General features: G+C 69.0%; 54 protein-coding genes and 1 pseudogene (1 of these 55 cut by a window edge). 31 read left to right on the top strand and 24 right to left on the bottom strand.

Translation table 11 applies throughout. From position 1 onward, the window contains the following. Positions 1–60: 60 nt before the first annotated feature. The 3 genes from HNQ61_RS14295 to HNQ61_RS14285 all read right to left on the bottom strand — a co-directional run bounded on the left by HNQ61_RS14295 (position 61) and on the right by HNQ61_RS14285 (position 3,366). Positions 61–822 carry a hypothetical protein gene (locus HNQ61_RS14295; RefSeq protein WP_170034061.1) on the bottom strand — a complete coding sequence of 254 codons (762 nt, stop codon included), beginning with the start codon at positions 820–822 and terminating at the stop codon, positions 61–63. A 120-nt stretch (positions 823–942) separates the two neighbouring features. Further along, a complete protein-coding gene (gene gluQRS / locus HNQ61_RS14290) occupies positions 943–1,938 on the bottom strand; it encodes a tRNA glutamyl-Q(34) synthetase GluQRS (RefSeq protein ID WP_170034059.1) in 996 nt (331 codons plus the stop codon). An 861-nt stretch (positions 1,939–2,799) separates the two neighbouring features. Beyond that, positions 2,800–3,366 (bottom strand): hypothetical protein, encoded by a 567-nt coding sequence (locus tag HNQ61_RS14285; RefSeq protein ID WP_170034057.1) that lies wholly within the window; start codon positions 3,364–3,366, stop codon positions 2,800–2,802. A 704-nt stretch (positions 3,367–4,070) separates the two neighbouring features. On the opposite strand from HNQ61_RS14285, the gene HNQ61_RS14280 reads away from it, so the two are divergent. From HNQ61_RS14280 to dacB, 5 genes are all read left to right on the top strand, one after another. After that, positions 4,071–4,475, top strand: a complete 405-nt coding sequence (locus HNQ61_RS14280) for a response regulator (protein WP_170035924.1) — start codon at positions 4,071–4,073, stop codon at positions 4,473–4,475. Positions 4,476–4,477: 2 nt separating this feature from the next. Further along, positions 4,478–6,379, top strand: a complete 1,902-nt coding sequence (locus HNQ61_RS14275; RefSeq protein ID WP_170034055.1) for a PAS domain S-box protein — start codon at positions 4,478–4,480, stop codon at positions 6,377–6,379. Between the two features lie 150 nt (positions 6,380–6,529). Then, the gene (locus HNQ61_RS14270; protein ID WP_170034053.1) at positions 6,530–6,931 is read left to right on the top strand and encodes a DUF3568 family protein; all 402 of its coding nucleotides are present in this window, start codon (positions 6,530–6,532) and stop codon (positions 6,929–6,931) included. 380 nt (positions 6,932–7,311) lie between these two features. Continuing rightward, on the top strand, positions 7,312–7,908 hold the full coding sequence (locus HNQ61_RS14265; protein WP_205761387.1) for a GNAT family N-acetyltransferase: 597 nt from the start codon (positions 7,312–7,314) through the stop codon (positions 7,906–7,908). Between the two features lie 42 nt (positions 7,909–7,950). Next, the gene (gene dacB, locus HNQ61_RS14260) at positions 7,951–9,447 is read left to right on the top strand and encodes a D-alanyl-D-alanine carboxypeptidase/D-alanyl-D-alanine endopeptidase (RefSeq protein ID WP_170034051.1); all 1,497 of its coding nucleotides are present in this window, start codon (positions 7,951–7,953) and stop codon (positions 9,445–9,447) included. Positions 9,448–9,755: 308 nt separating this feature from the next. Here the strand turns inward: dacB and HNQ61_RS14255 are convergent, their stop codons facing one another. The 3 genes from HNQ61_RS14255 to HNQ61_RS14245 all read right to left on the bottom strand — a co-directional run bounded on the left by HNQ61_RS14255 (position 9,756) and on the right by HNQ61_RS14245 (position 12,159). Beyond that, complete coding sequence (locus HNQ61_RS14255) at positions 9,756–10,265, bottom strand: hypothetical protein (RefSeq protein WP_170034049.1); 510 nt, start codon at positions 10,263–10,265, stop codon at positions 9,756–9,758. Between the two features lie 47 nt (positions 10,266–10,312). Next, positions 10,313–11,467 carry a M15 family metallopeptidase domain-containing protein gene (locus HNQ61_RS14250; protein ID WP_170034047.1) on the bottom strand — a complete coding sequence of 385 codons (1,155 nt, stop codon included), beginning with the start codon at positions 11,465–11,467 and terminating at the stop codon, positions 10,313–10,315. 170 nt (positions 11,468–11,637) lie between these two features. Then, positions 11,638–12,159 carry a hypothetical protein gene (locus HNQ61_RS14245; protein WP_183685672.1) on the bottom strand — a complete coding sequence of 174 codons (522 nt, stop codon included), beginning with the start codon at positions 12,157–12,159 and terminating at the stop codon, positions 11,638–11,640. Between the two features lie 108 nt (positions 12,160–12,267). Between HNQ61_RS14245 and HNQ61_RS14240 the strand changes: the two genes are divergently transcribed. The 4 genes from HNQ61_RS14240 to HNQ61_RS14225 all read left to right on the top strand — a co-directional run bounded on the left by HNQ61_RS14240 (position 12,268) and on the right by HNQ61_RS14225 (position 17,113). Then, positions 12,268–12,615, top strand: coding sequence for an arsenosugar biosynthesis-associated peroxidase-like protein (locus tag HNQ61_RS14240; protein WP_170034045.1), 348 nt, complete (start codon positions 12,268–12,270; stop codon positions 12,613–12,615). 138 nt (positions 12,616–12,753) lie between these two features. Next, entirely contained in the window at positions 12,754–13,800 is a 1,047-nt protein-coding gene (gene arsS / locus HNQ61_RS14235; RefSeq protein ID WP_170034043.1) for an arsenosugar biosynthesis radical SAM (seleno)protein ArsS, read from the top strand. 429 nt (positions 13,801–14,229) lie between these two features. Next, a complete protein-coding gene (locus tag HNQ61_RS14230) occupies positions 14,230–14,508 on the top strand; it encodes a pinensin family lanthipeptide (protein ID WP_170034041.1) in 279 nt (92 codons plus the stop codon). A 676-nt stretch (positions 14,509–15,184) separates the two neighbouring features. Beyond that, positions 15,185–17,113 carry a RecQ family ATP-dependent DNA helicase gene (locus tag HNQ61_RS14225; protein WP_205761385.1) on the top strand — a complete coding sequence of 643 codons (1,929 nt, stop codon included), beginning with the start codon at positions 15,185–15,187 and terminating at the stop codon, positions 17,111–17,113. Positions 17,114–17,119: 6 nt separating this feature from the next. Here HNQ61_RS14225 and HNQ61_RS14220 read toward each other — a convergent pair whose 3' ends face one another. Continuing rightward, positions 17,120–18,277: a glycosyltransferase family 2 protein gene (locus HNQ61_RS14220; protein WP_170034037.1), complete on the bottom strand. Its 1,158-nt coding sequence runs from the start codon at positions 18,275–18,277 to the stop codon at positions 17,120–17,122. Between the two features lie 308 nt (positions 18,278–18,585). Between HNQ61_RS14220 and HNQ61_RS28720 the strand changes: the two are divergent. Continuing rightward, a pseudogene (locus HNQ61_RS28720) lies at positions 18,586–18,789 on the top strand (cold-shock protein); the annotation flags it as partial. Between the two features lie 321 nt (positions 18,790–19,110). Here the strand turns inward: HNQ61_RS28720 and HNQ61_RS14210 are convergent. Both HNQ61_RS14210 and HNQ61_RS14205 read right to left on the bottom strand, forming a co-directional pair. Further along, positions 19,111–20,181 carry an LLM class flavin-dependent oxidoreductase gene (locus HNQ61_RS14210; protein WP_170034035.1) on the bottom strand — a complete coding sequence of 357 codons (1,071 nt, stop codon included), beginning with the start codon at positions 20,179–20,181 and terminating at the stop codon, positions 19,111–19,113. Next, positions 20,181–21,170, bottom strand: coding sequence for an ATP-grasp domain-containing protein (locus HNQ61_RS14205; RefSeq protein WP_170034033.1), 990 nt, complete (start codon positions 21,168–21,170; stop codon positions 20,181–20,183). The genes HNQ61_RS14210 and HNQ61_RS14205 overlap by 1 nt, the downstream gene beginning before the upstream one ends. Positions 21,171–21,517: 347 nt before the next feature. Between HNQ61_RS14205 and HNQ61_RS14200 the strand changes: the two genes are divergently transcribed. The 4 genes from HNQ61_RS14200 to HNQ61_RS14185 are packed head-to-tail and all read left to right on the top strand — an operon-like array spanning position 21,518 to position 23,997. After that, positions 21,518–21,898, top strand: a complete 381-nt coding sequence (locus HNQ61_RS14200) for a hypothetical protein (RefSeq protein ID WP_170034031.1) — start codon at positions 21,518–21,520, stop codon at positions 21,896–21,898. Next, positions 21,895–22,257, top strand: a complete 363-nt coding sequence (locus HNQ61_RS14195; protein ID WP_170034029.1) for a hypothetical protein — start codon at positions 21,895–21,897, stop codon at positions 22,255–22,257. Before HNQ61_RS14200 ends, HNQ61_RS14195 begins: the two co-directional genes overlap by 4 nt. 32 nt (positions 22,258–22,289) lie before the next feature. After that, positions 22,290–22,652: a cupin domain-containing protein gene (locus HNQ61_RS14190; RefSeq protein WP_170034027.1), complete on the top strand. Its 363-nt coding sequence runs from the start codon at positions 22,290–22,292 to the stop codon at positions 22,650–22,652. A gap of 22 nt (positions 22,653–22,674) precedes the next feature. Next, complete coding sequence (locus HNQ61_RS14185) at positions 22,675–23,997, top strand: hypothetical protein (protein WP_170034025.1); 1,323 nt, start codon at positions 22,675–22,677, stop codon at positions 23,995–23,997. A gap of 24 nt (positions 23,998–24,021) precedes the next feature. Here the strand turns inward: HNQ61_RS14185 and HNQ61_RS14180 are convergent, their stop codons facing one another. The 3 genes from HNQ61_RS14180 to HNQ61_RS14170 are packed head-to-tail and all read right to left on the bottom strand — an operon-like array spanning position 24,022 to position 26,173. After that, positions 24,022–24,264, bottom strand: a complete 243-nt coding sequence (locus HNQ61_RS14180; protein WP_170034023.1) for a hypothetical protein — start codon at positions 24,262–24,264, stop codon at positions 24,022–24,024. Next, entirely contained in the window at positions 24,261–25,439 is a 1,179-nt protein-coding gene (locus HNQ61_RS14175; protein WP_170034021.1) for a DUF3616 domain-containing protein, read from the bottom strand. Before HNQ61_RS14175 ends, HNQ61_RS14180 begins: the two co-directional genes overlap by 4 nt. Before the next feature lie 8 nt (positions 25,440–25,447). Continuing rightward, complete coding sequence (locus tag HNQ61_RS14170; RefSeq protein WP_170034019.1) at positions 25,448–26,173, bottom strand: DUF3108 domain-containing protein; 726 nt, start codon at positions 26,171–26,173, stop codon at positions 25,448–25,450. A 125-nt stretch (positions 26,174–26,298) separates the two neighbouring features. Here HNQ61_RS14170 and HNQ61_RS14165 point away from each other — a divergent pair, with 125 nt between their 5' ends. Both HNQ61_RS14165 and HNQ61_RS14160 read left to right on the top strand, forming a co-directional pair. Next, positions 26,299–26,976: an HD domain-containing protein gene (locus HNQ61_RS14165; protein WP_170034017.1), complete on the top strand. Its 678-nt coding sequence runs from the start codon at positions 26,299–26,301 to the stop codon at positions 26,974–26,976. Continuing rightward, positions 26,976–27,824, top strand: a complete 849-nt coding sequence (locus HNQ61_RS14160; RefSeq protein WP_205761384.1) for an SDR family oxidoreductase — start codon at positions 26,976–26,978, stop codon at positions 27,822–27,824. The genes HNQ61_RS14165 and HNQ61_RS14160 overlap by 1 nt, the downstream gene beginning before the upstream one ends. A gap of 89 nt (positions 27,825–27,913) precedes the next feature. Here the strand turns inward: HNQ61_RS14160 and HNQ61_RS14155 are convergent, their stop codons facing one another. Next, complete coding sequence (locus HNQ61_RS14155; RefSeq protein ID WP_183685675.1) at positions 27,914–28,369, bottom strand: hypothetical protein; 456 nt, start codon at positions 28,367–28,369, stop codon at positions 27,914–27,916. 162 nt (positions 28,370–28,531) lie between these two features. On the opposite strand from HNQ61_RS14155, the gene HNQ61_RS14150 reads away from it, so the two are divergent. Next, positions 28,532–29,956, top strand: coding sequence for a peptidylprolyl isomerase (locus tag HNQ61_RS14150; RefSeq protein WP_170034013.1), 1,425 nt, complete (start codon positions 28,532–28,534; stop codon positions 29,954–29,956). Between the two features lie 195 nt (positions 29,957–30,151). Here HNQ61_RS14150 and dnaN read toward each other — a convergent pair whose 3' ends face one another. Next, complete coding sequence (gene dnaN, locus HNQ61_RS14145; RefSeq protein WP_170034011.1) at positions 30,152–31,276, bottom strand: DNA polymerase III subunit beta; 1,125 nt, start codon at positions 31,274–31,276, stop codon at positions 30,152–30,154. A 906-nt stretch (positions 31,277–32,182) separates the two neighbouring features. Further along, entirely contained in the window at positions 32,183–33,580 is a 1,398-nt protein-coding gene (gene dnaA / locus HNQ61_RS14140) for a chromosomal replication initiator protein DnaA (protein ID WP_170034009.1), read from the bottom strand. 606 nt (positions 33,581–34,186) lie between these two features. Between dnaA and rpmH the strand changes: the two genes are divergently transcribed. The 5 genes from rpmH to mnmE all read left to right on the top strand — a co-directional run bounded on the left by rpmH (position 34,187) and on the right by mnmE (position 38,334). After that, on the top strand, positions 34,187–34,339 hold the full coding sequence (rpmH, locus tag HNQ61_RS14135; protein WP_170034007.1) for a 50S ribosomal protein L34: 153 nt from the start codon (positions 34,187–34,189) through the stop codon (positions 34,337–34,339). 41 nt (positions 34,340–34,380) lie between these two features. Continuing rightward, positions 34,381–34,770 carry a ribonuclease P protein component gene (rnpA, locus tag HNQ61_RS14130; RefSeq protein ID WP_170034005.1) on the top strand — a complete coding sequence of 130 codons (390 nt, stop codon included), beginning with the start codon at positions 34,381–34,383 and terminating at the stop codon, positions 34,768–34,770. After that, positions 34,752–34,964: a membrane protein insertion efficiency factor YidD gene (gene yidD / locus HNQ61_RS14125; protein WP_170034003.1), complete on the top strand. Its 213-nt coding sequence runs from the start codon at positions 34,752–34,754 to the stop codon at positions 34,962–34,964. The genes rnpA and yidD overlap by 19 nt, the downstream gene beginning before the upstream one ends. Positions 34,965–35,001: 37 nt before the next feature. Continuing rightward, positions 35,002–36,750, top strand: coding sequence for a membrane protein insertase YidC (gene yidC / locus HNQ61_RS14120; RefSeq protein WP_170034001.1), 1,749 nt, complete (start codon positions 35,002–35,004; stop codon positions 36,748–36,750). Positions 36,751–36,969: 219 nt separating this feature from the next. Further along, on the top strand, positions 36,970–38,334 hold the full coding sequence (gene mnmE, locus HNQ61_RS14115) for a tRNA uridine-5-carboxymethylaminomethyl(34) synthesis GTPase MnmE (protein WP_170033999.1): 1,365 nt from the start codon (positions 36,970–36,972) through the stop codon (positions 38,332–38,334). A gap of 289 nt (positions 38,335–38,623) precedes the next feature. Here the strand turns inward: mnmE and HNQ61_RS14110 are convergent, their stop codons facing one another. Genes HNQ61_RS14110 through HNQ61_RS14095 form a run of 4 tightly spaced genes read right to left on the bottom strand, consistent with a single transcriptional unit; the run spans position 38,624 to position 40,702 of the window. Next, positions 38,624–38,899 (bottom strand): acylphosphatase, encoded by a 276-nt coding sequence (locus HNQ61_RS14110; protein ID WP_170033997.1) that lies wholly within the window; start codon positions 38,897–38,899, stop codon positions 38,624–38,626. A 4-nt stretch (positions 38,900–38,903) separates the two neighbouring features. Further along, entirely contained in the window at positions 38,904–39,647 is a 744-nt protein-coding gene (locus HNQ61_RS14105; protein ID WP_170033995.1) for a hypothetical protein, read from the bottom strand. Continuing rightward, on the bottom strand, positions 39,644–40,096 hold the full coding sequence (locus tag HNQ61_RS14100) for a phage holin family protein (RefSeq protein ID WP_170033993.1): 453 nt from the start codon (positions 40,094–40,096) through the stop codon (positions 39,644–39,646). Before HNQ61_RS14100 ends, HNQ61_RS14105 begins: the two co-directional genes overlap by 4 nt. A gap of 15 nt (positions 40,097–40,111) precedes the next feature. After that, positions 40,112–40,702: a hypothetical protein gene (locus HNQ61_RS14095; protein ID WP_170033991.1), complete on the bottom strand. Its 591-nt coding sequence runs from the start codon at positions 40,700–40,702 to the stop codon at positions 40,112–40,114. 748 nt (positions 40,703–41,450) lie between these two features. Here HNQ61_RS14095 and mnmG point away from each other — a divergent pair. The 6 genes from mnmG (at position 41,451) to HNQ61_RS14065 (ending at position 47,617) form a co-directional block, all read left to right on the top strand. After that, entirely contained in the window at positions 41,451–43,346 is a 1,896-nt protein-coding gene (gene mnmG / locus HNQ61_RS14090) for a tRNA uridine-5-carboxymethylaminomethyl(34) synthesis enzyme MnmG (RefSeq protein ID WP_170033989.1), read from the top strand. Between the two features lie 366 nt (positions 43,347–43,712). After that, positions 43,713–44,534, top strand: coding sequence for an AAA family ATPase (locus tag HNQ61_RS14085; RefSeq protein WP_170033987.1), 822 nt, complete (start codon positions 43,713–43,715; stop codon positions 44,532–44,534). A 3-nt stretch (positions 44,535–44,537) separates the two neighbouring features. Beyond that, complete coding sequence (locus HNQ61_RS14080) at positions 44,538–45,446, top strand: ParB/RepB/Spo0J family partition protein (protein WP_170033984.1); 909 nt, start codon at positions 44,538–44,540, stop codon at positions 45,444–45,446. Positions 45,447–45,506: 60 nt separating this feature from the next. Next, on the top strand, positions 45,507–46,283 hold the full coding sequence (locus HNQ61_RS14075) for a M23 family metallopeptidase (RefSeq protein WP_170033981.1): 777 nt from the start codon (positions 45,507–45,509) through the stop codon (positions 46,281–46,283). 7 nt (positions 46,284–46,290) lie between these two features. Beyond that, positions 46,291–46,722, top strand: coding sequence for a bactofilin family protein (locus tag HNQ61_RS14070; RefSeq protein ID WP_170033979.1), 432 nt, complete (start codon positions 46,291–46,293; stop codon positions 46,720–46,722). 136 nt (positions 46,723–46,858) lie between these two features. Then, complete coding sequence (locus tag HNQ61_RS14065) at positions 46,859–47,617, top strand: Nif3-like dinuclear metal center hexameric protein (RefSeq protein WP_170033977.1); 759 nt, start codon at positions 46,859–46,861, stop codon at positions 47,615–47,617. Positions 47,618–47,752: 135 nt separating this feature from the next. On the opposite strand, the gene HNQ61_RS14060 is transcribed toward HNQ61_RS14065, so the two are convergent. Next, a complete protein-coding gene (locus HNQ61_RS14060; RefSeq protein ID WP_170033975.1) occupies positions 47,753–48,496 on the bottom strand; it encodes an HD-GYP domain-containing protein in 744 nt (247 codons plus the stop codon). A gap of 87 nt (positions 48,497–48,583) precedes the next feature. On the opposite strand from HNQ61_RS14060, the gene HNQ61_RS14055 reads away from it, so the two are divergent. From HNQ61_RS14055 to HNQ61_RS14045, 3 genes are all read left to right on the top strand, one after another. Next, the gene (locus tag HNQ61_RS14055) at positions 48,584–49,207 is read left to right on the top strand and encodes a TIGR04282 family arsenosugar biosynthesis glycosyltransferase (protein WP_170033973.1); all 624 of its coding nucleotides are present in this window, start codon (positions 48,584–48,586) and stop codon (positions 49,205–49,207) included. A 98-nt stretch (positions 49,208–49,305) separates the two neighbouring features. Next, complete coding sequence (locus HNQ61_RS14050; protein ID WP_205761382.1) at positions 49,306–50,088, top strand: class I SAM-dependent methyltransferase; 783 nt, start codon at positions 49,306–49,308, stop codon at positions 50,086–50,088. Further along, entirely contained in the window at positions 50,085–51,086 is a 1,002-nt protein-coding gene (locus tag HNQ61_RS14045) for an MBL fold metallo-hydrolase (protein WP_170033971.1), read from the top strand. Before HNQ61_RS14050 ends, HNQ61_RS14045 begins: the two co-directional genes overlap by 4 nt. Positions 51,087–51,190: 104 nt before the next feature. Here HNQ61_RS14045 and HNQ61_RS14040 read toward each other — a convergent pair whose 3' ends face one another. The 4 genes from HNQ61_RS14040 to cphA form a co-directional block, all read right to left on the bottom strand. Beyond that, positions 51,191–51,568 (bottom strand): hypothetical protein, encoded by a 378-nt coding sequence (locus tag HNQ61_RS14040; protein WP_170033969.1) that lies wholly within the window; start codon positions 51,566–51,568, stop codon positions 51,191–51,193. Positions 51,569–51,773: 205 nt separating this feature from the next. Further along, complete coding sequence (locus HNQ61_RS14035; RefSeq protein WP_170033967.1) at positions 51,774–52,703, bottom strand: cyanophycinase; 930 nt, start codon at positions 52,701–52,703, stop codon at positions 51,774–51,776. Continuing rightward, a complete protein-coding gene (locus tag HNQ61_RS14030) occupies positions 52,703–53,758 on the bottom strand; it encodes a cyanophycin synthetase family protein (RefSeq protein WP_170033965.1) in 1,056 nt (351 codons plus the stop codon). Before HNQ61_RS14030 ends, HNQ61_RS14035 begins: the two co-directional genes overlap by 1 nt. A 240-nt stretch (positions 53,759–53,998) precedes the next feature. Then, a protein-coding gene (gene cphA / locus HNQ61_RS14025) for a cyanophycin synthetase (protein ID WP_170033963.1) crosses the window boundary here: on the bottom strand, positions 53,999–55,396 show its 3' portion. 1,266 nt of this gene lie beyond the right edge of the window; 1,398 of the gene's 2,664 nt are visible here — the last part of the coding sequence; its start codon lies off the right edge, out of view; its stop codon occupies positions 53,999–54,001.

Here is a 55,396-nt window from a genome sequence, read left to right as displayed (position 1 = left end):
CGAAAGCGGCGCCGCCCCGGAATCCGGAGCGGCGCCGCTTTTCATCCACCGAAAACCCGGTCAGAAGCGCCAGGAAACGCCGGCGCGCAGCAGCAGCAGGTTGTTGGTGCTGTAATCCACGTTGAACGTGGTGTTGTCGCCGGTGATGTCGCTGGCCAGCTCGCTCTGGCGCAGGCGAAGGCGGTCGCGGTCCACGAAGGTGATGTAGTCTTCCACGCCGAACGACAGCCCCACGCCGTGCGAATTGAGCATGGTGACCGCGTCCACGCCCAGGTTGAGGGCGAACTCGCGCGAGGTGAAGTTGACGTTCTCGCCGAAGCCCTCGATGTCCGGGTAGCTCATCCACACCACCGCCGGCGCCACGGTCACGAAGGCGGCCGGGTGATAGCGGCGCTGGTCGGGGATGGGGTCCGGCAGGCGGTACTGGATGCCGGCCTTCAGAAAGGTGACGTCCGGGCCGTCCAGCACGTATCCGCCGTCCTCGCCGTCGTTGAACGTTACCTCGTCCTGGTCCCCCGGCGAGTAGCCGATGGAGGCGACGGCGTTCACCGGGCCAAAGACGCGCGCCTCGCCGTTGAGGCCCACGGCCACGCCGCCGCCCCGCGACGTGCGCACGTTGTACGTGGTGACGGCGTCGGTGCCCACGGCGGCCACGTCGTTGAAGCCGGTGGGCACGCGGTAGCCCACCCACGGCGTCAGGCTGAAGCGGGCGGGGGGCACCAGGTCCGGATGGGGCTGCGACTCCAGCCCCACCGTCTGCTGGGCGGCGGCCACGGCCGGCAGCGCCAGCGCGCCGGCGAGAACGAGCACACCGAAACGCATCGGTTTTCTCCTGATCGGGTCGCGAAGAAGGGGGGAAAGCGGGGCTTCTTCGGAGGGGAAATCGGGTGATTGGCCGGCAAAGATAGTACGGCGCGGACGCTTGCGGAATACTGGCGCGCGTCAGGCGCCGTCAGGGCGGAACACTGCATCCGTGGAGCGGAGCAGACGCAGATCGGCCTCCGTGACCACCGTGGGCTCCACCGGCAGCCGCGCGACGTTGAACCGCTCGATCAGCCGCGACGGATGCAGCCGTTCCCCCGGCTCCGCCAGCCCGCAGGTGGAGGCCAGCCAGCCGGCGACGGCATCGGCCGGCACGCCCGCATCGCGCAGTTCGCCCAGGGATACGGCGCCGTGCCGCTTGGCCAGCCGCTCGCCGTCCGGCCCCAGCATCAGGGGGACGTGCAGAAAGCGCGGCTCGGGCAGCTCCAGCGCGCGGTACAGCAGAATCTGCCGGGCGGTGGATGAAAGAAGGTCCGCGCCGCGCACCACGTCGGTGATCCTCATGGCCGCGTCGTCCACCACGACGGCGAGCTGGTACGCGGCCACGCCGTCCTTGCGGCGCACCACGAAATCGCCTTCGTCCGCGGGATCGAACGCGCACGGCCCCAGCAGCTCGTCCGTGAACGGGATGGGGCCGGAGGGCGCCGCCACGCGCAGCGCGAACTGCGAGCGCCCGAAGTCCGTGAGCGAGCCCGGGCCGGCCTGCACGCGGCGGTCGCGGCAGGTGCCGGGGTAGCGCGGCCCTTCCTCCCCCACGTGCGGGGCGCTAGCCGCCCCGGCGATGTCGCGGCGCGAGCAGGTGCAAGCGAACAGCATTCCCATCTCCGCCAGGCGGCGCAGGGCGGCCTCGTACAGCGGCTGCCGCTGCGACTGCACGTAGGGCGCATGGGGGCCGCCCACGTCGGGGCCTTCGTCCCAGTCCAGCCCCAGCCAGTGCAGTTCATCCAGCTGGCGCTCCATGTACCCCGGCCGCACCCGCCCGAAGTCCAGGTCCTCCACGCGCATGACGAACCGGCCTCCCGCCGCGCGCGCGTGCAGCCACGCCAGCAGCGCGGATCGCGCGTTGCCGACGTGCAGGGCACCGGTGGGGCTGGGGGCGAAGCGGCCGCGGGTCATGGGAGAGGGGAAGTGCGTGAGTGCGTGAGTGCGTGAGTGCGTGAGTGCGTGAGTGCGTGAGTGCGTGAGTGCGTGAGTGCGTGAGTGCGTGAGTGCGTGAGTGCGTGAGTAGGGAACGTACGTGAGTACGAGAGTACGGAAAGACGGGTGATGGACAGGATACGGCGATGGAGGGGCGGAAGCCAATGGCGGCGCGTCGGGCGGAGTTCGCGGGCGGCCCCCACCCGGGCCGGCACCACCGGCCCACCCTCCCCCAAAAAAGACTGGGGGAGGGTTGTTCGCGGCGGCGGGTTCGGTGCGGATAGCGAAGTTGAGCGCGGCGGTGAGTATCTGGAGCGAATGAATCCGCCGCTCAAACTGCGGGAACCCCCGACACCGGCCGCTGGCGCGTCTGGTTCGGGGCTTCAACTGCATCGGGAACAACACCACGGCAGACCGCGCTGCGAGCCGAACCGATCCCAGCGCCGAATGGCTCCCCCTCTCCCGCGGAGCGGATGGAGGGGGTTGAGGGGAGGGGGCCCTCTCCGAACGCGCGTCAAACGGCTGATCCATGCGGAGTTGCAGTTCTCCCCTCTCCGTGCGGCAGTTTGCACGGGGAGGGGCCGGGGGAGGGGCCCGCGAGGCGTTGGACGCGAACAGCCTTTCCGGAGCACACCGACACTGGGGTGTGCTCCCTCTCCCACATCCGTTCGTGGGAGAGGGTCGTCGTGCGCAGCACGCGGGGTGAGGGCCACACCGTCCGCCGCGCCACAACCCCGCAGACCACCCCCATCCCCATCCTCATCCCATTCTATCCCATCGAAAAAGCCTCCCCCGCACGCGGAAGAGGCTTCTCGTCGTCCAACCCTGTCACGCCGCGGATCAGAGCCCCAGCATGCGGTCCACGCGGGCCTCCAGCGACGGCTTGGTGGCGCCGGACAGCGCGCTCTCCAGCAGGTCCGCCAGCTCCTCGCCAAAGTCCGCCGGATGGCGGCGGCTGATGCGCACCAGCGGCGCAAACGCAAGCAGAATCGTGCGCGGCGCCTCGTCGTCATCCGCCTCGCCCGCGTCGTCCTTCCACCCGTCCGCCCGCCAGCCCTCGGCGCCCGGCTTCCACGGCTCGGTCTCGCCTTCCTCCGACTCCACCTCTTCCGGCACCATGCCGTCGGGAAGCTCGTCCACCGGAATGCTGAGCCCCACCATCGCCTGGATCTCCTGCGCGGGATCCTCCGGCTCCTCGGCCATCAGCCCCAGACGCACCGGACCCGTAATGACCTGGTGCAGGATGTTCACCGTTTCCGGCGGCAGAAAGGCGCGGAACGAAGGTGTCTCGTTCAGGCCGGAAAAGAAGGCCATGGGAATGAGCCCCGAATCGGGCGCCACCAGCCCCTCGGCCTCCACTTCCTTCATCTGCAGATCGACGGGTTCTTCCCGGAGGTACACATGCATGATCAGCCCCTAACGCGTTGTGCCGCAACACCCGCCCGCGCGGCGGTGCCCGGCCTTTGCAGTCCTTTCCACGGCTTCGCCTTGGTACACTCCATCCACCGCAGGTTCCCACCCCCGATTCCCGCGCGGGATTTCGTTATCCGCCAGCCGCGTGCATCCGTATCCAACGTCCACCACCCCGCCCCGCTGACAGCGGAACACCCGGTCCGCCACCCCGCGTCCATCCTTCCCGCTCCCGGATAGCGCCGGCCGAACTGTGCTCCGCCCGCGGCCTCCCTCCGCCGCACCTGAACGGCTCGGCGCACCGCCGGGTTTCGGCGATGACCGATTCGTCGTGCCCGCGCGAACCGCGCCGGAAAGACGGACGCGCCGCGCACACGGGGGTCACCTGTTACGCCAGCGCGCGGCAACCTCCGCGTTTTTCGCGACCCACACGCTTCCCGCCGCGGAGATACGAATGCAGATGCGGGCCCGGATGCAGGCGTCCGGTCGGCGGTCCGGGATTTGCCCGCCCGCCAGACGATCGTACCGTGGGATCTTTCCATCCTCCACACCCCGCGACCGGGCCATGATCCCGGAACCGGGGGTCTCGCCGTCGCGCTGGCGGCGGGAACGGGGAGGATGGACGGAGGTGGACGAAGCCGGGGCGCATCGTCCATCCCGAGCCCGGGGACTCTGAGGAGCGGCGCCGCGTGAGCGAACCCATGCTGAACATCCTCCTGGTGGAGGACGACGAGGTGGACGTGATGAACGTCCGCCGCGCGTTTCAGAAGAACAACATCCGCAACCCGCTGTGGGTGGCCGGAAACGGTCTGGAAGCGCTGGAAACGCTTCGCGGCTCCGACATGCCGCGCGAGCGCCGCCTGGTGCTGCTGGACCTGAACATGCCGCGGATGAACGGCATCGAGTTCCTGCGCGCCCTGCGCGAGGACGAGGAGCTGCGCCCCACGCCGGTAGTGGTGCTCACCACGTCGGCGGACGAGCGCGACCGCGTGGACGCGTACAACCTGAACGTCGCGGGATACATTCTCAAGCCCGTCACCTTCGTCAGCTTCGTGGAGACGATGGCGACCCTCAACAAGTACTGGACGCTGGTCGAGTACCCCTGACCGTGGCCGCTCCCGACTCGTACCGCATCCTGGTCGTCGACGACGACGCGCTGGACCGCATGGCCGTTCGCCGGGCCCTGCGCGCCGCCGGCGTGGACGCGCACGTGGACGAGGCGCGCGACGCGCCCGCCGGGCTGCGCGCCCTGCGCGAGGGACGGTACGACTGCGTGCTGCTGGATTACCAGCTTCCCGGCGGCGACGGCCTTTCGGTGCTGCGCTCCGCGCGCGAGGCGGGCATCGACACGCCGGTGGTGATGCTGACCGGCCACGGCGACCAGGAAACGGCGGTGGAGCTCATGAAGTCCGGCGCCGCCGACTTCGTGTCCAAGGCCGCCATCACCCCCGAGCGGCTGGCGCAGGGCATTCGCCACGCGGTGCGCGTGCACCGCGCGGAGGAGCAGGCCCGCCGCGCCGAGTCCGCCCTGCGCGAAAGCGAGGAGCGGTTCCGCAGCGCGTTCGAGGACGGCGCGGTGGGCACGGCGCTGGTGGCGGTGGACGGCCGCTTTCTGCGCGTGAACACGGCGCTGGCCCGCATGCTGGGCTGGTCGGTGGATGAACTGCTGCAGCGCCGCTTTGCCGACGTGTCGCACCCGGACGGCCTGGCGGAAGACGAAGCGCGGATGGCGCGGGCGCTGGGCGGAGAGGTGCGCTCGTACCAGAGCGAAAAGCGCTACGTGGCGCGAGACGGCCGCGCCGTGCCCACGCTGGAAAGCGTGTCGCTGGTGCGCGGCGGCGACGGCGAGCCGCTGTACTTCGTCACCCAGGTGCAGGACCTGACCGACCAGGAGGAAGCCCGCGCCGCGCTGCAGGAAAGCGAGGCGCGGCTGCGGCGCATCTCCGAATCGGGGATGGTGGGCATGCTGTTCTGGCAGGTGGACGGCGGCATCACCTCGGCCAACGAGACGTTTCTGCGGATGGCGGGATACAGCGCCGAGGACCTGGCCGCCGGTCGGGTGAACTGGGTGACCATGACCCCGCCGGAGTGGCTGGAGGCTGACCGCGCCGCGCTGGCGCAGCTGGCCGGCCACGGCGTGGCCGAGGCGTACGAAAAGGAGTTCGTGCGCCCGGACGGCAGCCGCATTCCCGTGCTGGTTTCCGCCGCCACGTTCGAGCAGACGGCCGAGCAGGGCGTGACGCTGGTGCTGGACATGACGCAGCGCAAGCGGATGGAGCAGGAGCGCGAGGCGGCCCTGGCGTCGCGCAGCCGCTTCTACGCCGCCATGAGCCACGAGCTGCGCACCCCCATCAACGCCATTCTGGGCTACAACGACCTGCTCCTGTCCGGCGTGTACGGCGACATGTCGGAGGTGCAGAGTTCGGGGGTGGAGCGGTCGCAGCGGGCCGCGCGGCACCTGCTGGATCTGGTGAACGACGTGCTCGACATCTCCAAGCTGGAAGCCGGCAAGATGGAGATCACCCCCGAGCCGGCCTCCATTCCCGAGCTGGTGCGCGACCTGTTCGCCACGGTGCGGCCGCTGGCGGCGGACAGCGGCAGCGCGCTGCACCTGCAGACCGAGGACGCGGACCCGCCCATTCTGACCGACCCGCGGCGGGTGCGGCAGATTCTGCTGAACCTGCTGAGCAACGCCATCAAGTTCGGGCGCGCGCGCCCGGTGTCGGTCTGCGTGCGCGGCGCGGCGGACGGCGGGATCACGGTGGAGGTCGCGGACCAGGGCGAGGGGATTCCCGCGGACCACCTGGAGCGCGTGTTCGAGGAGTTCGTGCAGCTTCCGGACGCCAACCTGGGCGGAACGGGGCTGGGGCTTCCCATTTCCCGCCGGTTGGCGGCCATGCTGGGCGGGCGGCTGGAGGCGGAGTCCGTCGTGGGCACGGGAAGCGTGTTCCGCCTGGTGCTGCCGCCCACGATTCCCGCCGCCACGCTGGACGTTGTCACCCTGGTCTGACCCGCCGTTTCTGCATCTTTTTTCATCCAGCCGCTTGGCGCCATTCGGGGATCGTACGGTCCGAACGCGCGCGAACCTTGCAGCCACGCCCCCCGCGCCGGCCCCGATGGACTGGCGGCGGGGGACGTTGTTCACCTAGGATGAGGAGCAATGACGATGCGGATGAAGAGCCTGGGACTGCGGGCCGCGCTGATGGTGGCGCTCGCCTTCTCCACGACGGGATGCCTGGCCGCCGCGGCGGCCGCGGGCGCCGGCGCGGCGATCGGCTACTCGGAGCGCGGCGCCAAGTCCGACGTGGGCGCGCCGGTGGCCACGGTGGTCGCCAACTCGCGCGCGGTGCTGCGGGTGATGGGCTTTACGCTGGGCTCCGGGAGCGAAGGCAACAACACCACCGTGGTGGGCACCAGGGGCGACATGCGCGTCACGGTGGACATCGAGAGCGAGGACAACGGCGCCTCGTCCGAAGTCTACGTCTTTGCGCGCGAAGGCAACCTGGACTGGGACCGCGACCTGTCGCGCGACATTCTCGGGCGGATCATGGCGCGCCGGTAGTTCCGCGCGGCAAGCGATCAGAAGCAGACGGCCGGCGGACGCAGCAGTCCGCCGGCCGTCTCGTGTTCAGGCGGGTTTCGTGGGCGGTTCGCCTTCTGCGGGTGAGGACGATCTTCAGCCTGTCCGCGCGGAAGATCAGGCGTGCTCACCGGCGGGAAGGATCAGGGGCGCCGAACCAATCTCCACCATTCGCCGTCTGCGTGGAAGGGACACCGCGCCGCGCGGAGATGCGGACACGCGGGAAGAAGCAATCGGGAGATCGACGGAACCGTGATGCTCGTAACCGTCGTTCTCTGCGCCTCTGCTGCTCTGCGTGAGGCATTTGCACAGCCCGCTCTCGCGCAGCATTTTCGCATCCACCACGCATTCGGGAGATGACGATGATGGAGCTTGAGCCGGTGGTGCTGCAAGGCGCGCACGTGCGCCTGGTGCCCATGACGATGGAGCACGTTCCCGCGCTGTGGGAGGCGGGAAACGATCCGGATCTGTGGCAGTTCACGCTGACGCAGAACCACTCGGAAGACGACATGCGGCGCTACGTGGAGGCCGCGCTCCGACTGCAGCAGCAGGGGACGGCGCTGCCGTTCGTCACCACGGAGGCGGCAACGGGACGGGTGATCGGCAGCACGCGCTTTGGCAACGTGGACACGTGGAGCCGGCGCGTGGAGATCGGGTGGACGTGGATCGCCGCGCCGTGGCAGCGCTCGCCCATCAACACCGAAGCCAAGTTCCTGATGCTGCGCCACGCGTTCGAGACGCTGGGCTGCATTCGCGTGGAGCTCAAGACCAGCGCGTTGAACCAGAAGTCGCGCCGTGCCATTGCCCGCATCGGCGGCCGGGAGGAAGGCATCTTGCGGAAGCACGCCGTCAGCGAGGACGGGCGCATCCGCGACACGGTCTACTTCGGCATCGTGGACGACGAGTGGCCCGACGTCTGCGCGCGCCTGCTGGCCATGATGGCCGAACCCCGCTCCTGACCGGCGGTTCGCCGCCCGCACGATCTCCATCCACAGAGCCCCATGAACCTGCGTCGCTTCCCCGCCCTGCTGGCCGCGGCCGCCCTGGGCGCGTGCGCTCCCGCCCTGGCGTCCGGCCCCGCGCCGGCCACCCGGGCCGAGGACCCGCGCGCCGCCGTCGCCGCGGCAGTGGATTCCATCTTCAACGACACGCTGTTCGCGCCCGCGCAGTGGGGCGTGCTGGTGCGGTCGGTGGAAACGGGCGAAACGGTCTACTCGCGCAACGCCGACAAGCTGTTCGTCCCCGCCAGCAACATGAAGATCGTCACCGCGGCGGCGGCGCTGGAGACGCTGGGCCCGGACTACCGCTACCGGACACGGGTGGCCGCCTCCGGCCCGGTGCGCGGCGGCGTGCTGCAGGGCGACCTGGTCGTCCAAGGCAGCGGCGATCCCACGATCTCGGAGCGCTTTGCCGGCGACGTGCGGACCGTGTTTCGCGCCTGGGCCGATTCGCTGCGCGCGCACGGCGTCACGCGCATCACCGGCGCGGTCATCGGGGATGACGACCGGTTCGATGACCTGCAGTTCGGCCGCGGCTGGGCATGGGACGACGTGCAGGATTCGTATTCCGCCGAGATCGGCGCGCTGGAACTGAACGAGGGCTTCGTGACCGTGCGCGTGCAGCCCCGCGCCGGGGCGGCGCCCGTCGTCACCCTGCGCCCGGCGACCTCCTCCATCCCGGTGTCCATCACCGCCACGACGGGTGCCGCGGACGCGCCCTCCACGCTGCGCATCAGCCGCGGCGCGCGGGGAGACATCCTGGTCAGTGGCGCGATCCCGGCGGACACGGCGTTCATCCAGCAGGAAGTTTCCGTCATCAACAACACCGCGCAGTTCGCGGCCGTGCTGCGCGACGCGCTGCAGGAGTCGGGGATCACTGTCGGGGGTGCGGCGGTGGACGCGGACGATCTGCCGCGCGGCGCGCGCGGCGCCACGACGGACCTGTTCACGCACACGTCCGTGCCCCTGCGCGAGATTCTGCCCGGCTTTCTGAAGCCGAGCCAGAACCAGATCGGCGAACTGCTGCTCAAGACGATGGGTGCGGAACTGCGCGGCGCAGGCACGGCGGACGCGGGGATCGCCGTCGTCGACAGCGTGACACGCGCGTGGGGCCTGCCGCGCCGGTTGCTGTCGCAGGCGGACGGAAGCGGACTGTCGCGGTACAACCTGGTCGCGCCGTCGTTTCTGATCGCCGTGCTGGACCACGAGCGCCGCGGACCCAACGCGGCCGTCTTCCGCGACGCGCTCCCGGTGGCCGGCGTGGACGGGACGCTGGCGGCGCGGATGCGTGGCACGCCGCTGCAGGGGAACGTGCACGCCAAGACGGGCACGCTGGGTGGTGTGCGCTCGCTTTCCGGCTACTTCACCACCGCCGCGGGCGAGCCGATGATGTTCAGCATGATCGTGAACAACCACACGTTGAGCGCGCGCGACGCGGACCGCCTGGCCGAAGCGGCACTTCTGCGTTTCCACAGGCTTCCGCGCGCGCCCAGCCGCTGAGAACTGCCGTTTCACACGGAGGGCACGGAGGGGACACGGAGGGCACGGAGGAACAGCAACGGATCGGGATCACGCAGAGCAGCAGAGAAGCAGAGAACAGATATAAAGCATTGTTGATGTTGTTCTTTGCTTTCCCTCTGCTGCTCTGCTCCTCTGCGTGAGGTTCTTCTTTTCCTCCGTGCCCTCCGTGCATCCTCCGTGACCTCCGTGTGAAACGGCAGTTCTGCACAGCATGGGATCGAGAACGGAAAACGGCCGGAGCCCGCATGAGGCTCCGGCCGTTCTGATATGATTACTGCAGGATCGATTCAGCGCGGGCGCCGCTCGTCCGGGTTGGGCCCGCGCGGATCGTGGCCCGGCGCACCCGGAGGCGGAGGCGGCGTGCGCGGCTGCACCGGCATCCGGCCGATTCCCTGCGACGCCATCAGCGCCTGCTCGGCGCGCTGCACCCGCTGGCTCAGCCGGCCCACCAGAATGCGCGTGGCGCGCAGGTCGTGGTTGCTCTCGATCAGCATCAGCCCCATGTCGGCCGCGCCCCACAGCAGCCCGGCGAACACGATCAGCCGCGTGGCCTCCACCAGCAGCCGCGGAACGGCCGCGCTCCCTTGGGTGGTGATCCCCATCACGATTTCCGCGATCAGCAGCAGAAGCAGCAGCAGGCTCAGGATCTTGAAGAGCCGCGCGATGTACCGCAGCCCCGCGTGCGGCTCCAGATCCTCGTCGCGCACGTCCATCTCCGGCGCCACGTACGTGCTGCTCGTGCGCGGTTCATCCCGCCGCTCCGCCCGGAGCTCCGTGTCCCGTCCGTCGTCCGCCACCGTGTGCTCCTCGGCTTCGTGGGTTTTCTACAGGCGTGCGCGTCCGCCTACCACCGCGCGCGAAAGCCCCGGGTGTCGATGTGCACCATGCCCTGGTGCCCGCCCGTGGGAGGATAGTAGTGCATGCCGCCGACCAGATTCGGATACTTGGCCTCTACCCGGTCCACCGCCGCGCCGATCACGCGTGCGTCGGCCAGGTTGATGCTTCCGTCGCCGTTCAGGTCGTCCATGATGTTGTTGTTGTCGTTGTCGATGGCGATGTCCATGGCGTCGCCGTACATGTGCCGCGACAGCTTGCCCCGCCCCACCGTATTGCCGCCGCCCGCGTTGTAGCTGGGCGTGCGGAATCCGCTGACGGCAAAGATGTTCGTTACCGGGTGCCCCATGGCCTGCAGCTCCTGGATCACCAGCTCCACCTTGTCCAGCACGCGCGGCTGCACCGCCACGTACTTGGGCCACACGTTTTCCTGGCCCTTGGTGATGAAGTCCTTGAGCTGGATGTGCTCCGAAAGCCACAGGTCGCGGTTCTCCGGCGTCACCTGAATGAGCCCCGCCGGCGGCCGGTACACTTCCTTGGGCGCGCCACCCTGCTCGTACGGCCAATTGCCGATGTTGTAGCTGCCGATGCGTCCGTTCTTCTTGTCCGAGAGCGGCACCAGCGTAATGACGTGCACGTCCGAGGCGGGTCGCACGGCGTCGCGCACCTGCAGCACCAAGTTCCAGATGCCGGACTGCGTGGGCGTGCCGCTGGCGGGAATGCGCTGGCCTTCCTCGTTCTGCAGCACGATCCGCGCGTCCGCGGGAAGGCTGTCGGCCCCCGCGGGAAGGTCCACCTGCTCGCCCGGCTTTACGATGTCGACCTTTAGGGCGCCGCTCTGCCCGCCAGCCTGCTCCTCGTAGTCGGACTCGAACGACTGGACAAAGGCATCCACCAGGAACGCCGGCTCCGGCGCCGTTTCGGCGTTCAGCGGGCTGCGCATGAGCTCGGTGCTCAGGCGCGCCACGGCGGGCTGGTTGGGGTTCAGGTACTCGCGTGGCGCAAAGCCGAGGGTGTACACCCACCCGGCCAGGAACACGGCCACCAGCAGGCCGGCCACACCATTGAAGATCCGTTCTTTCCGGGGGTCCAGCCCCGAGCGCTCCCAGCGGGAGTAGGGCTCGGTCCAGAGCGGAAAGAGAAATTCGTCCCGTGCGTATTCCATAGGCCGCGCCGGTTCTTCATCATCCGTGCCGCGCGCCGGTGTGCCTGGGCGCCCGGCCTTGAGCGGATGACCGTTTGCAAGCTCCCGGCCAGATGCGCTGTGCATCCAGGGAGAAGCAGAACGGACGTTTCACGTGGAACGTTCGCGGAGCAGGGGCGGAACAACATTCATCACGCAGAGCAGCAGAGACGCAGAGAACAGATAAAAGTGTTGTTGATGTTGTTCTCTGCTCTTCCTCCGCTGCTCTGCTGCTCTGCGTGATCCCAATCCGTTGCTGTTCCTCCATGAAGAGACCGAATGCGCCGGATGCTGATCCGCGGCCAGAGATAAGGGATGCCACGCCTGCGCAGGGTGACCCGTACGTGGAAGTCATCGAATGAGGCGATGAGCTCGCGCGGGCCCGTCCACTCCAGCCCGGTGAGCAGAAACGTGTTGTACGCGACCCCTACCGTGCGCCGGGAGAGCAGGCGCAGATCGGGGCTCACCAGCGCGAACACGGTCGCCTCCTCGAACGGGCAATCGTAATCCGACACCAGCAGGTATCCGTCATCCACCGCGAACTGGTGCAGCAGCACGTAGCCGGGGATGAAGAGCTCCGTCGGCTGGCCGTCCACGAGCACACGGGTGCGCAGCGGCCAGTCCTTGTACTCGCCGGCGTGCTGCTCGAGCGAGAATCGGTCGATGGGGATCATCGGGCGGTTCAGGTGGATCGCGGGTGGCGGCTTGTGAGTGCGCTGGTTACGATGTACAACCTGCGCCCAAGGTGAGGCGCGCGTAACCCGTCACCCGGAATCCGCCTCATGTCGAACACCGCCCACGACCACTACTACAACTCGCACGATCTGCCTCGCTTTGGCGAAATCGGCAAGGACGCGCCGCACCTGGCCGACAAGTTCTTTGCCTGGTACAACGCCGTCTTTGCCGAGGGCGCCCTCACCGAGCGCGAAAAATCGCTGATTGCGCTGGCCGTGGCGCACGCCGTCCAGTGCCCGTACTGCATTGACGCGTACTCGTCAGACTGCCTGCAGAAGGGCGCCGACACCGAGCAGATGACGGAGGCCGTGCACGTAGCGGCGGCCATCCGCGGCGGCGCCTCGCTGGTGCACGGCATCCAGATGCGGAATCATACGGACAAGCTGGGGATGTAGCGTCGGCGTGCCCGTGGCTGGCGGAAAGAATGATGATCGCCGTTCCGTTCGCGCCAGCTCCGGGCACCGCTCCCGCCCCGCCGGGTACTTGAACCCGGCACCGCCGTTCCGCCGTGTGTACCCGAGCCTGAAATCCTGATGTCCCGCGTACTTCCGACGCTGCAGAAGCGCGCCTCCACCCTGTCGTCCACGCGCGAACAGCGCGGAATGCTGGGGCGCGTGCCCGTGGCGTTCACCTTTGAGTCGGCGCTGCAGGATGCGGGGCTGTACCCGCTGCGGCCCACGGGAATCGACATCTTTCAGATCAACGTGGGCCGCAAGTGCAACCAGACCTGCCGCCACTGCCACGTGGACGCCGGCCCGGACCGCACCGAGATGATGTCCGACGCGGTGATGGACCGGTGTCTGGAAGTGATTGAGTCGACGGACATCCCCACCGTCGACATCACGGGCGGCGCGCCGGAGCTGCACAAGCGGTGGCGCGAGCTCGTCATCCGCTCGCGCGCGGCGGGAAAGAAGGTGATGGACCGCTGCAACCTCACCATCACGCTTCTTCCCAACTACGCGTACCTGCCGGAGTTCTTTGCCGAACACGCGGTGCACGTCGTCGCTTCTCTTCCGCACTACCGGCCCAAGGGCACGGATGCGCAGCGCGGCGATGGCGTCTTTGGTGAGTCCATCCAGGCACTGCAGCGGCTGAACGCGCTGGGCTACGGCGACCCGTCCACCGGGCTGGAGCTGGACCTGGTCACCAATCCCGTGGGCACCTTTCTGCCGGGCAACCAGGCCGGGCTGGAGGCGGAGTGGAAGCGGCAGATGGAGCGGCTGTACGGCATCCGCTTCAACCGGCTGTATACCATCACCAACATGCCCATCAGCCGCTACCTGGATTTTCTGGAGGAAAGCGGCAAGCTGAACGAGTACATGGAGCGGCTGGTGACGGCTTTCAACCCGGTGGCGGCGGCGGGCGTCATGTGCCGCAACACGCTATCCGTGGGTTGGGAAGGCACGTTGTACGACTGCGACTTCAACCAGATGCTGGACCTGCCGGTGGACCCGCGCGGCCCGCGCACCATCTTCGACTTCGATCTGGACGCGCTGTCCCGCCGCGAGATCATCCTTGGCCCGCACTGCTTCGGCTGCACCGCCGGCGCCGGCTCAAGCTGCGGCGGCGCAACGGCCTAGACGGCAATCGCGGCAGATGGATGACAAAGGCCACGGAGAGCAATGCGCTCCTCCGTGGCCTTTGTGCTTTCCCGGTGCCACGTTCACCGGGCGGCTGGATCCGACGGTTTCGCCCTCCAGAAAACGACACGGGATCCCGTTACAAAGGAAAGTGGATCCCGAACCGGACACCCTTGGACAGAGTGCGATTCACGTTGGCAGCTGGTGCTCTTTGCGCCATCCCGCGACGGCCAAGATGGACGATGAAGTGAACGCATAACCCTATATTCCGTCTGCATATGGCACGCGCGGTGCACAGGAGAGGCGCCGTGCCAGCCAACCGGATCACGCCGCAATCCCGCGGACTGACGGCGAGGCTGGCTGAGAAGAGAGGGAGCGGTCCCGGGCAGTCCGGGCTTTCCCGACCAACCTGCAGACGAGGGAACCACCATGCAGAAAATCAAGCTGAACCTGGACAACCTCACGGTTGACAGCTTTGAGACGGCTGACGTGCGCAACGGGCGTGGCACCGTGATGGGCAACGAGCAGCCCACCGTGAACGGGCAGAAGTGCGGATCGGCGTTCGACGCCTGCAACACCGGGCTGTGCACCGGCGACTGCGGCGAAACGTACAGCCCGGACGCCTGTCCCACGTACTACCCGGAGTACTGCGTCTCGGCCGACGACGCGTGTCCCAGCGGCCGCGGCTGCACCGAGATCAACTGCTGATCCATGGGCAGGCAGATTGTACCGAGCCGGGCCGTCCTCAGGGGCGGCCCGGCTCGCTTTGATCGTTGAGGGTACCGCAAAAACGGCGCTTCCGGCAACGGGACGCATCCATCCGGATGCGCCGGCAGCGCGGCAGGTGGCGGCCCGTGCCCCCGGGATACGAGCCTCTTCCCGGCTCTGGCGGGTTCTGGTTGAGCAATGGGGCCGGAACCACGGCCAGCCCATCCGCTCCGCTTCGATGATGACCCGCGTCCCGAAGTTCTGCGCAGTCGCCAAAGGAGAGAATCGGATGCGCGGCGTCATCCATGCTTGTGCTGTCCCGCTGGCGGCAAACACGGCCTTGGCCCAGCCGGCCAGGCATCCGATTGCCCGCGCCGCGCGAAAATGCCGTACGCCACTTCCGCTGTCCAGATCGCGCCGGCCGCATTACGGCTGCTCGCAGAAATCGCGCGTCTGGGGCGGCTTGTGGATGATCCGCATCTCCCGACAGGAACGTGCGTTCCACCACGATTGCGCCACATCGCGGACTGATGCGAGTGCGCCACTTGACCCGTCGTTTCGCGTCCACTTTCTTCCGTGTGCGTCACGTACCGCGCCCCGGTCCATCCGGCTGGCCGCACTCCACAAACTTCACGTGGCCACCATGCCGCTCTCCACCGCGATCCCGGAACCGCCCGTGCCCGAAGTCGTCCCGTCTTCGCCCGAACAGCTGCTGCAGGAGCGCTTCGGCCTTCCTGGCTTTCGCCCCGGCCAGCGCGAGGTGATTGACTGCCTCATGGAAAGCGGCGGCGCCCTGGCCGTATTTCCCACAGGCGGCGGCAAATCGCTCTGCTACCAGCTCCCCGCGCTGATGCTGGAAGGCGTGACCGTCGTGGTTTCCCCGCTGATCGCGCTGATGAAGGACCAGATCGACTACCTGCGCGGGCGCGGCATCGAGGCCGCGCGGCTGGACAGTTCGCTCACCCGCGAAGAGGCCGCGGCGGTAGAGCGCGGGCTGCGAACGGGAACGTTGCGCATTCTGTACGTGGCGCCGGAGCGCTTCAACAACGAGCGCTTTCTGGATCAGCTGGGCCGCGCGCGCATTTCGCTGTTCGCCGTGGATGAGGCGCACTGCATCTCGCAGTGGGGCCACAACTTCCGCCCCGATTACCTGAAGCTGGCGGAAACCTCGCGCGCCATCGGCGTGGAGCGGGTGCTGGCGCTCACCGCCACGGCGACGCCGGCCGTGGTGGAAGACATCTGCGCCACCTTCAACATCGACCGCGCGTGCGCCGTGGTCACGGGCTTCCACCGCCCCAACCTGTTCCTGTCCACCGTGCCCACCGCCGCCAACCGGCGCGACGGCGTGCTGCGGGAGCGCATCAAGGAGCGGCGTCCCGGCGCGGGAATCGTGTACGTGACGCTGCAGAAGACGGCGGAGCGCGTGGCCAAGCTGCTGGCGGATTCCGGCGTTCCCGCGCAGGCGTACCACGCGGGAATGGAGACGGACGACCGCACGCGCGTGCAGGAGTGGTGGAAGGGCTCGGACGACGCCATGGTGGTGGCCACCATCGCCTTCGGAATGGGGATCGACAAGGCGGACGTGCGCTACGTCTACCACTACAACCTGCCCAAGGGGCTGGAAAGCTACAGCCAGGAAATCGGCCGCGCGGGGCGCGACGGCATGCCCAGCACCGTGGAGATGCTGGGGAGCCTGGAAGACGTGTCGACGCTGGAAAACTTCGTGTACGGCGACACGCCGGACCGCGAGGCGCTGCACGGCCTGGTCAGCGAGCTGGCGGCCAGCGACGCGACATTCGACGTGGCGCCGCGCACGCTCAGCAATCGCCACGACCTGCGCGAGCTGGTGCTGCGGACGGCGCTCACGTATCTGGAACTGATGGGCGTGGTAAAGCAGGGAACGCCGTTCTACGCCGGCTACCGCATCAAGCCGCACGTTCCGCTGCCCGAACTGATCGGGCGGTTCAACGGAGAGCGCGCGGCGTTCGTGGAGGGGATCTTCAAGCGGGCCAAGTTCGGCCGCAGCTGGTACACGCTGGACCTGGACGGGGCCGACCCGGACCAGCGCAGCCGCATCATCCGCGCGCTGGAATACTTTGGCGAGCAGCAGCTTGCGGAGGTGTCCGTCACCGACCTGCGCCTGCGCTTTCACAAGCTGGTGGCCCGGCCGGACGCCAATGCGCTGGCCGACACGCTGTACGAGCAGTTCGTCCGCCGCGAGCAGGCCGAAGTGGAGCGCATTGGCGACATGGCGCGGCTGGTGACCTACGACGGCTGCCAGACCAACGTGCTGCTCAGCTACTTCGGCGAGTCGCCCGCGCAACCGTGCGGGCACTGCACCTGGTGCACTACGCACCAGCCCACGGCCTTTCCCCCGCACGCGCACGCGCCCGACATCGGCGCGCGGGTGGATGCGGCAGCGCTCCAGAAGCTGGTGCGCGACCATCCGCAAGCGCTGGCCACGCCGCGGCGCCGGGCGCGCCTGCTGTGCGGCCTTCCCAGTCCCGGGCTGACGGCCGCGAAGCTGACGCGCAACCCGCTCTTTGCCTCGCTGGAGGACGTGCGCTTTCCCGACGTGCTCGCCTGGTGCGAGCGCTCCGACTGACGGGCGTCAGATGCGGTTGGCGCGCAGTTCATCCAGCGGATAGTGCGTGCCGCGCCACTCGATGCCGCGGTTCACCAGCGCATAGATCGTGGCGTTCCAGATCACCACGATGAAGAGCACCGAGGCGATGGGGAACAGAATGCCGTGCCACCACGCCGACTTCTGCGCCCGCGCACAGCCGGCGTACAGCCCCAGGATCATCAGCAGGGCGAAGCCGTAGAACGCCTGCGTCCAGCCGCGCGTGGCGAACACGGCGATGAACGGCCAGATGAAAAAGACGACGTGCACCGCCGTGGCCAGCATCACCAGGCTGATGCGGTAGTCCACCCCGGCGAACCCGTTCTTGCGCAGCCCGCGGACGGCTTCAGGAATGCTGCTGTACCATTCCACCTGCACCAGTTCCGGGCCGAGGACAAAGTCCTGCAGCATGCCGTTCTTCTTCACCAGCTTGCCCAGCTTCACGTCGTCGTCGGGGCGCATGGCGATGGCCTGGTGCGTTCCCATGCGGCGGTAGCTGTCGGCGCGCACCAGGTTGAAGGCGCCGATCCCCACGTGCTGCTTGCTTCGGGGGTCGCGCACCCGCCACGGCCGCGTGTACAGGCTGAAGAAGATGGTGAAGACGACGCCGAACGCGGTCAGCAGCCGGCCCGGCATGTTCACGTGCGGCGCCACGGTCAGGTGGTCCAACCCCTCGCGCGACAGGTACCCGGCCGCGCGCGCCACCGCGTCCGGGGCCATCACGATGTCGGCGTCGGTAAACAGCAGCAGCTCGCCGCGGGCGGACTGCGCGCCCATCCACAGCGCGTGGTTCTTTCCCAGCCAGCCCTTGGGAAGGTCGGTGACGTGTACCACCCGCAGCCGCGGCTCCACGTCAGCCATGCGGTCCAGGATGGCGCCGGTGGAATCGTCCGACCGGTCATCCACCACGATCACCTCCATCTCCCCGCCCCGCTGGCGAAGCAGCGAACCCAGCGCGTGCTCGATGGCGCGCTCCTCGTTGCGGGCCGCGACGATGATGGAGACGGAGGGCATCTCCTCGTCAGGAAGCGGCGGAATCTGGTGCAGGCGGCGCAGGCGCGAGCCGCCGATCCCCAGTTCCACGAACACGCCCACGAAGAAGATGGCCGTGAAGGCGCCCAGCCAGAACAGTATGGAGTGCAGCATGGTTCCTGGATGACGAAAAATCAGTCGCGGCGGACCGCCGGACGACTTCCGTACCCCGCCGCCCGCGCACGGAGCCGCGGGTGCGGAATGGACGAGGACCGCACCAACATTGGGCGCACCTTGTGCGCCGATCCGCGGGAGCAGGGCACCTGCGCCGAAATGCTGTTACAGTTCTCAATCCGTTCTGAAACGGGTACCTGAACAAGTTCGGGCGGCTCCCGTGCGACGGGTGACACGAATCAGGGAACGATCCGTGCTAAACCCCACCGCGCTCAAACGGTTTACGCACTCAAGCCACACTGGTCCCCATGGAACACGCATCCGGTACGGTCAAGTGGTTCTCGCAGGAAAAGGGTTTCGGTTTCGTGACCCGCGAGGACGGAACGGACATCTTTGTCCACCACAGCGGCATCACCGGCCGCGGGTTCAAGACGCTCGAGCAGGGTGAGCGGGTTGAGTTCGACATCCTCGAGGAGCCCAAGGGCCTCAAGGCGCAGAACCTGATTCGCCTCGACGCCCCCGAAGGTGGCGACTCCCAGCCCGGCTTTGGCGGGGGCAACGAGGGCTACGGCAACCGCAGCGGCGCGGGCGAGACCGGCTACGGCGGCAACCGGGGCGGCGGCTACGGCGGTGGTGATCGTGGCGGGTACGGCGGCGGCGACCGCAACGGAAACCGGGGCGGCAACAGCGGCTACGGCAACAGCGAGTGGTAGGCCCCGCGTGAACGAGCGGCCCGGTGCGATGGTGCACCGGGCCGCTTTTTCACGTCTGCGTCCTTCCCTCGGCTGGAAAAAAGACAAAGCACGGACAAGGGAGCGTGCGCCGCCACACCGTCACGCCACGGCGGACAGGGCCGGCGTGTCCGCGCGCGGGCGGGCCTGGTTCACCAGCGGAATCACCTGCTCCGCAAAGCGCTCCATCTCCTCCTGCTGCGGCGAAAACTGCAGCAGCATCAGGTCCAGCCCGGCGTCCTGAAACGCCACCATCCGCTCCGCCACCTGCTCCGGCGTCCCCACCAGCCCGCTCTTGAGGCCGCGGTTGCTCACCGAGTAGTCCTCCAGGCTCACCCGCTGCTCCAGCTGGGTGTTGCTGATCCAGTCCTGGTAGTTGGCGTATCCGCGCGCGCTCTGCTGGACGTCGGTGATGCGCGCCACCTCGCGCCGCGCCTCCTCCTCCGTGTCGCGCACCACGACGTAGCCGGCGGCGCCGTACGACATCGGCGGCAGGCCCAGCGCCTCGCGGCGGGCGCGGAGGTCGGCCACCTTGGCCGCGATCGTTTCCGGCGGATCGCCGTGGGTGAGCCACGCATCGCACTTCTGCGCGATCAGCGACTTGGCCGCGGCCGATTCGCCGCCAGCGTACAGCGTGGGGCGCGGGTTGCGGACCGGCTTGGGCTCCAGGATGGCGTCATCCACCGAGTAGTACTTCCCCTGGTAGCTGAAGCGCGGCTGCGACCACATCCCCGTCACCACGTCCAGCCACTCGGAGGTGCGCGCGTACCGGTCGTCGTGCTGGTCGAACTGCACGCCGTACTGCTTCGCTTCGGTGGCCCACCACGAGGAAACGACGTTCAGCGACAGCCGCCCGCCGCTGATGCGGTCGATGTTGGCCGCCTGCTTGGCCAGCAGTGACGGGAGATGAAACGTCGGGCGCACGGCCACCATGATCTCCAGCCGCTCGGTGACGGCGGCCAGCGCCGCGGCCGTGCTCCACGCGTCCAGCGAGGGCGCGTCCATCCCCTTGATGTCGTTCAGGTTCAGTTCGGCGACCAGAGACAGGTCAAAGCCGATCTGCTCGCTGCGCTGGGCCAGGCGGCGGACGTAGGCCCAGCTGGCCTCCATCCGCTCGTCATCCACGTTGCGCAGCCACCCGCCGAATACGGGCAGCCAGTAGCCGTAGCGCATCAGGCTGCCTCCTTTCGCGCGCGGACCGCTTCCGCCGCGGCGGCTTCGCGCTCCAGCCAGTCGGCCAGCCGGGCGAACGGATCAAAGCCCACCACGTTGGGCGCGTCGGCCACGAAGTTGGAGAGCGCGTTGATGTCGTAGTAGTACAGCTGCCCGTCGCGCGCATCCACCATGTACTCGATGCCGCCCACCTCGATGCCGCTTTCCGCCATGATGCGCTCCACCGCCTCGATCACCGGGCGCGGGGGCTCGTAGCCCTCCACGCGCAGCCCGCGCTTGGGCGCGTCCACCGCGCAGATCTGCGCATCCAGTTCGGCGCCGTCCACCCGCTGGCAGACGTCCGCGGGGCACAGGTCGAACGACGTTCCGGGCGTGTAGATGCGGATGCCGTACAGGTACTGGCCGCCCAGCACCTCCACGCGGGTGATGCGGCTTTCTTCCTGGATGATGAACTCCTGCACCAGCGCGGTGCTGTCGATTCCAAGGTCCAGGCCGCCCACGGCCTCGGCCAGCGCCTCGGGCGTGTCAAAGCGCCGCACCCCCGCCCCGCTCCCGCCGATGTTGGGCTTTACGGCGACGGGAAAGCGCAGCCCCTCGGCCGCCGCGGGCGCCTGCTCCGCGCGGTGGATGACGCGGGCGCGCGGGTACGGCAGACCCAGGCTTTCCAGCAGCGCCAGCTGGCCGGCCTTGCTGATCTCGTTGGCAAAGGCCTGCGTTCCGTTCACCACGCGCACGCCTCGGCGCTCCAGGTGCGAAAGCCACGACTGCGTGTAGAAGATGGCGTCGCCGCGGCCGCGCAGGTACGCCGACGGGCTCATGCGGTTGAAGACGAGCGAGTACGCCGGCTCTTCCGCCGGGTCAAACACGTGCTCGGCCGCGTTCAGCTTCACGTACGGCGTGCCGCGGCGGTCCAGTTCCGCAAACAGCGGCTTGAACCACTCGGGGTGTTCGTAGAAGATGGCGATGGGTCGTTCCAGTCGTGCAGACATCGCTGGCTGATCCTGGTCGTCGGGTTGAGAACGAAAAACGCCGCTGCTCCGGAGGGGAGCGGCGGCGTCTTGTGTGTGTCGCGTCACCGGAGGTTTTCCGGTGGATGGGGTCAGCTCTGACCCCGGTTTTCGCGCACGAACGCTGTCGCCTGCCCTCCCGCATCGCGGAAGCACATGCAACAACACATCATCTGGGCGCGGGAAGTCATCTGCATGGGTTTGATGGTAAACCACCGGAGGGGTTTGCACAACCCCGCACCACCCGTGGCGTAAACTGTACAGTGTTGACAGCCATTCTCCCGCCGATTATTGTTTGTGAGCCACCGGATTCCGCGGGATCGAGAGCAATGGGTCTGCCCAAGCACGTGCGCTTGCAGGAATTCTATCGACGGCTGAGCGCCAGTCCCCCTGCCCAGAGCGACGACGAGATGTTCGTACGGTACTGTACGCTTTTGGACCAGGTGGAGGACGAGCTTACCGGCATCCCGTACGATCCGTCGGCATGGATGTCGGACGGGCGGCTGTACCCGCCGCAGAAGGACCGGATGCTGCGTGCACCTGCGGGGCACGTGACGGTATTCCGAAGCCGCGGGCACCTGACCCGTCTTGGTGAAAACGGCGCGATCGAGATCGTGCGGGTGAATGGCGCGGTAGAGTTCCGCAAGGCAGGCTCAGATGGCCGTCACATTCACGATCAGTCCGATCTGCCTGTTGATGACGGCGCATGAACAAGCCACATTCGATCAGCGATCCGTCAGCGCACCCGGAGTGGATGATGAATGATATTGAACGAATCGGCGAGGCACTGAGGAAAGCTCTTCCGGGTCTCTCGGTGCGTATCAGCGCTCCCGCCGTGGCGACGGGAAGCTGGTGGCTTGACGCTCTGCTTCATTCGCACCATGTGGTGGTGGAGTGGCGGCCGCGCACTGGGTTTGGTGTTTCTACCCCCTCCAATGATGATTACGGGGAGGGCGCGGATGAGATCTACGCCGGCCGAGACGAGGCGTTCGAACGAGTGCGCCGTCTTCTCCTTTCCGGCGGGAGAACGAATGACCCGGCAGTTCTCTCCCTGCCGAACGCGTCCTGACCAGATCTGCCGCTCAAACAACCACTGTGGCCATGCCGGAACCGATCAGCCTGCGCGAGAAGCTGTCGCGCTTTGACGACCACTGGAATCCGCGGGTAATCGCGGAGTTGAACGGGCAGCACGTAAAGCTCGCCAAGTTCCAGGGCGAGTTCGTGTGGCACGACCACGCGGACGAGGACGAGCTGTTCATGGTGCTGCGCGGCTCCTTTCGGATGGAGTTCCGCGACCGCGCCGTGGACGTGCGCGAGGGAGAGATCCTCGTTGTTCCGCGCGGTGTGGAGCACCGCCCCGTGGCGGACGAGGAAGTGCACGTTCTGCTCTTTGAACCCGCGGCCACGCGCCACACAGGCGATGTGGTGGATGCGCGCACCGTAACGGAGTACCAGTGGATCTGAAGCGGAGGCCGGTCTGCCCGGGTTGAAGAACGCTGGCCGGCCGCCGCCCAGCCGCTTCTCGCGCGCGGCGAGAGCGTGGGGATGGGGCTTCGCCGCCTTAGTGGCGCTGCTCGCGATCAGCCGCGTGCTGATGGCGCCCGATCCGTCCGGCGCGGGAGGCACCCGTGTGGCGGTGGCGCAGCTTGCGCACCTTCGGCCGGAGCTGGAGGCGCGCGCGAACGCCATGCAGGAGCTGTTTCCGGAAGGACGCGTGTTCACCCTGGCGCTGTACGGGCTCGCCTGGGTAGACGTGGGGCGTGGCGCCCCTGACGCGCCGACCCGTGCGCGGGCACTGGCCGAGGCGCGCTGGGCCCTCGCGCTGGCGGAGGCGCCCGCCTCGCAAGTGGGATACGGAGAGGCCGGCGGGCTTCCGCACGGGATGTTCTACGAGGGATGGACGGCGCACCTGCGGGCAGGAACGCTGCACTTGGGCGGCCGCGGCGCGGCGGAGGACACCGTGTTCCGCGCCTCATGCGAGCGGCTGGACGCGGCGTTCCGGCGCAACGGCCCATTCCTGGATTCGTACCCGGGGATGGCGTGGCCGGGCGACAACGCCGTGGGCGCGGCCGTGCTCCGCTCGTGCGGCACCCTGCTGGACCCGCGCTACACGGCGAGCGCGCAGGCGTGGCTGCGAGAGGCGCTGGAATCCACGGACCCCGCCACGGGGCTGCTTCCGCACGATGCCGGATTTCCGGACCCGCGCGGCGAATCGGTGGCGCTGATGATCCGCTTCGTGTACGAGATCGACCCCACGGTGGCGGCCGCACAGTACGCCGGGATGGAGCGCACCTTTGCCACACGCCTGCTGGGGCTGCTTCCCGCCGTCCGAGAGTTTCCCCGCGGCGTGGACGGCGAGGGCGACATCGATTCCGGGCCCGTGATTCTGGGCGTGAGCGCGCCGGCTTCGGTGGTGGGGATCGCGGCCGCGCGGATGACCGGGCATCACCAGGCCGCGGCGGACCTGCGGGCGACGCCCGAGGTGCTGGGCATTCCGCTGCAGTGGGGCGGAAAGCGGTCGTACGCGTTCGGCCAGTTGGCCGTGGGCGACGCATTCCTGGCGTGGTCCTCCGTGGTGCGGCCGTGGAACGCGCCCGCGTCCGCACCCTCCGCCTCTACGCCTTATGCAGGCTGGCGGGTGATCTGGTGCGCGCTCTGGGGGCTGGTGCTGGCGGTTGCGGCGACGCGGATCCTGCTGATCCTCGGCCCTCACGCGGGAGCTGGCTCACCGCTCCGCAGCGGGCGAATGCGGGACGACTACGCCGTGGATGCAGATCAGCCCCGCGGCTCGGGCGAGGCGCGGGGCTGATTCTGATCCACAAAGGGCGGACCTTCAGGTGTTGAGCGTTACGTCGCCGGGCTCGCTCCAGCCGGGGCGGCCGCGCAGTTCGGCGGCGAGCGGCGCCTGGCGGGTGGTCACCATCAGCACCGTCTGCTTCGCCTGCGTGACGAACATGTACTTGTGAAAGCCCGCGTCTTCGCGCGACACGCCGCGGGCCTTGAGCGCGTCCAGCGCGCGGTCCACCTCGGCCAGCGCGTCGCCGGGCTTGATCATCACGTGAAAAGGTGCGCTCATGCGTCCACTCCCGTTCCGCCGGGGTCGTCGTGCGAAAAGAGCCGGCTGGCCATCGCCCGCAATCCATGCGGCCGCGGCAGCGTGAACACGTCGCCCAGCACGCCGGACGAATCGCGCCGGTGCGGGGCCGCGGAGTCGTACAGCACCAGCACGCAGTGGTCCGAGCCCTCCACGTCAAAGCGGCACATCCCCTCGGGGTGGTCCGCCCCGCCCTCGACGTCGTGCGGCAGTTCGGCGATGCGCTCCAGCTCGGCGCCGCGCACCACCCGCGGGCGGTCCGTCGTCAGTCCGCCGGTCCAGCGGAAGACCGCCGCCGGCGCGCGGACACCCATGGTGGGCCCGGCCAGCACCAGCATGTCGTCGCCGTCGGCGGCCAACTCGCGGATTCCCAGCCCGTCCAGGTCCAGAAAGTGTTTTCGGTACGGCGTGCCGTCGTCCTCCACCGGCGCCAGCCGCAGCCGGCCCTCGCGCCTGGCCTCCTGGGGCAGAAGCTCCAGCGCGACCGCCCACCCGCGCAGCACGGGGCCGCGCAGGCCCAGGTACACGCGGCCGTCGCGCACCTCCAGCCCCTCGATGTCGAAGCCGTTGTCCTTGCCGGGCAGCTTCATGTACGCGCCCACGTGCTCGTCGTAGCGCAGCGCCCGCATGAGTGCGCTGCGGTGCCCGCGCCCCTTGACCCGCGCGGCGGTCAGCGTCCGCGCCGGGTCGTGCGGGTCCGGGCAGGAGCGCCGGGGCACGAGCCCGCCCTGCTCCGCGTCTTCCTGCAGCGGAATGCGGGCGAGCACGTAGCGGTTTTCCTCGATCTTCACCTTTGCCAGCGACTTGGCGCCCTCCTCGTCGCTCACGCCGCGCTTGATCTTGCCGCGCTTGCGGCCGTGCGATCCCGCGATCCACAGGTACGGCGGATCCCACGCGAAGCCCTCAATGTCTACCTCGCCGTCGGGGCCGCCGCACAGGTCCAGCAGCTCCGCCAGCGGATAGGTGCGGTGCTCGCCAAAGCGGCCGCCGCCCAGGTCCGTCACCCGCTCCAGCGTGGCCGTCTCGTCGCTGCCCAGGAACAGGTGGCGTCCCACGCGCACCACGGCGGACAGGCTCATGCGCGCTTCCTCGCCCTCCTTGCCCGTGCCGGGTGGCGCGTTGAGCGCGATGTGTACGGTGGATGTCGGCTTGGGCATAGCGCGGATCAGCGGGTGCGGATGGTGGCCGGGGCGGAAACCGCGCCGCCGCGCCGCCTCGTCAGACGGTACTCACCGTTCGCGGGGTCGTAGCGAAGCAGAGTACGCGATTCCTGGTCCAGCCAGTACGTTCCGTCGTGGTCGGATTGCCGCACCTCCACCCGCCACGCGCTCCGGGTGCCGGCGGCCAGCGCCAGCGGCTCCAGCCCGGAGACGTGCACCCGGGCGACCGCCACCGAGCTTCCCTCCCACACCGGCAGCGCGGCCGCGTACCCCGCCTCCAGCGGCAGCGCGCCCAGCAGCATGTCCATGGCCGCGCCCAGAAACACCGGCGCCGCAAGCGGATGCGTCACCATCGGCCGGTGCCCGTCGCCCGTGCGCACCTCGCCGTCGCGGAACTCCGTGGCGGACCGGCCGGAGCCGTAGCGCGCCAGCAGCACCGGGGCCAGCGTAGCCCGCGCCACCACGAAGCTGTCGGTGCTGAACACCGTCTTTCCTTCCATGATCCGCTCGGTCCGCGTAATGACGGGCACGCCGTCGCGCTCGCCCAGCCGGGTGGTCAGCAGCACGATCATTCCGCTGGGCACGCCGTCCACCATGAACTCCATGGCGTCTTCGCGGTCCGTGTAGTGGGCGGTCCGCAGCGACGGCGATCCCGGCCGCAGCGTGTCGGCGGGGGTCTGGGCCGCGGCGGGAGCGGCGGCGAGCAGGAAGGCGAAAAGGGCGATGCGCATTGGGCGTTCCGTCGATGAAGTGTGCCGCAGTCTACCCCTTTCGGCCACGGGCGGAAAGCGGGGCGCCTTACGTGCGGGGCCGCGGAGGGCCAGATTCCCGGCGACGAACTCCTGCGGATGAGGCAATGAGCGAGCGCGAACAGATCCTGAGGCACACCGAGGCGTACGTGCGCGAGCAGATGAGGGGTGAGGGAACGGGGCACGACTGGTGGCACGTGCACCGGGTGCGGGGGATGGCGCTGCGCCTGGCCCGCGACGAATCCGCGGACCCGTACGTGGTGGAACTCGCGGCGCTGCTTCACGATGTGGCCGACCACAAGTTTCACGGCGGCGACGAGACGGCCGGCCCCCGCGCGGCGCGCGAGTGGCTGGCGCGGGTGGATGCGGACGCGGCGACGATCGAGCACGTGGCCGACATCATCGCCCGCCTCTCGTTCAAGGGCGCGGGCGTGCCCACGCCCATGAGCACGCCGGAGGGCGCGGTCGTTCAGGACGCGGACCGGCTGGATGCCATCGGTGCCATCGGCATCGCGCGTGCGTTTGCGTACGGAGGCAGCCGCGGGCGGCCGCTTCACGATCCGGACGACGCGCCGGAGATGCACGACAGCTTTGAACGCTACAAGTCCGGCGGCGGGCCCACCATCAACCACTTTCACGAGAAGCTGCTGCTGCTGCGCGACCGGATGAACACGGCCGCGGCGCGGCGCATCGCGGACTCGCGCCACCGGTACATGCAGGAGTTTCTGGCGCAGTTCGACCGCGAGTGGAACGCGGCCGATTCGTTTTCCGACGGCGAGGGATGATGACGGACCGCAGCATGAAGGGACGCGTCTGCGTGATCACCGGCGCCACGGCGGGGATCGGCCAGGCGACCGCGGCCGGGCTGGCGCAGCGCGGCGCCACCGTCGTCCTCGTGGCGCGCAGCCGGGACAAGGCGCGTGCGTCGGCGGAGGAGATCATCCGCGCCACCGGCAACGAGCGCGTGCAGACGGTAATCGCCGACCTGTCCGTCCAGGCACAGGTGCGCGCGGCCGCGTCCGAGATCGCCGACCGCTTTCCCGCCATCCACGTCCTCGTCAACAACGCGGGAATGTACACCCGGCGTCGGGAAGTGACGGCGGACGGGATCGAGATGCAGCTGGCCGTCAATCACCTCGCCCCCTTTCTGCTCACCAACCTGCTGCTGGACCGGCTGCGCGCGGGCGCCCCGGCGCGGGTGGTGAACGTCAGCAGCGACGGGCACAAGGGCGGCCGGATCCGCTGGGACGATCCGGGGATGGCCAACGGCTACGGCGGCCTGCGGGCGTACGCCAACACCAAGCTGATGAACATTCTGTTCACGCGCGAACTGGCGCGGCGCGAGGATGTCTCGGTGCTGACGGCAAACGCGCTGCACCCGGGCGTGGTGGGCACGTCGCTGCTCTTTGGCGGGTTTGCGCCCATCAGCCTGTTCAAGCGCTTTCTGCGCACGCCGGAGCAGGGCGCCGCAACCTCCATCCATCTCGCCTCCTCGCCCGCCGTGGCAAAGATCACCGGCGGGTACTTCAAGGACGAAAAGCCCATTCAGCCCTCCGCCGCCGCCCGCGACGACGATGCCTCGCGCCGGCTGTGGGCGCTCAGCGAGCAGCTGACCGGCCTCGCGCCCCGCTGACGTTCATCCGCCGAATCATGAAAACGAGCCCCGTCCGCCGTCACAGGCGCCGGGGCTCGTTCGTGTCGGGAGATGCGCGATCGGGACTATCAACTCCGGCGTTTGGCGATCGCCTCGCGGACCTGGTGGACGACCTCCGCCGGATGCTCCACATCCACGATCAGCTTCTGGTACGCGCCGCCGTCGAGTTCGATGACGATGGCGCGCGCCGGACGGCTCACGTCCCAGAACGCGCTGTAGCCGGGGGAGACGTACGTTCCCGCGACGATCAGCCCCGGCACGAATGTTCCGGGCAGCCGGAAGCCTCTGACATTCCACAGCGAGACGTTCGGTTCTTCGCGGATCTCCGTCACGCTCGCCAGCGGGATGATCAGTCGCCGGCGCATCGCCAGCAGCACGTTCAGCCCCATGACGCGGACGATCAGCTTGTCGTCCCGGATGGTGATCTCGACCATTCTCCGTCCAGCCCTGTGCAGGAAGCAGCGTTTCGCGCCGACGGCCGCATCATCAGCCGTCCGTCGTTGCCCGTACGTCCGCTGGCGCAAAATAGTTTGCCATCACCCCGCGCACTCGTGCTATCATGCAGGCGTGATTTCCGTATTTCCGCCAATCTGAGCGCAGCCATTTGGCGCCGCCCGGTGATCCGCCGCGTCCGAGCATCTCGGCGACGAAACGCCGCGGCCGATGAAGCCCACGATCCTGGAGCCATGAAGAACACCTGGATACTCGCCCTGCTGCTCGCCGCGGCGCCAGCCCAGGCGCAGACCCGCGCCGACTCCGCGCTCGTCGGGCGGATCCTGGCGGCGGAGGACCGGCGCGATTCCACGAACGCGGCCCTGTCCGCGGGGATGCAGAGCGCTGAGCCGCGTGTGCGGGTGATCGCGCGCCGGGCCGCGCAGCGCATTCGCGATCCCAACTTCGCCGCGCGCGACTCGTTTCCCGCCGCGGCCCCGTCGCGCGCGTGGCCGGAGCCAGCGTGGCGGCTGCGCTACCGGGCGCTGGCGGAACGGAAGGATGACTGCGGAGCGATCCGCATGGCGCTGGCGGACAGCGTGTGGCAGGTCCGGCTCCGCGCGGCGGACGTGGCCGGCGCGGGGTGCGGCGCCGACTCGGCCGTGGTGCGCGTGCTGGCGGGATGGGTGGATGAACTGCCGCGCGACACGGGCCGGCGTTCCTCCGGCGGAGTGTCTTGGCACGCCGCCGCCCACGCGCAGGTCGCCCTCGCGCGGATCGCGCCCGCCGTCGCCCGGGAGCGCCTTCCGCGGCTCGCGTCGCATGCGGACTGGCACGTGCGCCTGTTCGCCGCCCGCGCCGCCGCCGTGCTCGCCGACACCGCCCGCCTGCGCGCATTCGCCCGCGACGCGGACGGCAACGTGCGCGAGGCGGCCATCGATGCGCTCTCCAAGCTGGCCGGTCATGGCGCGGACGACGTGTACCTGGCCGCGCTGGACGGAACCGATGCGCAGGCCGTGCGCGCCGCCGCCGTGGCGTTGAAGGACTCGCCGCTGCCCGCCGCGCGCATGGCGGCAAACGCGGCGTACGACCGGTGGGTGCGCCGCGCGAACGCTTCGGAGCGGGACGTCCGAGTCGCGCTGCTGGAGGCCGCCGGGCGCCCGGCCAGCGACGACCGTCCGCGTTCCGCGCGCGTGGACCTGCCCGCGGACGCCGTCGCGCTCGCGCTGGGGCGGGAAGTGCGCGTCCGCGTGTCGATGTCGCCCAGCGCCGGCGGTGGATCGTTCGTGGTGCGGCTGCGCGGCGACGTGGCGCCCGTCATGTCCGCGCGCGTGCTGGGGCTGGTGCAGAGCGGCTACTACGATGGCGGGAGCTGGCACCGCGTGGAGCCCGATTTCGTCATTCAGGGCGGCGGGCCGGGGACCAACGAGTACGTGGGATACGCGCACTACCTGCGGGATGAACTGTCGACCATCGCGCATCCGCGCGGCACCGTGGGGATGAGCACGCGCTCCCACGACACGGGCGACGCGCAGTGGTTCATCAACCTCAAGAACAATCCCAGCCTGGTGCGCGAGTACTCCATCTTTGCCGAGGTGATCGAGGGGATCGACGTGGTGGACGGCATTCTGGAAGGCGACATCGTCTCCACCATGCGAGTGGAGCCCGCCGCGCGCTGACCGAAAATCGCCCCGGATCGCGGAACGCCGACGTTGGCCTGAGAGCCGCGCCGCGGGCGGGAGAAGCTTCCTGCCCTTCTCCGCCACCGTCGTACAATCCTCCGCGCCGCCGGGGACCGTGGAAGCGGATGGAAACAGAAACGGGGGGAGCGCGATCCGGCGCTCCCCCCGTTTTCCTTCATCCACCGTACCCGGTCAGCTGAGAAGGCGCAGCGGCATGACGAGGCACAGGTAGTCCGGCGTGTCCTCGTTGCCGATGGGCTGCATGGTCGCGGCGCGCTCCGGCGCCTTGAAGCCCATCCGCACCTCGTCCGTCGGCATGTAGCGCAGCAGTTCCAGCAGGTACTGCGCGTTGAAGCCGATCTCCAGCGGATCGCCATCGTACTCCACCTGCAGCTCTTCCGTCGCGGTGCCCACGTCGGGCGTTTCCACGGCGAAGCGCAGCATGGGGCCGCCCAGCGACAGGCGGATGCGGTGCGTCTGGTCGCTCGCCACGATGGCCATGCGGCGGACGGCCGCCTGCAGCGCGCCCTTGTCCGCCACCATCGTCTTGTCGTTATCCTTGGGGATTACCTGCTCGTAGTTCGGGTACGGCCCCTCGATGAGCCGCGTGTAGATCTGCACGTTCTCGCCGCGGAAGCCGATGTGGTTCTCGCTGCGGCCCACCTCCACCGAATCGTCGGCGCGGAACAGGCGCTGCACCTGGCCCAGCGCCTTGGGGTGCACGATGAAGTCGCCCGGAGGCGCCGCGGTGTCCGCGCCGGCTCCGCCGCCATCGACGGAGAGCGTCATCTTGGCCAGGCGGTGCCCGTTGGTGGCCACCATCCGCATTTCGCCGTCGCCGAGCTGCCAGAGCACGCCGTTCAGAATCGGCCGCGTCTCCTCCGTCGATGCCGCGAACGACACGTGGGTGATCAGGCGCTGCAGGTCCTGCCCGGTGACGCGCCAGCTTTCGGCGAAGTCCACCTTGGGGAACGCGGGAAACTCGTCGCGCGGCAGGCCGTTCAGCTTGTACCGCGTGCGTCCGCTGGAGATCTGGATGGAATCGCCCTGCGTGGTGAACTCCACCGTGCCGGGCAGTTCGCGGGCGATCTCCTGCAGCTTCTTGGCGGGGGCGGTAATGGCTCCGGCCTCGGCCACGTCGGCGGCCACGCGCACCGAGACGGCGGTATCCAGGTCCGTCCCGCTCATCCGCACCGCGCCGTCTTCGGCCTCGATCAGGATGTTGGACAGCACGGGCAGCGTGGTGCGGGTGGGAATGCTTCCCGCCACCGCCGCCAGCCCCTGCTGAAGGTTCTCACGCGTGATCGTGAATCGCATACGTTGGTCGCGAACGGCTTCAGGGTGACCCGTTATCCACGGGAAGGCTTATCACCACAATAAAGATATAGATGTTCGTAACAGTAGTAGAGAGCGTGGATTCGTGCATAACTCTCTTCTACGTCCCGCAACCCGCTGTGCCGCAACGTTCTGCGGGCGTCCCGGCTCTGTGGATGCCGGTGTGTACAACTCGCGGGTTCTCCACGTTGTCCCCATTCCCACAGCCGGGGGCGGTACTCCACAACTTACCCACAAGTCGTCCACACCGGTTGTCCACGCCGCATCTGGACGGTCGTCTGTACCCTTTGCGGACAGGGATGACGGCCTGTGCGGGCGTGTCCCTCCGCTGCGCTCCGGGCCGGGCTGCGGGCGCCGTAGGCAACGATACAGCTGTTGCCAACGGCGGCGAGCCAGCCCCGCGCGCCCGGCTTCCTCGCCGACCTCCATCCCCGGGACACGCGCGCGGGTCCGTCTCGCCCCTCCGGGCCCGCATCCCTCACGTGAAGTGCGTGAGTGCTGGGTGCGTGAGTGCGGCAGCGCTGATGCTTCCGGTGCGGCTCTCCAAGTCCTTCGCCGGCGGAGAGAGGCCCCCATCCCCGACCCTTCCCCCAAAAACCCCTGGGGGAAGGGAGACTCAGCTTGGGTTCAGGCGCCGGCTCACGCGAAATCCGCCTTGCACCCACATCCCGTTGGGGTGTGCTCCCTCTCCCACATCCGTTCGTGGGAGAGGGTCGTCGTGCGCAGCACGCGGGGTGAGGGCCACAGTCGCCGGCCGCACGACCCTCCGCGTCCCGCACCTCGACCTCAACCCCGGCCGGTTATCGATGCCGCGCACCAAGCGCCGGAGTCCGTCAGCCGCTGTCCTTCGCACTCACGCACCCCGCACCCAGCACTCACGCACTTCCCCTACCGAAGTGCCGCCCTCAGCTCATCCACCCGCCGCCGCAGATCCGCGTCGCCCGCCAGGTCGTCCTCCACCTTGCTCACGGAGTGGATCACCGTGCTGTGGTCGCGCCCGCCGAACAGCTTGCCGATGTCCACCAGCGCCAGGTCGAACATCTCCTTGATCAGGTACATGGCCACCTGTCGCGGGATGGTGAGGTCCTTGGTGCGCTTCTTGGACTGCAGCGCCTCGCTGGTGGTCCCCCACGCCTGCGCCACCCGGTCGCGCACCCGCTCGGGGCTGATGCCGCCCGGCGCGCCGCCCGCCATCTCCGTGCCGATCACCGATCCCAGCGCCTCGCGGGCCAGCGCCAGGTCAATCGGGCGCCGCGTGAGCGAGGAGTACGCCAGCAGCTTGATGACCGCGCCCTCGATCTCGCGCACCGACGACGTGCGGTTGCGCGCGATGAAGGTCAGCACGTCGTCGACGTCGTGAATCTCCAGCTTGTCTTCCTCCACCTTGCGGCGCAGGATGGCGATGCGGGTCTCGAAGTCGGGGGCCTTGATGTCGGCCACCAGCCCCCACTCGAACCGGCTCACCAGGCGGTCTTCCAGCCCCGTGGCGTTGGGCGGACGGTCGCTGGTCAGCACGATCTGCCGCTGGGCGTCGTGCAGCGCGTTGAACGTGTGGAAGAACTCCTCCTGCGTCCGCTCCTTGCCTTCCAGGAACTGGATGTCGTCCACCAGCAGCAGGTCGATCTGGCGATAGTGCCGCCGGAAGTCCGCCATGGTCCCCTCCTGGATGGCGCTCACCAGTTCGTTGGTGAAGCGCTCGGAGGAGATGTACAGCACCCGCTTGTGCGGCTCGCGCTCCAGCATGGCGTGCCCGATGGCGTGCATCAGGTGCGTCTTGCCCAGCCCCACGCCGCCGTAGATGAAGAGCGGGTTGTACGCGCGGGCCGGCGCCTCGGCCACGGCGTGCGCGGCCGCGGAGGCGAGCTCGTTGTTGCTCCCCACCACGAAGCGGGGGAACACGTACCGCGGGTTCAGCGGCGCCAGGCTGGCCCCGGGGGTGGGGTTCGCGGGCGCGGGTTCCACCCGGGGCGCGGCCGGCGCGGGCACGGGCGTTGGAGGAATCTCGATGGCGGCGGGCACGGGCGCGGCTTTGCCGTTGCCCTGAAACTGTACGGAGAGGGTGAAGCGTCGGCCGAACAGGTGCTCACCAATGCGGGTGAGCATCTCGGCGTACTTCTCCTCCACCCAGTCGACGGCGAACGGGTTGGGTGTGGCGACGACCAGCAGGTCGTTGGAAACGGCGACTGCCTGCGTGGGGGCCAGCCAGGTGCGGAACGCCTGTTCCGGCAGCGCCGTTTCGGCGCTTTCCAGAATGCGCGACCAGATTTCCCCGGCGGTGAGCTCCATCAAACTTCGGCAGCGGGACGGCAGGACTACACAGAGTGACGGCCCAACGTAGAAGCGCGTTGTGGATAAGTCAAGAAAGCAGCGTAAGTACTTGGGTTTCGGCAGGTTGGCGCACATGTACGCACGGTGGCGCAAGCGGGATGCATGCGCTTCTGGCAGAGTTCCGAAGCTCCCCCGAACAGATGGACCGCCCTCTTCCGCAAGACGGTCCCGCCGCCGGTAGATTGTTTCCGCGGACGTTCAGTTCGCCGCTTCATCTACGCTGCTCTCCTGCTGCCCCTCTCGTTCCCAACGCGTGCGGACGTGAACAGATCGGGTCACACAGAGTCAACAGAGTCAACAGAGTCAACAGAGAAGAGAGACAGCGTAGAGGCGGATGACGCCCGTCACTTTCCTCCCGCCGCCGCCGGGCCGACGCTGTCCGCGCGGACCACGATCGCGAGCGGGGGACGAAGCGTGAAACGGAGGTGCCGTGAAGCGCCGTCGCCCCGGAGTGACAGCCCCCCGTTGACGGATCGGCGGAACGGGGCTAGATTACTCGTCTTTGTCGCCAAGGCCATCCGGCCGACTTTTCCTGTAAGACGCAGCACCCGAAGGGGTTGACCGATGAAGCCCAGTTACCGTCCGCGCAACCGCAAGCGGATCAACAAGCATGGATTCCGCGCCCGGATGGCCACCAAGGGCGGACGCGCAGTTCTGAACGCCCGGCGCCGCAAGGGCCGTCACAAGCTGGTGGTCGAAGTACCCACCAAGTACTGAGCGGCCCTTCGGGCGCCGCGCTGTACGCAGCCTCGCGGTCCATGGACCCGGAAGGCACGGGCGAATCGCAGGGCTTCGGCCTGCCCAGGCACGCGCGGATCACATCTTCGGATGAGATCCGCGCGCTGTTCAGACGGGGGAAGAGGAGCAAGACGCGCCATCTGGACGCGTTCGTCTCCGCTTCCCCCGTTCCGTTTGCCCGTCTGGGCGTGGTGGTTCCCAAGCACAAGCGCCGCATCGTGGAGCGCAACCTGGTCAAGCGCAGGCTGCGCGAGATCGGGCGCGCCGTGCTGCTGCCGGCGCTGCGAAACCGCGGGCTCTCGCTGGACGTAATGCTTCGTGCCCGCCCGGAAACGTATACGGCCTCGTTCGCGCAGCTGCGCGACGAGGTTGCCGCGCTTGCGGAGGAATTGTGCTCACGCGCGCGTTGATCGGGGCGATCCGCTTCTACCAGAAGGGGATCTCACCGCTCACGCCGCCCAGCTGCCGCTTCTATCCCACCTGCTCGCAGTATGGGCTCGAGGCGATGCAGCGGTACGGCGCCGCGCGTGGCGGATGGCTGCTGGTGCGGCGCCTGGCGCGCTGCCACCCCCTGTGCAAGGGCGGTTTTGATCCCGTTCCGTAGCGGAACGGCCGCCCGTCTCACGACCGGTTGACCCCTGATGGACCAGACCCGACGTCTCATACTGTTCATCGTCATTTCGACGGTGGTCATCTTTGGCTGGGCCCGGATTTTCCCCCCGCCGGCCCCACCCGCTCCCACCGCCGCCGATTCCGCCGCCGTGGCCGGGACGCCCGCCGGCACCGCGCGAACGGCGCCGCCCGCGGCCGCCCTCGCCGCGCCGGCCAACGCGCCGGACCGCATCATCCGCGTCACCTCGCCCCTGTACGAGTACCGCTTCAGCACGCGCGGCGCGGCTCTGAACGCGGCCACGCTGCGGGAGTACCGGAGCTACGTGCACAGCGGCGAGTCGGTGCAGCTGGTGCCGCGCAGCGCGCGCGACGTGCTGGCGCGCCGCGTCGTCGTCGGCCGGGACACGGTGGACTTCCGCAACGTGCCGTTCACGGCCAGCGCCGCCTCCATCAATCTCCGGGAAGGCGACAAGCCGCGTGAACTCACCTTCGTCTCCGCCAACGCGGGGCCGGTGCGGCAGGAGATCACCTACACCTTTCACGCGGACGGCTACCTGGTCGACATCCGCGGTCGCTTCACCGGCGCGCCGCGCGGCGCCCAGCTCGTGACCGAACTGGGCACGGGCATGGCGCCGCACGATGCCAAGGACCACGGCACCGCGCGCGAGCTGAACGTGGTGGCGTGGAACCAGGAGCGGGTGGAGCGCCATCCCCTGTCCCGCATCCAGACGCCGGACACCCTGGCCGGCCCGCTGGGCTGGGCGGGGATCAAGGACCGCTACTTCCTGATCGCGCTGCTCAACGGCGACCGCGGCACCTTCAGCCGGGTGCTGATGGAGCCCGCGCGCGACGTGAAGTACGCGCTGGGTCCGGATACCCTCATCTCCCCGCGCGCGCGTGCCCGTACGGTGCAGGCGCTGGCGGCGGACGGCACCTTCAGCCAGCAGGCGTACCTGGGGCCGCTGCAGCACGCGCGGCTGGCCTCGGTGGGCCACCAGCTGGAAGAGGTGCAGCCGTACGGCTACCGCTGGCTGCGGCCTGTCGTGCGCCCCATCTCCGCCGGCGTGCTGTGGCTGCTGAACGCCATGCACACCACGCTGGGGCTGCACTGGGGATGGGTGCTGATCGTGTTCGGCTTTCTGGTGCGCCTGGTGACGTGGCCGCTCAACGCCCGCGCCATGCGTTCGCAGATGAAGAACATGGCCGTGCAGCCCGTTCTGCAGGAGCGGATGAAGGCGATTCAGGCCGAGCACAAGGACGACCCGGCGCGCGTGAACCGCGAGATGATGGCGCTGTACTCGGAGCTGGGCGTCAGCCCCCTGTCGATGATGACGGGGTGCGTGCCCATGCTGATTCCCATGCCGGTGCTCATCACGCTCTTCTTCGTTTTCCAGAGCGCCATCGAGTTCCGCGGCGAGCACTTCGCGTGGTTGCCGGACCTGTCGCTGCGAGACCCGTTCTACATCCTGCCGGCGTTCCTGGTCCTTTCCATGTTCGGCCTGCAGTACGCGAGCGCGCGGATCAGCGGGATGGAGCAGAACGAGCAGGCGCGCATGATGATGTACACGATGCCGCTGATGATGGGCTTCGTCTTCTTTGCCATGCCGTCGGGGCTGAACCTGTACTACGCGGCCACCAACATCGCCTCGTTCCCGCAGCAGGTGCTGATCGCGCAGGAGCGGCGGCGGGCGACCGAGGCGCAGAAGGCGGAAAAGGCGGCCAAGGACGCCACCAAGTCCAACCTGCGCAGCATCCCCGCGCGGCGCCGCAAGAAGTAGCTCGCATTGTGGTTGATCGACAGAAGCGCCCGCTCCGGTTTCCGGGGCGGGCGCTTTTTCTTTCTTTCGATGAACGGCATCTCACACAGAGCCGCAGAGACACGGAGGAGAGGAACAGCGTATGACGGCACCCCTGTCTTTCTCTGCGCCTCTGCGTCTCTGTATGAGGTTCTTTCCGTTCGCTCTTTCGCGCGGGCGGGCGCCGCGCCATCATCCCGCATGAACTCCAGCCTTCTTTCCGCGGACACGGTCGCCGCAATCGCCACGGCTCAGGGGCGCGGCGCGGTGGCCATGCTGCGCGTCTCCGGCCCCGGCGCGTCGGACGTACTCCGTCGCGTCGCGCCCGCGCTCGGTGATCCGCAACCCCGCGTACAGCGCCTGGCCGCCATCCGCCATCCCGAGTCCGGCGAACTGCTGGACCGTGGGCTGGTGACGTGGTTCCCCGCGCCGCAGAGCTACACGGGCCAGGACACGGTGGAGATCGCCACGCACGGCGGCGTGCTGACGCCGCAGCTGGTGCTGGACGCGCTGTTCGCCGCGGGCGCGCGCCCGGCCCAGCCCGGCGAGTTCACCCGCCGCGCGTACCTGAACGGACGGCTGGATCTGCTGCAGGCCGAGGCCGTCGCGGACCTGATCGACGGCCGCTCCCCCGCCCTGCACCGCGCGGCCGTCAACCAGATGGAGCGCGGCCTGTCGCGGCGCATCTCGGACCTGCGCGATGCGGTCATCGGCACCGAGGCGCTGATCGCCTACTCCATCGACTTCCCGGAAGAAGACGAGCCGCCCATCCCGCCCGCCCGCATCCGTGCCTCCGCACTGGACGTGAGCGCCCAGCTGGATGCCCTGCTCCGCACCGCGCCGGAGGGCGAACTGCTGCGCGAAGGAGCGCTCACCGTGCTCGCCGGCCGCCCGAACGCGGGCAAGTCGTCGCTCTTCAACGCGCTGCTGGGGATGGAGCGCGCCATCGTCACCGACATCCCCGGCACCACCCGCGACGCGCTGGAGTCCGCGCTCTCCATCCGCGGCTATCCGTTCCGGCTGGTGGACACCGCCGGCCTTCGCGAGACGGTGGACGTGGTGGAGGGGATGGGGATCGAGGTCGCGCGGCGGTACCTGTCGGCCGCGGACATCGTGCTCGTGCTGGCGGAGGTGGGTCGTGAGCTGGATGACGACGAGCGCGCCTTTCTCGCCTCGCTCCCGGCGGATCGTACGCTGCTCGTCCGGACCAAGGCCGATCAGTTGAACGGGGTCCTGGATGATGACGGGTCCGCGATTCACGTGTCCACCGCCACCGGCGCGGGACTGCCGGAGCTGCGGGGTGCTCTGCTCCGCACGGCGTTCGGCGCAATCCTTGGCGAGCCGGCTGAAGCACCGCTCGTCACACGGGAGCGGCATGCGCGCGCGCTGCGGACAGCGCGCGACGAGATCGGCGGTTTCGTCGCCGCACTGGACGACGGGGTTCCCATGGAGTTTGCTGCCACGCACCTGCGTGCCGCCGCCGAGTCGCTGGAGGACATGGTGGGCGCGGTGAGCGTGGACGACGTGCTGGACCGCGTCTTCGGCTCGTTCTGCGTCGGCAAGTAGCTCGGCGCCGTTCGACCCGGATCGGTTCGACCGGAGAGAGCTCGTAACGAGGGACTCGGGCCGAATGGATGGTTGAGAGCAAGAGCAGGCCGGCTTCCCGAAGAGAAGCCGGCCTGTTTCACGTGGAACAACGCTGGACAGCTCCGAGCGGACACCCGGCCACGAAATCCGCGTCAGAATGGCGTATGGCGCAATAGAACCCCGGATTCGACCTGCCACATTCGGAACTGCGGGATCGTGCGATAAGGCGCAATCTCGCGGGTCGTTTTCCTTCGGGGTTGCTTCGGATTCAGCGAACGATGACGAACTCGCCGTCCGCAAACCCGTCGGCCGAGAACGGCAGCGGCTCCACCGCCGTGACCCTGGATCCGAACGGCCCCTTCCCCAGTTCCACGTGGAAAGACGCGAGCTGCTCGTCTGATCCGCGGGCATGAACGACGACGGCACCGTCCGGCATGTTGCGGACGGTGCCCGTCACTCCCAGGCGGGTGGCGAGGGAGCGGGTCCACCAGCGGAACCCCACTCCCTGCACCCGTCCCGTCACCCGATAGCCGGCTTCGGCCATCCGGTCAGAGGTTTTCCTGATGGCTGGGCGGCCGCGACGTGCCGGCGCCCGTCCGTCCGTAGCCCGCCGACCCGGCCGAGCCACCGGTGCGTCCGGCGGGGGAGGCACCGCCGGTGCGGCCACCCTGCGCCGAACCACCGTAGCTTCCGCCGCGGCTGGAGCCCGACGAGCTGCCGCCCGACGTGCTTCCACCCCCGAACAGCGAGCTGGCCTGGCCGCCCACGCGGCTCAGCAGTCCCTCGAGCAGATCGTTCACGAACCCGCCGCCCTGCGTGCCGGCCTGGTTCAAGAACCCGCGGGCGCCCTGCGCGATGCCCGCGCTGAGCCCGGCCGTAAGCGCACCGCGAAGCTCGCGGCGGGCACGGCCGGCCGGCGTCACGTTGACGTCGTCGCCGTCGTCATTGCCGGCCAGAATGAAGCCGAGGGCAAAGGCCACGCCCAGCACCGGCAGCGGGTTCTCGCGGATGCGATCCACGAAGCCGCGCTGCTCCAGCACCTGCCGCGCCTTGCTGCCCACGCCGCTCACCCGCTCCTTGGCGGTGGAGGCCGCGCCGCTCACCGAGCCGGCCGCGTGACGGGCGGTGTCGCCCAGGTCGCCCGCCTTGTCGCGCACGGCACCCGCCGCGCCGCTCAGACGGCCGCCCTGCTCCTGCCCGGCGAACGCCAGACCGGAGTACTCGTCGCCACCGCCGCTGTGCAGACCGGAATGCACCTGGGCGTCGCCCGTGCCACGTCCGGCGCCGCTCATGCCAGATCCTTCTTGGCCTGCTTGATCTCGCTCTGCAGCCATTGCTTGTCCTCCTTGATCGTTTCCAGGGTGCGGGTCGGCGTCACGCTCTCGTGCTTGAGCTTCTTGATGTTGCTCAGTGCGAGAAGGCCGCCGATCAGCAGAAACACCGCTCCAACAATGAGCGCGCCCAGCCAGTACTCGTTTACCGCGTCACCCACCGCGATCACCAGAAAGGCCACCAGCACCAGGACGCCGATCAGGGCCAGCACGCCGCCCACCGCCACCATGGCGATGTCGCGGGCCACGCTCTTGACCGTGTCCTGAAGCTCCGCCTTGGCCAGAGCCACTTCCTGGCGGACGAGGGTTGCGCTGTCTTGCGCCAGCGCCCGGATCAGGTCGCCGAGAGCCGGCTCAGACCCGCCCGGTCCGTCACCCGTCCGGCCCGGGTTTACATGCAGCTCCGCCATGCGATCCTCCTGGGGTTAGCGCAGGACCTTGCCGACGACGAAGCCGGCGCCCACCGCCAGCAGAAGCGTGCTGAGCGGACGGTTGCTGATGATGGTGCCCAGCTCCCGCTGCAGCGTCGCCGTGTCGTTGTCCCGCAGGAAGCGGGCGACCGCGTCCAGCGTGTCGGCCGTGCTGTGGCCCAGGGCGCCGGCGCGTGCACCTACGCCCCGCTGCGGAACGCGGTCCGCGATGCTGCCCAGCTGGTCGGCGGCGTTCTCCAGCTGCTCCGCCGCCTGGTCCATGAACTGGTCGGCGCGCTGCTCCAGGTCGCCCAGCGTGCTCTGCAGCTGGTCCAGCCCGCCGAGCCGGTTGGCTCCGCCGGCCGCCGTCCCTGCTCCACCCGCCGCCGAAGCGCCAGTGCTGCCACCCGTCGAAGCGCCGCCGCTCAGGCTGCCCGTGCCCGTGCTGGACGCGGAAGATCCCGCGCCGCCCGTGGTGCCGCCCGTCGAGCCCAGGCCGCTGCCGCCGGTAGATCCAAAGGCTCCGGTGCCGCTGCTTCCCGTCCCGCCGGTCGAACCGAGACCGGCGCTTCCGCTGCCGCCCCCGAGATTGCGTTCGTCCTGCATCCGTCCCCTCCCCTGTTGCGGGTTCCCGTGCTTGGGACGGCGCCGGGGTGCAACACGTATGCCATGGGTTGGAAAAGCAGAGGGGAAGTGCGTGAGTGCGGGGTGCGTGAGTGCGTGAGTGCGGAAGAGGAAGTGCCAAATGCTCAGTTCCAAGTGCTCAGGTCCAGCAGTGCGGGCTGGGACCTGAACCGCCGCGCCTGCTGTTCACTCCGAGTGGGGCGTCTACCTGTGGCCGGCTCCGGTGCTCAGATCCAGTGTATCCGCAGTGGGTGCCTGGAGCCGGTTCCGGTACCGATGTCACGCCATCGGCCAGTAGCGCTGGTCCCATCGTACGCCGTCCGATAGACGATCAACGGACCACTGCCGCTACATGCATCAGTCTTCCGGGGCAGGTGCGCTCTGACAACCATACCGTGCAGCTATCCCGCACCGCGAGCACCTGACCCCGGCACTCCGGCGAGAACACTGCTCGCCCACTACCCCCACTGGGCACTGGGCACTGGGCACTGGGCACTGGGCACTGGGCACTGGGCACTGGGCACTGGGCACTGGGCACTGGGCACTGGGCACTGGGCACTCTCGTGCTCTCGAAACTTCCCCTCCCTCGCACTAACGCACCCAGCACCCCGCACTAACGCACTTCCCTTCTTCGCACCCCGCACCCTGCACTTCCCCTATATTGTTTCACGTGGAACACACCTCCCCGGGTGATGTACTGGACGTCAAACGCAAATCAGCAAGGAACGGCATGGAATCGCGCTACGACGTCATCGTGATTGGCGGGGGGCACGCGGGGGTGGAGGCCGCGGGTGCGTCCGCCCGCATCGGCGCGCGCACGCTGCTCGTGACGCCCAACCTGGAGGGGATCGGGCAGATGAGCTGCAACCCCGCCATCGGGGGCGTGGCCAAGGGCACGGTCGTTCGCGAGGTGGATGCGCTCGGTGGCGTGATGGGTCTTGCGACGGACCGCTCGCGCATCCAGTTCCGCATGCTGAACCAGTCCAAGGGTCCCGCAGTGTGGGCGCCGCGCGCCCAGTGCGACCGTGGTTTGTACCCCCGCGCCGCGCGTTCTCTGCTGGAGCGCTTCCCCGCCCTGCACTTCTTTCAGGGGATGGTGGGGTCGCTGGTGATGGAAAACGGACGCGTCGCGGGTGTGCGCACGGAGGCGGGACACGAGTTCATGGCGCGCTCCGTGGTGCTCACCGCGGGGACGTTTCTGCGCGGGCGCATCCACGTCGGGCGCACGCCCGGGGTGCCGGCGGGGCGCGCGGGCGACGCGCCATCCGTGCGCCTGGCCGAGCAGATGGAGGCGCTGGGGCTGGAGGTGGCGCGCTTCAAGACGGGCACGCCGCCCCGCATCGACGGCCGCTCGGTGGACTTGGACCGGCTGGAAGTGCAGCCGGGGGAGAACCCCGAGTACCGCCTTTCCGTCTGGGAGCGCACCCCGCTCCTGCCCCAGCTTCCCTGCTGGATCACGTGGACGGGGGAGCCGCTGCGCGACATCATCCAGACCAACCTGCAGGAGTCCGCGCTGTACGGGGGCGAGATCGCCGGGCGCGGGCCGCGCTACTGCCCCTCCATCGAAGACAAGATCGTCAAGTTCCCCGACGCCGCGCGGCACCAGGTCTTTCTTGAGCCGGAGGGGCTGGATACGACGGAGCTGTACGTCAACGGGCTCTCCACCTCCCTCCCCGCGGACGTGCAGCTGCGGATGCTGCAGAGCATCCCCGGGCTGGAGAGCGCGCGGATGACCAAGGTGGGGTACGCGATCGAATACGATTACTATCCGCCCCACCAGCTGCGGCCCACGCTGGAGTGCAAGGCGCTGGACGGCCTCTTCCTCGCCGGGCAGGTGAACGGGACGACGGGGTACGAGGAGGCCGCGGGACAGGGGCTGCTCGCCGGCGCCAACGCCGCCTTCGCCGCGCTCGATCGCGATCCGCTCATCCTGGAGCGCGACCAGGCGTTCATCGGCGTGCTGATCGACGACTTGGTGACCAAGGGGACGGACGAGCCGTATCGCCTGTTCACCTCGCGCGCGGAGTTCCGCCTGACCCTGCGGCAGGACAACGCCATCCGCCGTCTGGGCCCCATCGCCGCGGAGCGCGGGCTGCTGACGGACGAGCAGACGCGCACGCTGGAGCGCCGCCTCCGTCTGGCTGAGGAGGTGGATGGGTGGCTGCGGACGACCAACGCCAATCCGGTGGACGTCAATCCGGTGCTGGAGTCGGTCGGCTCACCTGCGCTGCGGGAGGCGACGCGGATGGGGCTGCTGCTGAAGCGCCCGAACGTTACCGCCGAACTGCTGATGCCCGTGGTTGCCGGCGTGCCGGAGGGCGAGCCGCACGAACTGGCGGACGCGCTCACCACGGCGGAGATGGAACTGCGGTACGGGGGATACCTGGAAAAGGAACGCGCACGCGCCGCTACGCTGCAGCGGCAATCGGAGTTCCCTTTGCCCGACGCGCTTCCCTACCCCGAGCTGCTGTCGCTGAGCTACGAGGCGCGCCAGAAGCTGGACCGCATCCGTCCGGCGACGCTGGCGCAGGCCGGACGCATTCCCGGCGTGAGCCCCAGCGATCTGCAGAATCTGGTGATGGAGGTGCGCAAGCTCGGGCGAGTGGCCGAAATCCAAGGCGCGTGAGCGAGCCGGTGCTCAGACCGCCGACAGAGCCGCGGGTGAGCGATCCGGCGAGCCGGCCACGTGGCGGATCGCCTTCGTCGCTGAAAACCGGCAGGATGCCGAAGAAAAATGGCTTTCGAGGTTGATTTATGGCGCGTGATCGAGCTCGGACGAATATCTCAGTGTGGATTCGGGGCTGAAATCGATTGTGGGGCATTCTGAAGCGAATTGCTGGCCCATGTTCCACGTGAAACACTTTGGGCGCGTTTGAGGGCTGGGTCGCCCGTCCCGCGGGCGCTCTCTCCTTCCCCACGCGTACGCGCGCGCGTAGATTGTTCAAACACCCCTTCTTTCGCACCCCCGCCAACACCATCGCCGAGGATCAGCGTGTCGCGCATCATCGCCATCGCGAACCAGAAGGGCGGCGTCGGCAAGACCACCACGGCCATCAACCTGGGCGCGTGTCTGGCGGTCGCCGAAAAGAAGACGCTGGTCATTGACATGGACCCGCAGGGTAACGCGACCAGCGGCCTGGGCATCGACAAGGAAGAAGTCGAGCGCTCCATCTACGACGTGCTGATCGAGGGGTTCTCCCCCGCCGACGCCGTCATCCACAACGTGCACTTTCCGTATCTGGACGTGCTCCCGGCCACGCGCGACCTGGTGGGCGCCGAGGTGGAGCTGGTGAACCGCAAGGCGCGCGAGAACATTCTGCGCGACGCGCTCACCGCCCTGCGTGACCAGTACGAGTACGTGCTCATCGACTGTCCGCCGTCGCTCGGCCTGCTGACGCTGAACACGCTCGCCGCCGCCGACTCGGTGCTGATCCCCATCCAGTGCGAGTTCTATGCGCTGGAGGGGCTGTCGCAGCTGCTGAACACCGTCACCATTGTGCAGAAGAATCTGAACCCGCGGCTGCAGATCGAGGGCGTGCTGCTGACCATGTACGACGGGCGCCTGAACCTTTCCCGGCAGGTGGCGGAGGAGGCCAAGGAGTACTTTGGCCCCAAGGTGTACCGCACCACCATCCCGCGGAACGTGCGCATCGCCGAGGCGCCCAGCTTCGGCAAGCCGATCGTGCTCTACGACGTGATTTCCGTGGGGGCCAAGAGCTACCTGTCGCTCGCCAAGGAAGTCATCGCGCGCAAGGGCAGCCGCAAGGGCGCCGCCGCCGAGGTCGAGGCGGCTCCCATCATCGCGGGGGAGTAAGGGATGGCGCTCGCAAAGAAGGGGCGGCTGGGCAAGGGCCTAGGCGCGCTGCTGGGAGAGTACTCCGCCGAGCCCACGCCGGCGGACGGGGAAAGCATCACCAGCGTGCAGACGGCGCGCATTACCGCCAACCCGTTTCAGCCGCGCCGGGAGTTCACCCCCGAGCAGCTTTCGGAGCTGGAAGAAAGCATCCGGCAGAACGGGCTGCTGCAGCCGCTCGTGGTGCGCCGCGCGCAGGAAGGGGCGCCGGAGGGGGCGGAGTGGGAACTGGTGGCCGGCGAGCGCCGCTGGCGCGCGGTGCGCCGCCTGGGCTGGGCCAACGTCCCCGTCGTGGTACGTGACCTGGACGACCGCGCCATGCTGGTGCTGGCCATCGTCGAGAACGTGCAGCGCGCCGAACTTTCTCCGCTGGAAGAGGCCGCGGCGTACCGCCGGCTGATGGACGAGTTCAACTTCACCCAGGCGGAAGTCGCCGAGAGCGTGGGGCGCGAGCGCAGCACGGTGGCCAACCTGCTGCGGCTGCTTGCTCTTCCCGCCAGCGTGCAGCGCCTGGTGAACGAGGGCCAGCTTTCCATGGGCCACGCCCGCGCGCTGCTGGGGCTGGAGGACGAGCGCGAGATGTCGGACCTGGCGCGCCAGGCGGCCGTGAGCGGAATGACGGTGCGCGCGGTGGAAGAGCGCGTCCGCGACCGCCGCCCCGCCGCCGCCGCGCGCGGCGCCGACCGCGCGCCCGCATCCGGCGCGGATGCGCACGTCCGCGGGCTGGAGTCGGAGTTGCAGCGGCACTTTGGCACGCAGGTGCGCATCCGTTCGCAGCCCGGCAACCAGGGACGCGTAGAGATTCCGTTCCTCAACGCGGACGACTTTGAGCGGGTGATGGACCTGCTCCTGGGCCCGGAACGGATGAAGTAGTCGGCCATCGCCGTCGCACTCACGCACCAACGCACTCAGCACTCACGCACTCCCGTACCGTTGTCTGAAGACCGCAGCAAGACCGTCATTCTGGTTACGCGAGACCGCGACCTGAGCACGCGATCGTACGAACTTACGGATCGGCAGATCCGCAGGTGGAAGATGATCGCGATTGTCGCGGGCACCCTGCTGGTGGTGATGGCCGGGTCGTGGCTGTGGCTGGCGGGCCAGGCCGCGCGGGTGCCGTCGCTGCGCAGCGAAGTGCGCGAGCTGCGGCGGGACCGGGTGCGCGCGGTGGAACTGGAAACGAGCCTGAAGCGCATGGAGGCGGACTACGCCAAGGTGCGCGCCATGCTGGGCCCCGATTCGGCATCCCTCCCCGCCCACGCGGCGCCGGTGGCCGACACGGCCGCGGCCCCGGGCGACGCGGAGGGCGACCAAGCCAGCGCCATCAACACCCTTCCGCGGCGCTGGCCGCTGACCGCGCACGGGTACGTGACGCGCGGGCACTTTGCGGCCATCGGGCTGCATCCGGGAATGGACATCGCCGTGGCCGCGGGGTCGCGCATTCTGGCGGCGGGCGGCGGGGTGGTGGAGGAAGTGGGTGAGGACAGCGTGTACGGCCGCTACGTGCGCATCGCGCACCGCGACGGGTACGAGAGCGTGTACGGACACGCGAGCAAGCTGCTGGTGCGCGCGCGCCAGCGGGTGGCGGCCGGCCGGGTGATCGCCCTCAGCGGCAGCACCGGCGTATCCACGGCCCCGCACCTGCACTTTGAGATTCGCAAGGATGGGCGCGCGGTGGATCCGGCGACCCTGGTAGCCAACCCGAACTGATCCATCAATGCTGGGACGCAAGGAAACGGAACGTACGGCGGCGGTGCGCGCCGGGGGCGGTGAGGCTTCCATGTCCATCATCGGGCCCGGGATGAACATCGTGGGCGACATCACCACCGACGGTACGGTGCGGGTGGAGGGCCGGGTGGAGGGAACGATCCGCGCGGGCAAGGCGGTGATCGTGGGCCGCGGCGGCGAGATCATCGGCGATGTCGCCACGCAGGACGCGGTGATCGGCGGGCGCATTCGCGGCACGCTGGTGGCGGAAAGCCGGCTGGAGCTGCAGGCCAGCAGCGACATCGAGGGGCAGATCCGCGCGCCGGAGCAGCACCTGCTGCTGGAGGAAGGCGCCCGCTTCAACGGGCAGATCCAGATGGGGAGCGGCGGGCAGACCGCGATTCCGTCACGGACCGGGGCCGAGAACTCCACATCCGCCTGACAGTTCTCCACAAAAGGCTCCACCCCGGACAAGCCGTTGCCCTGCAGCGGCTTGTCTGCTTTCTACACAGAAATCCACCAGTTATCCACCAGAGTTATCCACACGTTTGTGGGAAGGCTCGCAACCCGTTCACTGTATGGACCTTCGCACGATCGTTACGTACCTGGATGAGTACCTGCGCATCCGCGCGGTGCCGGATTACCCCACCGCGCTCAACGGGCTGCAGGTGGATGGCGGGCGCACGCAGGTGCGGCGCGTTGCCGTGGCTGTGGACGCCGCGCAGGCCACCATCGACCGTGCCGTCGCGGGCGGCGCGGACCTGCTGATTGTGCATCACGGCCTGTTCTGGGACGGAAACCAGCCCGTCACCGGCCGCCGCTACCGCCGCCTCAAGGCGCTGCTGGACGCCGATCTGCCGCTGTACAGCGCGCACCTGCCGCTGGACGTGCACCCCGAGGTGGGCAACAACGCCGTCCTGGCGCGCGAACTCGGGATCGACATCCAGGGCACCTTCGGGGAGTACAAGGGCAGCCCCGTGGGCGTGTGGGGCACGGTGGACGAGATGCTGCGCGAAGCCCTGGCCGCGCGGCTGGACGCGTTGCTGGGCGTGCGCGTAAAGCTCGTCCCCGGCGGGCCGGAGCGGGTGCGCCGCGTGGGCGTCATTACCGGCGGGGCGGGCGGATCGGTTGCGGACGCGGTGGCCGCGGGACTGGACGCGTTCGTGACGGGAGAGGGTGCGCACCACAACTTCTTTGACGCCGAGGAGGGTGGCATCAACCTGCTGTTGGGCGGCCACTACGCCACGGAAACCTGGGGCGTGCGCGCGCTCGGGAAGCACCTGGAGGAGAAGTTCGGGATCGAGTGGATGTTCATCGATCACCCGACAGGACTATGAAGGGAAGTGCGTGAGTGCGTGAGTGCGGGGTGCGTGAGTGCGAAAGAAAAGGGAGAGAACCGGATTCGCCGATTCCCTCCCCTTTTCTGCCGTTCGCACTAACGCACTAACGCACCCAGCACTCACGCACTTCCGTTATTCCGTTACCCCGTCCAGGGCGCAGCGCTCGGCGAACAGGTCGCGTTCCACGACTTTTTCCCATGTTTCGCGCACTTCGGGGTCGGCGGTCAGCTTGACCAGGTGCGGGTCGAACTGGGTGCCCGAGCCCTTTCGCAGCTCGGCCAGGGCGTCTTCCACCGGCATGGCGTCGCGGTATTTGCGCGGCTGCGTCATGGCGTCGAACGCGTCGGCCAAGGCGATGATGCGGGCGCCCAGCGGAATGTCTTCGCCCGCGGCGCTGTGCGGGTAGCCGCTGCCGTCCCAGCACTCGTGGTGCGACGACACGATCTGGCGGATTCCCGGGTGCTCCCCTTCCAGCGGCGCCAGGATGTGGGCGCTTTCGTGCGGGTGGTTCTTGATCTCCGCCCGCTGCTCCGGCGTAAGCTTCTGCCGCGAGTGCACGATGTGAAAGAAGCGGTCGTCGATCTTGCCCATGTCGTGCAGCAGCGCGGCCACCCGCAGGGTGCGCAGATCGCTGTCCGTCATCCCCGCGGCGAGCGCGACGGCGTAGCTGAGGTCCGCCACGCGCCGGCTGTGGCGCGCCGTGACGGGGTCGCCCGCGGTGAGCGCGTTCAGCAGCAGGTCCACCATGTCGCGGTGCATCTCCGCCAAGCGCCGCTGGCGGGTGCTGGCGTCCATCATCCAGGCGAAGCCCAGCAGCGCTCCCGCCGCGATGAGCACGACGCGCAACCCGGTTCTGTCCACAGTTTCTTTGGCCATCCAGCGTTGATCCTCAGAGATTCGGGTGCGGTGCGTCCGTGCAGCGGGATTGCACAAGGCAAGCCAAACGCAAGAAACGGCTTAGCGGTGCTCGTGTTTGTACGCGCCCCGGAACTGGGGCGCGTAAAGACGCGGCTGGCCGCCACCATCGGCCACCAGGCGGCGCTGCGCGTGTACAGGCGGCTGGCGGAGCACGCCGTCGACGCCGCGCGCGGGCTCCCGGAAGCCGGCATCCGCGTGCATCACACGCCCGCGGACGCGGAGCCGGCGGTCCGCGCGTGGCTGGGGGATGGACTGACGCTGCTGCCGCAGGCGGAGGGCGACCTGGGCGTGCGGATGCGCGACGCTTTCGCCCGCGCCTTTGCCGACGGACATGGGCGCGTCGTCATCATCGGATCGGACCTGCCGGAGATGAGCACGGAACTGCTGCGCCGCGCGTTCGCCGCGCTTGAGGATGCGGACGCGGTGATCGGCCCGGCGCGCGACGGCGGATACTATCTGCTCGGCCTCACCCGTCCCGTCACGGGCGTGTTCGATGGCATCGCGTGGAGCACGCCGGAGGTTTTCGATGCCACGATGGACCGGCTGCGCGCTGCGGGGATGGAGCCCGTCGTTCTGGAGACGCTGGCGGACGTGGATGAGGTGGATGACCTGCCCGCCGGATGGCATCCATCTGCCGACACGGATGCACCGGCAGACAACCTGCGGTAGAAGGTTGGATCAACGTTCTTCCCGCATCGGCAGACCGCCCCGCGCAGGACGCGGATGGGGCGCGGGAGAGCGGCGGGGCTCACATGCGGGAGAGTGCGATGCGGCGGGACAGGATCCATGGCGGAAAGCGGATGATGCGGCTGGGCGCCGTCCTCGTGCTGTGCGTGGCGGCGTGCGCGCGCGCGGAGCATGCGCCGGCGCGGGCGGACGCCATCGCCGCGATCGGGCCGCGCGGAATTCCGGCGGACTCCTTTCCCGAGGCGGCGCGGCCGGTGGCGTCCATCGTCACTGATACGTGGAGCAGCGAGGACGAGCGGGACAGCGCGGGCGAGGCGGAAAAGGTCATGGACCTGCTCGCCATCACGCCGGGGATGACGGTGGCGGACGTGGGCGCGGGGAGCGGCTACTACACCGTGCGCCTGTCGCCGCGCGTGGGGCCGCGGGGCAAGGTGATCGCGCAGGACATCGTGGCGCGGTACCTGGACGGGCTGCGCCAGCGCGTGCGGACGGATTCGCTGAGCAACGTGCAGCTGGCGCTCGGCGCGCCGCACGATCCTCGTCTTCCCCGGGCCTCTGTGGACCTCGTGATGCTGGTGCACATGTACCACGAGGTGGAGCAGCCCTACGCCTTTCTCGCCAACCTGCGGCCTTCTCTGCGCCCCGGCGGCCGCGTGGCCGTGGTGGACCTGGACCGCGCGACGCAGCGGCACGGAACGCCGCTTCCCCTGCTGGAATGCGAGTTTGCCGCCGTCGGCTACACGCGGACGGAGACGCACGACCTGGGCGGCGGCAGCGGCTACCTGGCCGTATTTCGCGCCACGGACGGCCCGGCGCCGCGGCCCTCCGACGTGCGCCCCTGCCCCGCCGGCGGGGAACGATGAGCGAGCGTCCCCCGCACCACGGCCCGGACGGCCGGTTCCGCATTCCCTGGCCCCTCGTCCATCCGGACCGCACGCGCAACGGCGGCGTGCTGCGCTGGCAGCGCGAGCGGATGATGCAGAAGCGCGCGCCCGATCCGCGGCCGGAGCAGCTTCCGCCGGGCACGCCGGAGGTCGCGCGCCCCCGCGCCGCGGCGGAAGAGGTGCGGATCACCTGGATTGGCCACGCGACGTTTCTGGTGCAGATGGGCGGATTGAACCTGCTGACCGATCCGCACTTCAGCGAGCGCGCGTCGCCGTTCCAGTTCATGGGTCCGCGCCGGTTCGTGCCGCCGGCCGTCGACTTCGATGCACTGCCGCCCATCGACGCCGTGCTGCTGTCGCACGATCACTACGATCACCTGGACGCGCCGACGGTAAAGCGTCTCCATCGAAAGTACGGCACCGCGTTGACGTGGATCGCGCCGCTGGGGCACGCGGAGTGGCTGGCCGGGGCGCGAATCCGCCACAACGTGCACGACGTGGACTGGTGGGATTCCGTGGAGCTGCGCGGCCCCGCCGGTCCGGTTTCCGTCACCTGTGCGCCCGCGCAGCACTGGACCCGCCGCACGCTGCGCGAGTTCAACAACCGGCTGTGGGGATCGTTCGCCATCCGGAGCGCGACACGGGCGGTCTATTTTGGCGGGGACAGCGGGTACTTTCGCGGATATCCGGAGATCGGCGCGCGGCTGGGCCCGTTCGACGCCGTGCTGATGCCCATCGGCGCGTACGATCCGCGGTGGTTCATGGCGCCTGCGCACATGGATCCCGAGGAGGCGGTGCAGTCGTACCGCGAGATGGGCGGCGGGGGCGTCTTCATCCCCATGCACTGGGGTACGTTCCGCCTGACCGACGAGGATCCTCTGGAACCGCCGATCCGCCTGCACAAGGCATGGGAGGACTCCGGGCTGCCTCCGGACGATCTGCGCGTCCTCAGGCACGGCGATACAGTCATCCTGTAGAACGGAGGGGCCCCGGGAATCATCCCGGGGCCGCTTCTCCGTTCCCGACACGGCGGGCGCGCCCATTCCGTGGATCACGGGCGGCGCATGTCTGTCATCAGCCGTCACGGTGTGCTCAGTTGATTGCGCCAGCGCCACTCCAGGCACGCCAGCGCGCCCACGAACACGGCTTCCACGGCCAGGGCGGCGATTCCGAGCGGCGTGGCGGAGTCCCGGAAGACCACCGCGAGCCCGGCGCACACGGCCGCCCACGCCAGGTTGGCGAGCACCAGCAGCAGGATGAGGTTGGTGGACCGCCTTGTTCGCGCGGCGAGCGAAAAGGAATAGGCGGCGTACAGCAGGTTGGCCGCGCCCATGAAGAGCAGCAGCCCGCACGGCACTCCGTACAGCTCGCTCAGCCATCCGCCCAGCACCAGCATCGTCGCGCCGGCGAGCGCGCCCGCGATGCAGTCGATCCACAGCAGATTCCGGCGCAAGTACATCGGCGCTGTCCGGTTCGGGATGGGTTCCGGGCCCGGTTGCCCGATCCCGCTCAGGTTGGAAAACACGTCCGGCGTGGCCATCGGGATGGCGGGAATTGCTTCCCAGGATGCGGGATGCGTGCAGACCATCCGAAGAGATCCGTCAACGAGAGCGGCCCCGGGATGATGATCCCGGGGCCGCTCTCCTGTCGCGGACGAAAGCAGGTCAGGCTTCCATGTCGGTGTCGCTGCGCAGCACCTCCAGCTCCGCGGAACCGGCGGCTTCCGTTCGGCGGGCCTCCAGCAGCACCTCCAGTTCGCGCTCGCGCAGGTTGAGCGTGTACCCGGCGCCCACGATGCCGACGCGCAGGTAGCTCAGGGTGAGCGCCGCGCCCTTCATGCACTCGTCGGCGTTGTCGAAGCGCACGCCGCGGCCGTCCACGAACGTCACCGAACCGCGCCCCACGACGGACCCGAGATGGTCTTCCACCACGAGCGCGGTGTCCTCGTCGATGCCCAGCCCCAGCATCTCGGGATTGCGGCCGATGACCATGAACAGCCGCTGCAGCCGCCGCCGCTGCGTGAAGTGCGTGTCGATCATGGCCCGGAAGCCCAGGAGGCCGAAGCCGGGGCCCAGATGCAGCTTCTGCATCTGCCCGTACTCGTCGGGCTCGCCGCCGGCCAGGATCGTCTCCGTGAGCGCGGCCGCGCCGGCGCTGGTTCCGCAGATGGTGGCGCCGCGGGCGTACGCTTCGCGGATGGCGCGGTCCACCCGCGAGCCGCCCAGCGTGGCGACCAGGTGCACCTGGTCGCCGCCGCCCAGAAAGATGCCGTCCGCCTCCTCGATCATCCGCACGATGCGCCGGTCCTGCGCCAGGTCGCGGCGGTCCAGAATGGGGATCTGCACCCGTGTGGCGCCCGCGTTCTGGAACGTTTCCAGCCAGTGCCGCGCCGACTCCGCCGGGTCCGACGAGGCCGTGGTGATCCCCACGATCCTGCCGCCCTCACGCGCCTTGGACAGGCGCAGAAACGCGCCCAGCGCCTCGCCGTCCGGCTCGCACGCTCCGCCGATGAGCACCAGGCGTCCGCTGGTGCGGTCCGACCGGCGGCGGACGGGGTCGTTCTCGTGTTCGTTCGTGTTCGGCTGCTGATCCATCAATCCCGTGTGTCTTCCCGTTCAAGTTCGTGCAGCGCGTGCACGGCCAGCGCGGCGGCTACCTGCACCCCCGCGTTCTCGTCCGCGCGCAGCGGCCCGGCGTCGTCCACCTCGCCGCGCGTCTCGATGACGATGCGGCCGTCGCGCACCATCCCCACGGCAATGGCCACGCGCGTGTGGCGCACGGGCACGGTGTCGCGGGTGGAAAATACGGCCACCCGGCACTGCGCCGCGCGGGCCGCGTCCTGCACCTCCCACTCCGGCGCGGGAACGATGACGATGCCGTCGCGCCGCACGCCGTCCGCCAGCACGGAGACGAGCTGCTCGTTGCGCCCCTCCTCACGGTAGCGCTCCGGCACGTCCTGCAGATCCGTGTCCAGAATGACGGCGATCTCGCTGCGCGCGTACGGCAGCCCCGCGTTCAGCAGGTACGACGGCGTCACGTCCACGATCAGTTCCGCGTCCGAGACGCCGCGCCGCAGCATTTCGTCACGCACCGCCGCCCGGTCGCCGCCGCCGGTAATGCCGCACAGCACGCGCGACGTCAGCCCGGGAATGTCCGGCGCCTCGGCCAGCGCCTGCAGCTCGGCGACGGCGTGATCCACCGTGTCCAGCTCGCCGGCAAAGGCGCGCTGCACCGTTTCCAGCGCCAGCGCCGCGGCGCGCATCCCGACCTCCGCGTGCAGGTGCTCGAATACGACGGTGTACTCGCCCTCGCGGTCGCCGCCGCGCGCGCGGCCGTAGCCCACGTCGTGGCCAATCATCGTCTGCAGCTCCAGCCCCACGTGCTCCGCGATGTGCGGGGCGTACGTTCCCCGCCGCAGCCGCGTCACGAAGCCGCCGCGCTCGCCGATGCTGCAGCGGTGCTCCCACAAGCCGGGCATGGCCTTGAGCAGCGCCTCGGTAAAGCCCGGCACCTCCGCCGAGTGGATCTCGTCGTACTCGCCGACGGCCACGTCCATGCGGGTGATGGGCCGGCGCGACCAGAAGTTGGCGCCGCGCAGGGAGCGCAGGCCGGTCAGGCGGATCTCGCTGTGCGGATCGGGACGCGGCATGGGCGGGGGTTCAGTCGTTGCGGCGCGCGCACGGTGCGCGGGCATCGGTGGATCTCGTCAGGCAAGCTCGGCGCCGCGGCGCGCGGAATCACCGCGGAACGGCAACACCGTTTCACGCGGGGGACGCGGAGGGAGCGGGGGAACGCGGGGGAAGGAACGGAGATGCGGACCGGCCCGGCGCCGATCCGCATCCCCATCAGTTCCTATTCCCTATTCCCCATTCCCTATTCCCTGCTCTGCCTACGCCGTCCCCTGCCGCCGCTGCACGTGCTTCAGCACGCCCTCCACCTTGTCCGCCAGCATCATCACCAGGTCGCCCGCGTCCACGACGGAAAGCGCGCGGTCCACGGCGTCGTACTCGTCCAGCACGATCTCGATGGCATCCTCCGCCATGCCGCCCTCGCGCAGCCCCTCGATCATCAGCAGGGCGCTCTCGCGCGGTTCGCGGCCGCGCAGGTCCTTGTCTTCCTTGACGAATACGCGGTCCAACCCGCTGCACAGCCGGCCCAGTTCGCGGATGTCGTCGTCGCGCCGGTCGCCGGGCGCGCCGATCACGCCCACGCGCATCCGCGCGGGAAGCTCGTTCACCATCTCCACCAGCCCCTCCACCGCCGCCGGGTTGTGCGCATAGTCGATCAGCACGCGCACGTCGCCCAGGCGCACCATGTTCAACCGCCCCGGCGTCATGCTGGGGGACGGGAAGAACGAGAGCAGGCCGGCGCGGATGGTATCGTAGCGCACCCCCTGCACGTACGCCGTGCAGATGGCGGCCAGCACGTTCTGCTGCTGGAACCGCGCGGCGCCGCCCATCATCAGCGGCACCTCGCGCACGCTGGCGATGGGAATGCGCAGCCGGCCGCGGCGGATGACGAACTCGTCGTTCTCGATGCGCGCCCCGATGCCGCCGCGCTCGATGTGGTCGTCGAACAGCGCGTTCTCCCCCGCCGCCATCGTGCTGAACAGGACGATGTCGCCGCCGCTGCGGTCGCGCATGGCGTAGACGAGCGGATCGTCGGCGTTCAGCACCGCGTGCCCCTCGCGCTTCACCACGGCGGGGACCACCGACTTCACCTCGGCCAGCTGCTCCACCGTGTTGATGCCGCGCAGCCCGAGGTGGTCGGCGCTCACGTTCAGCACCACGCCCACGTCGCACTCGTCAAAGCCCAGCCCCGCGCGGATCACGCCGCCGCGCGCCGTTTCCAGCACCGCCACCTCCACCGTCGGGTTCGACAGGATGATGTTGGCGCTGAACGGGCCGGTCATGTCGCCCTCCATCACCATGCGGTTCTGCAGGTAGACGCCGTCCGTCGTGGTGAAGCCGACCGTCTTGCCCGTCTGCCGGAACAGGTGCGCCGTCAGCCGCGTCGTGGTCGTCTTGCCGTTCGTCCCCGTGATGGCGATGACGGGAATGGTGTAGGGCGAGCCCGGCGGATACAGCATGTCGATGATGGGCGCGCCCACCTGCCGTCCCTGCCCTTCCGACGGATGCGTGTGCATCCGCAGCCCGGGCGCGGCGTTCACCTCGATGATCACCGCGCCGTTCTCGCGGAACGGCACGCTGATGTCAGGCGACAGCACGTCGATGCCGGCGATGTCCAGCCCCACCACGCCCGCCGCCATCTCGCAGGCGGTGATGTT

The organism is Longimicrobium terrae, from assembly GCF_014202995.1.
GTDB lineage: Bacteria > Gemmatimonadota > Gemmatimonadetes > Longimicrobiales > Longimicrobiaceae > Longimicrobium > Longimicrobium terrae.
The sequence above is the reverse complement of the archived record's forward strand: the minus strand, read 5'-3'. Positions and strand labels throughout refer to the sequence as shown.

Excerpts from the sequence above, each read along its gene's own strand:
- HNQ61_RS14295 (WP_170034061.1), bottom strand. The coding sequence starts at position 822 with ATGCGTTTCGGTGTGCTCGTTCTCGCCGGCGCGCTGGCGCTGCCGGCC.
- gluQRS (WP_170034059.1), bottom strand. The coding sequence starts at position 1,938 with ATGACCCGCGGCCGCTTCGCCCCCAGCCCCACCGGTGCCCTGCACGTC.
- HNQ61_RS14285 (WP_170034057.1), bottom strand. The coding sequence starts at position 3,366 with ATGCATGTGTACCTCCGGGAAGAACCCGTCGATCTGCAGATGAAGGAA.
- HNQ61_RS14280 (WP_170035924.1), top strand. The coding sequence starts at position 4,071 with ATGCTGAACATCCTCCTGGTGGAGGACGACGAGGTGGACGTGATGAAC.
- HNQ61_RS14270 (WP_170034053.1), top strand. The coding sequence starts at position 6,530 with ATGACGATGCGGATGAAGAGCCTGGGACTGCGGGCCGCGCTGATGGTG.
- HNQ61_RS14265 (WP_205761387.1), top strand. The coding sequence starts at position 7,312 with ATGATGGAGCTTGAGCCGGTGGTGCTGCAAGGCGCGCACGTGCGCCTG.
- dacB (WP_170034051.1), top strand. The coding sequence starts at position 7,951 with ATGAACCTGCGTCGCTTCCCCGCCCTGCTGGCCGCGGCCGCCCTGGGC.
- HNQ61_RS14250 (WP_170034047.1), bottom strand. The coding sequence starts at position 11,467 with ATGGAATACGCACGGGACGAATTTCTCTTTCCGCTCTGGACCGAGCCC.
- HNQ61_RS14245 (WP_183685672.1), bottom strand. The coding sequence starts at position 12,159 with ATGATCCCCATCGACCGATTCTCGCTCGAGCAGCACGCCGGCGAGTAC.
- HNQ61_RS14240 (WP_170034045.1), top strand. The coding sequence starts at position 12,268 with ATGTCGAACACCGCCCACGACCACTACTACAACTCGCACGATCTGCCT.
- arsS (WP_170034043.1), top strand. The coding sequence starts at position 12,754 with ATGTCCCGCGTACTTCCGACGCTGCAGAAGCGCGCCTCCACCCTGTCG.
- HNQ61_RS14230 (WP_170034041.1), top strand. The coding sequence starts at position 14,230 with ATGCAGAAAATCAAGCTGAACCTGGACAACCTCACGGTTGACAGCTTT.
- HNQ61_RS14220 (WP_170034037.1), bottom strand. The coding sequence starts at position 18,277 with ATGCTGCACTCCATACTGTTCTGGCTGGGCGCCTTCACGGCCATCTTC.
- HNQ61_RS14210 (WP_170034035.1), bottom strand. The coding sequence starts at position 20,181 with ATGCGCTACGGCTACTGGCTGCCCGTATTCGGCGGGTGGCTGCGCAAC.
- HNQ61_RS14205 (WP_170034033.1), bottom strand. The coding sequence starts at position 21,170 with ATGTCTGCACGACTGGAACGACCCATCGCCATCTTCTACGAACACCCC.
- HNQ61_RS14200 (WP_170034031.1), top strand. The coding sequence starts at position 21,518 with ATGGGTCTGCCCAAGCACGTGCGCTTGCAGGAATTCTATCGACGGCTG.
- HNQ61_RS14195 (WP_170034029.1), top strand. The coding sequence starts at position 21,895 with ATGAACAAGCCACATTCGATCAGCGATCCGTCAGCGCACCCGGAGTGG.
- HNQ61_RS14190 (WP_170034027.1), top strand. The coding sequence starts at position 22,290 with ATGCCGGAACCGATCAGCCTGCGCGAGAAGCTGTCGCGCTTTGACGAC.
- HNQ61_RS14180 (WP_170034023.1), bottom strand. The coding sequence starts at position 24,264 with ATGAGCGCACCTTTTCACGTGATGATCAAGCCCGGCGACGCGCTGGCC.
- HNQ61_RS14175 (WP_170034021.1), bottom strand. The coding sequence starts at position 25,439 with ATGCCCAAGCCGACATCCACCGTACACATCGCGCTCAACGCGCCACCC.
- HNQ61_RS14170 (WP_170034019.1), bottom strand. The coding sequence starts at position 26,173 with ATGCGCATCGCCCTTTTCGCCTTCCTGCTCGCCGCCGCTCCCGCCGCG.
- HNQ61_RS14165 (WP_170034017.1), top strand. The coding sequence starts at position 26,299 with ATGAGCGAGCGCGAACAGATCCTGAGGCACACCGAGGCGTACGTGCGC.
- HNQ61_RS14160 (WP_205761384.1), top strand. The coding sequence starts at position 26,976 with ATGACGGACCGCAGCATGAAGGGACGCGTCTGCGTGATCACCGGCGCC.
- HNQ61_RS14150 (WP_170034013.1), top strand. The coding sequence starts at position 28,532 with ATGAAGAACACCTGGATACTCGCCCTGCTGCTCGCCGCGGCGCCAGCC.
- dnaN (WP_170034011.1), bottom strand. The coding sequence starts at position 31,276 with ATGCGATTCACGATCACGCGTGAGAACCTTCAGCAGGGGCTGGCGGCG.
- dnaA (WP_170034009.1), bottom strand. The coding sequence starts at position 33,580 with ATGGAGCTCACCGCCGGGGAAATCTGGTCGCGCATTCTGGAAAGCGCC.
- rpmH (WP_170034007.1), top strand. The coding sequence starts at position 34,187 with ATGAAGCCCAGTTACCGTCCGCGCAACCGCAAGCGGATCAACAAGCAT.
- rnpA (WP_170034005.1), top strand. The coding sequence starts at position 34,381 with ATGGACCCGGAAGGCACGGGCGAATCGCAGGGCTTCGGCCTGCCCAGG.
- yidC (WP_170034001.1), top strand. The coding sequence starts at position 35,002 with ATGGACCAGACCCGACGTCTCATACTGTTCATCGTCATTTCGACGGTG.
- mnmE (WP_170033999.1), top strand. The coding sequence starts at position 36,970 with ATGAACTCCAGCCTTCTTTCCGCGGACACGGTCGCCGCAATCGCCACG.
- HNQ61_RS14110 (WP_170033997.1), bottom strand. The coding sequence starts at position 38,899 with ATGGCCGAAGCCGGCTATCGGGTGACGGGACGGGTGCAGGGAGTGGGG.
- HNQ61_RS14105 (WP_170033995.1), bottom strand. The coding sequence starts at position 39,647 with ATGAGCGGCGCCGGACGTGGCACGGGCGACGCCCAGGTGCATTCCGGT.
- HNQ61_RS14100 (WP_170033993.1), bottom strand. The coding sequence starts at position 40,096 with ATGGCGGAGCTGCATGTAAACCCGGGCCGGACGGGTGACGGACCGGGC.
- HNQ61_RS14095 (WP_170033991.1), bottom strand. The coding sequence starts at position 40,702 with ATGCAGGACGAACGCAATCTCGGGGGCGGCAGCGGAAGCGCCGGTCTC.
- mnmG (WP_170033989.1), top strand. The coding sequence starts at position 41,451 with ATGGAATCGCGCTACGACGTCATCGTGATTGGCGGGGGGCACGCGGGG.
- HNQ61_RS14080 (WP_170033984.1), top strand. The coding sequence starts at position 44,538 with ATGGCGCTCGCAAAGAAGGGGCGGCTGGGCAAGGGCCTAGGCGCGCTG.
- HNQ61_RS14070 (WP_170033979.1), top strand. The coding sequence starts at position 46,291 with ATGCTGGGACGCAAGGAAACGGAACGTACGGCGGCGGTGCGCGCCGGG.
- HNQ61_RS14065 (WP_170033977.1), top strand. The coding sequence starts at position 46,859 with ATGGACCTTCGCACGATCGTTACGTACCTGGATGAGTACCTGCGCATC.
- HNQ61_RS14060 (WP_170033975.1), bottom strand. The coding sequence starts at position 48,496 with ATGGCCAAAGAAACTGTGGACAGAACCGGGTTGCGCGTCGTGCTCATC.
- HNQ61_RS14050 (WP_205761382.1), top strand. The coding sequence starts at position 49,306 with ATGCGGCGGGACAGGATCCATGGCGGAAAGCGGATGATGCGGCTGGGC.
- HNQ61_RS14045 (WP_170033971.1), top strand. The coding sequence starts at position 50,085 with ATGAGCGAGCGTCCCCCGCACCACGGCCCGGACGGCCGGTTCCGCATT.
- HNQ61_RS14040 (WP_170033969.1), bottom strand. The coding sequence starts at position 51,568 with ATGTACTTGCGCCGGAATCTGCTGTGGATCGACTGCATCGCGGGCGCG.
- HNQ61_RS14035 (WP_170033967.1), bottom strand. The coding sequence starts at position 52,703 with ATGGATCAGCAGCCGAACACGAACGAACACGAGAACGACCCCGTCCGC.
- HNQ61_RS14030 (WP_170033965.1), bottom strand. The coding sequence starts at position 53,758 with ATGCCGCGTCCCGATCCGCACAGCGAGATCCGCCTGACCGGCCTGCGC.